The sequence below is a fragment of the Rhizobium leguminosarum genome (assembly GCF_002953715.1).
In the GTDB taxonomy this organism is placed as follows: domain Bacteria; phylum Pseudomonadota; class Alphaproteobacteria; order Rhizobiales; family Rhizobiaceae; genus Rhizobium; species Rhizobium leguminosarum_V.
The window spans coordinates 514,107-569,213 of sequence record NZ_CP025013.1; the positions used below are offsets into that span (position 1 = coordinate 514,107).

At 59.7% G+C, this 55,107-nt stretch carries 54 protein-coding genes, 12 pseudogenes and 1 riboswitch (2 of these 67 running past the window's edge); of the genes and pseudogenes, 35 read left to right on the forward strand and 31 right to left on the reverse strand.

All coding sequences use genetic code 11. The features are described 5' to 3' along the window. Positions 1-203 carry the 3' end of a helix-turn-helix domain-containing protein gene (locus CUJ84_RS26760; RefSeq protein ID WP_105008698.1) on the forward strand. The gene continues 736 nt to the left of window position 1, outside the view, so 203 of the gene's 939 nt are visible here — the last part of the coding sequence; the start codon falls outside the window, past its left edge; the stop codon is at positions 201-203. Positions 204-224: 21 nt separating this feature from the next. On the opposite strand, the gene CUJ84_RS26765 is transcribed toward CUJ84_RS26760, so the two are convergent. Genes CUJ84_RS26765 through CUJ84_RS26775 form a run of 3 tightly spaced genes read right to left on the reverse strand, consistent with a single transcriptional unit; the run spans position 225 to position 2,202 of the window. After that, positions 225-614 carry a nuclear transport factor 2 family protein gene (locus tag CUJ84_RS26765; protein WP_105008699.1) on the reverse strand — a complete coding sequence of 130 codons (390 nt, stop codon included), beginning with the start codon at positions 612-614 and terminating at the stop codon, positions 225-227. Between the two features lie 9 nt (positions 615-623). Next, positions 624-1,403, reverse strand: a complete 780-nt coding sequence (locus CUJ84_RS26770) for a MoaF C-terminal domain-containing protein (RefSeq protein ID WP_105008700.1) — start codon at positions 1,401-1,403, stop codon at positions 624-626. A 13-nt stretch (positions 1,404-1,416) separates the two neighbouring features. Continuing rightward, entirely contained in the window at positions 1,417-2,202 is a 786-nt protein-coding gene (locus tag CUJ84_RS26775) for an SDR family NAD(P)-dependent oxidoreductase (protein ID WP_105008701.1), read from the reverse strand. 453 nt (positions 2,203-2,655) lie between these two features. Between CUJ84_RS26775 and CUJ84_RS38870 the strand changes: the two genes are divergently transcribed. Then, positions 2,656-2,883 carry a hypothetical protein gene (locus CUJ84_RS38870; RefSeq protein WP_105008702.1) on the forward strand — a complete coding sequence of 76 codons (228 nt, stop codon included), beginning with the start codon at positions 2,656-2,658 and terminating at the stop codon, positions 2,881-2,883. 86 nt (positions 2,884-2,969) lie between these two features. On the opposite strand, the pseudogene rsgA reads toward CUJ84_RS38870, so the two are convergent. After that, positions 2,970-3,316: pseudogene (rsgA, locus tag CUJ84_RS26785) on the reverse strand (GTPase RsgA); the annotation flags it as partial. Positions 3,317-3,578: 262 nt separating this feature from the next. On the opposite strand from rsgA, the gene blh reads away from it, so the two are divergent. From blh to CUJ84_RS26810, 5 genes and pseudogenes are all read left to right on the forward strand, one after another. Then, a complete protein-coding gene (blh, locus tag CUJ84_RS26790; protein WP_105008703.1) occupies positions 3,579-4,877 on the forward strand; it encodes a bifunctional sulfur transferase/dioxygenase Blh in 1,299 nt (432 codons plus the stop codon). Beyond that, positions 4,868-5,215, forward strand: a complete 348-nt coding sequence (bigR, locus tag CUJ84_RS26795) for a sulfite-sensing transcriptional repressor BigR (protein ID WP_105008704.1) — start codon at positions 4,868-4,870, stop codon at positions 5,213-5,215. The genes blh and bigR overlap by 10 nt, the downstream gene beginning before the upstream one ends. Then, positions 5,212-5,622: a YeeE/YedE family protein gene (locus tag CUJ84_RS26800; protein ID WP_105008705.1), complete on the forward strand. Its 411-nt coding sequence runs from the start codon at positions 5,212-5,214 to the stop codon at positions 5,620-5,622. Before bigR ends, CUJ84_RS26800 begins: the two co-directional genes overlap by 4 nt. Beyond that, positions 5,619-6,050, forward strand: a complete 432-nt coding sequence (locus CUJ84_RS26805; RefSeq protein WP_105008706.1) for a YeeE/YedE family protein — start codon at positions 5,619-5,621, stop codon at positions 6,048-6,050. Before CUJ84_RS26800 ends, CUJ84_RS26805 begins: the two co-directional genes overlap by 4 nt. After that, a pseudogene (locus tag CUJ84_RS26810) lies at positions 6,032-6,812 on the forward strand (sulfite exporter TauE/SafE family protein). Before CUJ84_RS26805 ends, CUJ84_RS26810 begins: the two are co-directional and overlap by 19 nt. Before the next feature lie 6 nt (positions 6,813-6,818). On the opposite strand, the gene CUJ84_RS26815 reads toward CUJ84_RS26810, so the two are convergent. The 4 genes and pseudogenes from CUJ84_RS26815 to CUJ84_RS26835 form a co-directional block, all read right to left on the reverse strand. After that, positions 6,819-7,767, reverse strand: a protein-coding gene (locus tag CUJ84_RS26815; RefSeq protein WP_105008707.1) for an IS630 family transposase whose coding sequence is annotated in 2 segments (ribosomal slippage) — positions 6,819-7,430 and positions 7,432-7,767 — 948 coding nt in all. Because the reading frame shifts where the segments join, the coding sequence is not laid out codon by codon here. Between the two features lie 316 nt (positions 7,768-8,083). Beyond that, positions 8,084-8,209: pseudogene (locus tag CUJ84_RS38875) on the reverse strand (universal stress protein); the annotation flags it as partial. Further along, positions 8,206-8,343 (reverse strand): annotated as a pseudogene (locus CUJ84_RS26830) (SDR family NAD(P)-dependent oxidoreductase); the annotation flags it as partial. The pseudogenes CUJ84_RS38875 and CUJ84_RS26830, both read right to left, overlap by 4 nt. A 20-nt stretch (positions 8,344-8,363) precedes the next feature. After that, a complete protein-coding gene (locus CUJ84_RS26835) occupies positions 8,364-9,917 on the reverse strand; it encodes a Fic family protein (RefSeq protein ID WP_105008709.1) in 1,554 nt (517 codons plus the stop codon). 367 nt (positions 9,918-10,284) lie between these two features. Continuing rightward, a riboswitch (TPP riboswitch) is annotated at positions 10,285-10,417 on the forward strand. 98 nt (positions 10,418-10,515) lie between these two features. Here CUJ84_RS26835 and thiC point away from each other — a divergent pair. The 5 genes from thiC to CUJ84_RS26865 are packed head-to-tail and all read left to right on the forward strand — an operon-like array spanning position 10,516 to position 14,900. Further along, positions 10,516-12,339 carry a phosphomethylpyrimidine synthase ThiC gene (thiC, locus tag CUJ84_RS26845; protein WP_105008711.1) on the forward strand — a complete coding sequence of 608 codons (1,824 nt, stop codon included), beginning with the start codon at positions 10,516-10,518 and terminating at the stop codon, positions 12,337-12,339. After that, on the forward strand, positions 12,339-13,316 hold the full coding sequence (thiO, locus tag CUJ84_RS26850) for a glycine oxidase ThiO (RefSeq protein WP_105008712.1): 978 nt from the start codon (positions 12,339-12,341) through the stop codon (positions 13,314-13,316). The genes thiC and thiO overlap by 1 nt, the downstream gene beginning before the upstream one ends. A gap of 4 nt (positions 13,317-13,320) precedes the next feature. Next, positions 13,321-13,518, forward strand: coding sequence for a sulfur carrier protein ThiS (gene thiS, locus CUJ84_RS26855; RefSeq protein WP_105008713.1), 198 nt, complete (start codon positions 13,321-13,323; stop codon positions 13,516-13,518). Positions 13,519-13,521: 3 nt separating this feature from the next. After that, the gene (locus CUJ84_RS26860; protein ID WP_105008714.1) at positions 13,522-14,295 is read left to right on the forward strand and encodes a thiazole synthase; all 774 of its coding nucleotides are present in this window, start codon (positions 13,522-13,524) and stop codon (positions 14,293-14,295) included. Next, complete coding sequence (locus CUJ84_RS26865; RefSeq protein ID WP_105008715.1) at positions 14,292-14,900, forward strand: thiamine phosphate synthase; 609 nt, start codon at positions 14,292-14,294, stop codon at positions 14,898-14,900. The genes CUJ84_RS26860 and CUJ84_RS26865 overlap by 4 nt, the downstream gene beginning before the upstream one ends. Before the next feature lie 227 nt (positions 14,901-15,127). On the opposite strand, the gene CUJ84_RS38050 is transcribed toward CUJ84_RS26865, so the two are convergent. The 5 genes from CUJ84_RS38050 to CUJ84_RS26900 all read right to left on the reverse strand — a co-directional run bounded on the left by CUJ84_RS38050 (position 15,128) and on the right by CUJ84_RS26900 (position 20,070). Beyond that, positions 15,128-15,274 (reverse strand): hypothetical protein, encoded by a 147-nt coding sequence (locus CUJ84_RS38050; protein WP_158686967.1) that lies wholly within the window; start codon positions 15,272-15,274, stop codon positions 15,128-15,130. Positions 15,275-16,112: 838 nt separating this feature from the next. Further along, positions 16,113-16,301 (reverse strand): hypothetical protein, encoded by a 189-nt coding sequence (locus CUJ84_RS38880; protein WP_245457595.1) that lies wholly within the window; start codon positions 16,299-16,301, stop codon positions 16,113-16,115. 1,371 nt (positions 16,302-17,672) lie between these two features. After that, positions 17,673-17,900 carry a hypothetical protein gene (locus CUJ84_RS26890; RefSeq protein WP_105008719.1) on the reverse strand — a complete coding sequence of 76 codons (228 nt, stop codon included), beginning with the start codon at positions 17,898-17,900 and terminating at the stop codon, positions 17,673-17,675. Between the two features lie 446 nt (positions 17,901-18,346). Then, complete coding sequence (locus CUJ84_RS26895) at positions 18,347-19,156, reverse strand: Ku protein (RefSeq protein ID WP_105008720.1); 810 nt, start codon at positions 19,154-19,156, stop codon at positions 18,347-18,349. Positions 19,157-19,167: 11 nt separating this feature from the next. After that, positions 19,168-20,070, reverse strand: coding sequence for a Ku protein (locus tag CUJ84_RS26900; RefSeq protein WP_105008721.1), 903 nt, complete (start codon positions 20,068-20,070; stop codon positions 19,168-19,170). Between the two features lie 481 nt (positions 20,071-20,551). Here CUJ84_RS26900 and CUJ84_RS39310 point away from each other — a divergent pair, with 481 nt between their 5' ends. Next, complete coding sequence (locus CUJ84_RS39310; protein WP_105008722.1) at positions 20,552-20,740, forward strand: hypothetical protein; 189 nt, start codon at positions 20,552-20,554, stop codon at positions 20,738-20,740. 100 nt (positions 20,741-20,840) lie between these two features. Here CUJ84_RS39310 and CUJ84_RS26910 read toward each other — a convergent pair whose 3' ends face one another. Next, positions 20,841-21,194 (reverse strand): hypothetical protein, encoded by a 354-nt coding sequence (locus CUJ84_RS26910; RefSeq protein WP_245457596.1) that lies wholly within the window; start codon positions 21,192-21,194, stop codon positions 20,841-20,843. A 512-nt stretch (positions 21,195-21,706) separates the two neighbouring features. Further along, on the reverse strand, positions 21,707-22,732 hold the full coding sequence (locus CUJ84_RS26915; RefSeq protein ID WP_105008723.1) for a sensor histidine kinase: 1,026 nt from the start codon (positions 22,730-22,732) through the stop codon (positions 21,707-21,709). Positions 22,733-23,054: 322 nt separating this feature from the next. On the opposite strand from CUJ84_RS26915, the gene CUJ84_RS26925 reads away from it, so the two are divergent. Continuing rightward, complete coding sequence (locus CUJ84_RS26925; RefSeq protein ID WP_105008725.1) at positions 23,055-24,128, forward strand: PAS domain S-box protein; 1,074 nt, start codon at positions 23,055-23,057, stop codon at positions 24,126-24,128. A 28-nt stretch (positions 24,129-24,156) separates the two neighbouring features. On the opposite strand, the gene CUJ84_RS39185 is transcribed toward CUJ84_RS26925, so the two are convergent. The 3 genes and pseudogenes from CUJ84_RS39185 to CUJ84_RS26935 all read right to left on the reverse strand — a co-directional run bounded on the left by CUJ84_RS39185 (position 24,157) and on the right by CUJ84_RS26935 (position 24,929). Next, a complete protein-coding gene (locus CUJ84_RS39185) occupies positions 24,157-24,279 on the reverse strand; it encodes a hypothetical protein (protein ID WP_261331149.1) in 123 nt (40 codons plus the stop codon). 136 nt (positions 24,280-24,415) lie between these two features. After that, positions 24,416-24,634, reverse strand: a pseudogene (locus tag CUJ84_RS39315) (hypothetical protein); the annotation flags it as partial. Further along, the gene (locus CUJ84_RS26935; RefSeq protein WP_105008726.1) at positions 24,609-24,929 is read right to left on the reverse strand and encodes a plasmid stabilization protein; all 321 of its coding nucleotides are present in this window, start codon (positions 24,927-24,929) and stop codon (positions 24,609-24,611) included. The pseudogene CUJ84_RS39315 and the gene CUJ84_RS26935, both read right to left, overlap by 26 nt. 145 nt (positions 24,930-25,074) lie before the next feature. Here CUJ84_RS26935 and CUJ84_RS26940 point away from each other — a divergent pair, with 145 nt between their 5' ends. The 5 genes and pseudogenes from CUJ84_RS26940 to CUJ84_RS26960 all read left to right on the forward strand — a co-directional run bounded on the left by CUJ84_RS26940 (position 25,075) and on the right by CUJ84_RS26960 (position 27,427). Then, entirely contained in the window at positions 25,075-25,968 is an 894-nt protein-coding gene (locus CUJ84_RS26940) for an SDR family oxidoreductase (protein WP_105008727.1), read from the forward strand. 20 nt (positions 25,969-25,988) lie between these two features. Further along, a pseudogene (locus CUJ84_RS26945) lies at positions 25,989-26,120 on the forward strand (non-homologous end-joining DNA ligase); the annotation flags it as partial. Positions 26,121-26,291: 171 nt separating this feature from the next. Continuing rightward, on the forward strand, positions 26,292-26,765 hold the full coding sequence (locus tag CUJ84_RS26950; protein ID WP_105008728.1) for an Hsp20 family protein: 474 nt from the start codon (positions 26,292-26,294) through the stop codon (positions 26,763-26,765). Between the two features lie 74 nt (positions 26,766-26,839). Next, positions 26,840-27,139, forward strand: coding sequence for a DUF982 domain-containing protein (locus tag CUJ84_RS26955; RefSeq protein WP_028734430.1), 300 nt, complete (start codon positions 26,840-26,842; stop codon positions 27,137-27,139). 9 nt (positions 27,140-27,148) lie between these two features. Further along, positions 27,149-27,427 (forward strand): hypothetical protein, encoded by a 279-nt coding sequence (locus CUJ84_RS26960; RefSeq protein ID WP_105008729.1) that lies wholly within the window; start codon positions 27,149-27,151, stop codon positions 27,425-27,427. 149 nt (positions 27,428-27,576) lie between these two features. Here the strand turns inward: CUJ84_RS26960 and CUJ84_RS26965 are convergent. Continuing rightward, positions 27,577-27,706, reverse strand: a pseudogene (locus tag CUJ84_RS26965) (DNA polymerase IV); the annotation flags it as partial. Between the two features lie 183 nt (positions 27,707-27,889). Between CUJ84_RS26965 and CUJ84_RS26970 the strand changes: the two are divergent. Continuing rightward, positions 27,890-28,303, forward strand: a complete 414-nt coding sequence (locus CUJ84_RS26970) for a DoxX family protein (RefSeq protein WP_245457597.1) — start codon at positions 27,890-27,892, stop codon at positions 28,301-28,303. A 16-nt stretch (positions 28,304-28,319) separates the two neighbouring features. Here the strand turns inward: CUJ84_RS26970 and CUJ84_RS26975 are convergent, their stop codons facing one another. Continuing rightward, on the reverse strand, positions 28,320-28,703 hold the full coding sequence (locus CUJ84_RS26975; protein ID WP_105008731.1) for a winged helix-turn-helix transcriptional regulator: 384 nt from the start codon (positions 28,701-28,703) through the stop codon (positions 28,320-28,322). Positions 28,704-28,751: 48 nt separating this feature from the next. Between CUJ84_RS26975 and CUJ84_RS26980 the strand changes: the two genes are divergently transcribed. Then, positions 28,752-29,561 carry an SDR family NAD(P)-dependent oxidoreductase gene (locus tag CUJ84_RS26980; protein WP_105008732.1) on the forward strand — a complete coding sequence of 270 codons (810 nt, stop codon included), beginning with the start codon at positions 28,752-28,754 and terminating at the stop codon, positions 29,559-29,561. Between the two features lie 6 nt (positions 29,562-29,567). On the opposite strand, the pseudogene CUJ84_RS39405 reads toward CUJ84_RS26980, so the two are convergent. Continuing rightward, positions 29,568-29,776 (reverse strand): annotated as a pseudogene (locus CUJ84_RS39405) (hypothetical protein); the annotation flags it as partial. A gap of 647 nt (positions 29,777-30,423) precedes the next feature. Between CUJ84_RS39405 and CUJ84_RS26995 the strand changes: the two are divergent. From CUJ84_RS26995 to CUJ84_RS27010, 4 genes and pseudogenes are all read left to right on the forward strand, one after another. Then, on the forward strand, positions 30,424-31,128 hold the full coding sequence (locus CUJ84_RS26995; RefSeq protein WP_105009184.1) for a carbonic anhydrase: 705 nt from the start codon (positions 30,424-30,426) through the stop codon (positions 31,126-31,128). A 4-nt stretch (positions 31,129-31,132) separates the two neighbouring features. Then, on the forward strand, positions 31,133-32,662 hold the full coding sequence (locus CUJ84_RS27000; protein WP_105008734.1) for a SulP family inorganic anion transporter: 1,530 nt from the start codon (positions 31,133-31,135) through the stop codon (positions 32,660-32,662). 334 nt (positions 32,663-32,996) lie between these two features. Then, on the forward strand, positions 32,997-34,178 hold the full coding sequence (locus CUJ84_RS27005) for a Fic family protein (RefSeq protein WP_003554970.1): 1,182 nt from the start codon (positions 32,997-32,999) through the stop codon (positions 34,176-34,178). A gap of 184 nt (positions 34,179-34,362) precedes the next feature. Beyond that, a pseudogene (locus CUJ84_RS27010) lies at positions 34,363-34,532 on the forward strand (SDR family oxidoreductase); the annotation flags it as partial. Positions 34,533-34,756: 224 nt separating this feature from the next. Here the strand turns inward: CUJ84_RS27010 and CUJ84_RS27015 are convergent. Beyond that, positions 34,757-35,485 carry an SDR family NAD(P)-dependent oxidoreductase gene (locus CUJ84_RS27015; protein WP_105008735.1) on the reverse strand — a complete coding sequence of 243 codons (729 nt, stop codon included), beginning with the start codon at positions 35,483-35,485 and terminating at the stop codon, positions 34,757-34,759. A gap of 95 nt (positions 35,486-35,580) precedes the next feature. Here CUJ84_RS27015 and CUJ84_RS27020 point away from each other — a divergent pair, with 95 nt between their 5' ends. Beyond that, positions 35,581-36,003 (forward strand): winged helix-turn-helix transcriptional regulator, encoded by a 423-nt coding sequence (locus CUJ84_RS27020; RefSeq protein ID WP_105008736.1) that lies wholly within the window; start codon positions 35,581-35,583, stop codon positions 36,001-36,003. Here CUJ84_RS27020 and CUJ84_RS39410 read toward each other — a convergent pair. Further along, positions 35,888-36,133: pseudogene (locus tag CUJ84_RS39410) on the reverse strand (hypothetical protein); the annotation flags it as partial. The gene CUJ84_RS27020 and the pseudogene CUJ84_RS39410 overlap by 116 nt on opposite strands. Before the next feature lie 507 nt (positions 36,134-36,640). Between CUJ84_RS39410 and CUJ84_RS27035 the strand changes: the two are divergent. Continuing rightward, positions 36,641-37,228 (forward strand): TetR/AcrR family transcriptional regulator, encoded by a 588-nt coding sequence (locus CUJ84_RS27035; RefSeq protein ID WP_105008737.1) that lies wholly within the window; start codon positions 36,641-36,643, stop codon positions 37,226-37,228. Between the two features lie 264 nt (positions 37,229-37,492). Here the strand turns inward: CUJ84_RS27035 and CUJ84_RS27040 are convergent, their stop codons facing one another. Then, the gene (locus CUJ84_RS27040) at positions 37,493-38,134 is read right to left on the reverse strand and encodes a TetR/AcrR family transcriptional regulator (RefSeq protein WP_105008738.1); all 642 of its coding nucleotides are present in this window, start codon (positions 38,132-38,134) and stop codon (positions 37,493-37,495) included. A 90-nt stretch (positions 38,135-38,224) separates the two neighbouring features. Between CUJ84_RS27040 and CUJ84_RS27045 the strand changes: the two genes are divergently transcribed. From CUJ84_RS27045 to CUJ84_RS27060, 5 genes and pseudogenes are all read left to right on the forward strand, one after another. Further along, positions 38,225-38,998, forward strand: a complete 774-nt coding sequence (locus CUJ84_RS27045; protein ID WP_105008739.1) for an SDR family oxidoreductase — start codon at positions 38,225-38,227, stop codon at positions 38,996-38,998. 559 nt (positions 38,999-39,557) lie between these two features. Then, positions 39,558-40,747 (forward strand): annotated as a pseudogene (chrA, locus tag CUJ84_RS27050) (chromate efflux transporter). Between the two features lie 12 nt (positions 40,748-40,759). Continuing rightward, the gene (locus tag CUJ84_RS27055; RefSeq protein WP_105008740.1) at positions 40,760-41,557 is read left to right on the forward strand and encodes a sulfurtransferase; all 798 of its coding nucleotides are present in this window, start codon (positions 40,760-40,762) and stop codon (positions 41,555-41,557) included. 78 nt (positions 41,558-41,635) lie between these two features. Next, positions 41,636-41,878, forward strand: a pseudogene (locus CUJ84_RS39320) (VOC family protein); the annotation flags it as partial. A gap of 489 nt (positions 41,879-42,367) precedes the next feature. Further along, positions 42,368-43,171: a sulfite exporter TauE/SafE family protein gene (locus CUJ84_RS27060; RefSeq protein WP_105008741.1), complete on the forward strand. Its 804-nt coding sequence runs from the start codon at positions 42,368-42,370 to the stop codon at positions 43,169-43,171. Between the two features lie 231 nt (positions 43,172-43,402). Here CUJ84_RS27060 and CUJ84_RS27065 read toward each other — a convergent pair whose 3' ends face one another. From CUJ84_RS27065 to CUJ84_RS27095, 7 genes are all read right to left on the reverse strand, one after another. Next, on the reverse strand, positions 43,403-44,725 hold the full coding sequence (locus CUJ84_RS27065; protein ID WP_105009185.1) for an NtaA/DmoA family FMN-dependent monooxygenase: 1,323 nt from the start codon (positions 44,723-44,725) through the stop codon (positions 43,403-43,405). A gap of 68 nt (positions 44,726-44,793) precedes the next feature. Continuing rightward, the gene (locus CUJ84_RS27070) at positions 44,794-46,458 is read right to left on the reverse strand and encodes a dipeptide ABC transporter ATP-binding protein (protein ID WP_199788835.1); all 1,665 of its coding nucleotides are present in this window, start codon (positions 46,456-46,458) and stop codon (positions 44,794-44,796) included. Next, positions 46,455-47,327: an ABC transporter permease gene (locus CUJ84_RS27075; RefSeq protein WP_105008742.1), complete on the reverse strand. Its 873-nt coding sequence runs from the start codon at positions 47,325-47,327 to the stop codon at positions 46,455-46,457. Before CUJ84_RS27075 ends, CUJ84_RS27070 begins: the two co-directional genes overlap by 4 nt. Further along, positions 47,324-48,340: an ABC transporter permease gene (locus CUJ84_RS27080; RefSeq protein WP_105008743.1), complete on the reverse strand. Its 1,017-nt coding sequence runs from the start codon at positions 48,338-48,340 to the stop codon at positions 47,324-47,326. Before CUJ84_RS27080 ends, CUJ84_RS27075 begins: the two co-directional genes overlap by 4 nt. Positions 48,341-48,402: 62 nt before the next feature. Continuing rightward, a complete protein-coding gene (locus CUJ84_RS27085) occupies positions 48,403-50,025 on the reverse strand; it encodes an ABC transporter substrate-binding protein (RefSeq protein WP_105008744.1) in 1,623 nt (540 codons plus the stop codon). A gap of 41 nt (positions 50,026-50,066) precedes the next feature. Then, positions 50,067-51,704 carry an ABC transporter substrate-binding protein gene (locus CUJ84_RS27090; protein ID WP_105008745.1) on the reverse strand — a complete coding sequence of 546 codons (1,638 nt, stop codon included), beginning with the start codon at positions 51,702-51,704 and terminating at the stop codon, positions 50,067-50,069. 29 nt (positions 51,705-51,733) lie between these two features. Beyond that, positions 51,734-52,735 carry an LLM class flavin-dependent oxidoreductase gene (locus CUJ84_RS27095; RefSeq protein WP_105008746.1) on the reverse strand — a complete coding sequence of 334 codons (1,002 nt, stop codon included), beginning with the start codon at positions 52,733-52,735 and terminating at the stop codon, positions 51,734-51,736. Between the two features lie 229 nt (positions 52,736-52,964). Between CUJ84_RS27095 and CUJ84_RS27100 the strand changes: the two genes are divergently transcribed. The 3 genes in view from CUJ84_RS27100 to CUJ84_RS27110 are tightly spaced (at most 55 nt apart) and all read left to right on the forward strand, a layout consistent with a single transcriptional unit that may run on beyond the window. Next, the gene (locus CUJ84_RS27100) at positions 52,965-53,588 is read left to right on the forward strand and encodes a GNAT family N-acetyltransferase (protein WP_105009187.1); all 624 of its coding nucleotides are present in this window, start codon (positions 52,965-52,967) and stop codon (positions 53,586-53,588) included. Positions 53,589-53,643: 55 nt separating this feature from the next. After that, positions 53,644-54,615, forward strand: a complete 972-nt coding sequence (locus tag CUJ84_RS27105; RefSeq protein WP_105008747.1) for an LLM class flavin-dependent oxidoreductase — start codon at positions 53,644-53,646, stop codon at positions 54,613-54,615. 17 nt (positions 54,616-54,632) lie between these two features. After that, a protein-coding gene (locus CUJ84_RS27110; RefSeq protein WP_050595887.1) for an LLM class flavin-dependent oxidoreductase crosses the window boundary here: on the forward strand, positions 54,633-55,107 show its 5' portion. Its footprint extends 839 nt past the window's final position; only the first 475 of its 1,314 coding nucleotides appear in the window; its start codon is at positions 54,633-54,635; its stop codon lies off the right edge, out of view.

Sequence of the window (55,107 nt, forward strand, 5' to 3'; positions counted from 1 at the left end):
AGGGCACGACGCCGGCCGACTATATCTGGAGCCTGCGGCTGGAAAGAGCCGCGTCCCGACTACGGGACGCTACATGCCGCCCGGGCGAAATATCGGAGATTGCCTTTGCGCTTGGGTTTTCTTCGAGCGCGCATTTCTCCCGGGCGTTTCGTGGCCGCTATGCGTTTTCGCCCTCCGATTGGCGAAAGGGCGGCGCGGCGTGAATTCGCGACGCCGCCACGCGTTTATCGCATTGCGTCCGCCACACGCAGCGTGTCGGTGAATTGTTCGAAGCGCCGGGTCTTGCCGTCTGCGACGCTCCAGACGTGAACGACACGCGCCTTGAAGGACTTGCCGGTCTGTCTGTAAGTCCCGGCATAATCACCGATTCCGATCACGTCGCTGTCTGCATCCAGCAGCCGTTCGAGGGCGAACGTGTAGCCGTCGAAGGCTTCTCCGAGTGCGAAGAAAACGTTTTTGAAAACCTCTTGCGGACCGACATAGGTGCCGGCACAGGGAAAGCCATCCATTTCCGTCCATCGGCAATCGGCGGCGATGTCGGCAAGCATGCCGTCCATATCCCGGCGCGCGTTGGCGTCGTAGTGTGCCTTCACGATTTCATAGGCTGTGCGCATTGTTCTGCCTCAAACTGGTTCCTGCCCGGGGAGATAGTAGGTCATCGATGCCTTGCGGATGAAGGCGCCGGCCGGGCTGTTCTGGATATGGCCATCACCAGTGATGCCAAGGAATTTGCCCGTCGAACGCATATCTTTGAAATTGTAGAAGAATGTCGAGGCGACAGCGATCTTGAATTCCCGGAAGGTGAAGATGTACTGGTCCTCGTCGAACTTATAGGTGGTCGTCAGGTCGACGTCCCCGTGCCCGCGTTGCACGCCGACAAGGCATTGCCATCCATAGCGTTGCGACGAGAGATAGGTATGTTCGTAGACGTGGTTCGGGCTATAGGTGAAATGCGCCCTCAGCCCGATCAGGTCGCGGCTTTCGGCGGGCACCGGTCCGCTGACCGCACCGCCTTCGAGAATACCGGGTCGGAAAATCTGCGCCACCTGCGGCTCGCCGACAGATTCCTCTTTTTCGCGCACAATCGAATAGATCGAGAGAACGCGGCGGCTGGAAACGTTCAGGATCAAGGTCTCGGCTTCTTTGGGTCGACCCGCGAAAATGACTTCGACGAAGAAGGTGTCGGGTGCGACCTCGATGACTTCGACCTTGTCGGTTGCGCTGTCATCGCCGTCCGACCATTGCACATTGTTATCGTAGAAGGTGAGTTCGAGCTTGCGGCCATCGTCAAAAGCAATCGTGTGGGATGAGCCGGAAAGGGCATTCGTCGCCGGCAGACGGTTCGCGTCGATCCCATATGCGAACTGATCGTAGGTTTTCCAGTCTTTCGGATTCTGGTTCATTATTGTCTCCTCCTCAGGTGAATGCGAGCGTGGGTAGATCGACGGTCCCGGCTCCGCCGTCGACGGTCAGGATGGCGCCGTTGACCATCGCGGCTTCCGCCGAGGCCAGGAAGCAGACTGCATTGGCGACATCCTCAGGCGTTGCGGGACAGCCAAGCGGCACGTCCTTCGTCACAAGTGCATAAGCGTCCTCGATGCTCTTCAGCTTGAATTTTTCCATGATGAATTCCATCTGCTCGTCGGCCATCGCGGTCGTCACCCAGCCGGGGCAGACGGTGTTGGTCCTCACGCCAAGACGGCCGTAGTCCCGAGCCAGCGACTTCGCTAGGCCGATACACGCATGTTTCATAGTGACGTAGCCTGCGGCATCCGGACCGGCAAAAAGCCCCGCTATCGAGGCAAGTACGACGATATTACCTTTGCTCTCGATCAAATGCGGCAGCGTTTCGCGCGCACTGACGAAGGCCGTGTTGAGGTTGAGCCTGGTCGCCAGATCCCAAGTCTCGTCCGACATACTGACAGTAGGGCCGACACCATGGCCGCCGGCATTGGCCACGAGAATATCCAGGCTGCCGAACTGCTCGGTGACGGCAAGGGCGGCAGCCTTCATGCTGGCGCCGTCGGCTGCATCGGCGACAACGACCGTGGCTCCGATCTCTTCGGCAACTGCGTAGAGTGGATCGGGACGTCGCCCCACGAGCGCGACATTCCCACCCTCCAACCGAATCCGGCGGGCGACCGCCGCACCGATTCCCGTTCCCCCGCCCGTAATAAAGGCGGTCTTGTTCTTGAAGCGCATGATGTCTCCTCTCACCTTGAGGAATATCATGGCCCAAAGCGGCGCAGCCGTCGTGTCCACTTCTGCAGTAAGTTTTGACTGAGAGTGCACAGACCACGGTCAGCAGACGATGTCGATTGGCCTGTCTGCGCCGAGGCCACCATATGCGTTCCATATATCAACCTTATGCCGGGAATTTCGGTTTATCAGCTACTTAGCTTGCTGAGTTGAGGCGCCGGCGGCTCAGATCCCTTCAAGAGCACCAAAACGGGTGGGCCTCGGCTCGGTCGTACCGATTGACAACGATTGCTTCGGGTCTTTCTCGCAACACCTGAGCGGGAACTGGAATCTTGGACGGATTTGGCTGGATTAGAGCGTTTCAGTTACGGTATTCGTAGGACTGCGAAGCGATTTAATGTACGCGAGCGGGACAGCTAGAAAAAGCACGTCCGCATCTCCTAAAGCAGGACCTTGATGAACGCGGATATGATAGCCGCCTGGGCGGTGGGAAATGGATTCCATGCGATGGATTCCGGGAAAAGCGTGATCACGATCGAGATAAAGAGGATGTCAATCCTCCTCATCGATGAGAGGCAGGGATTGCGACCGCGCCTCATATCGCGGTTGTTCAAAGACATATCCCTCACAAGGGGGAGCAGCCGCTTGCAGGGTCTTGTTCTTGACCGCAATCCCACTCACTGAGCGCTGACGCTATCCCGCAGCTCAGCTAATTCAGGTGGCGGATCGTGGCTGCCGCCGATGAGCAGCGTCGCAAATGCTCAACACTTTCAATATTTCTTCTTGCGAACGATCTTGTTGCCGCGGGGTCCGCTCATGACCGGTGTTCGGTCGCGGTTTTCGGCAAGCAGGTTCCGCCAGCGCTCCAGGCGATCGGCGACCAGGGCTCCGCTTGCGACAGCTGCATGAACCGCGCATCCCGTTCATGGGCATGGGTGCAATCGCGAAAGCGGCAAAGCGGCGCCAGTTCGGTTATTTCAGCAAAGAGGGTGTCTATACCGTCGGCGACATCACTCACGTAGAGCGTTCTTATTCCGGGTGTATCGATGACCCAGCCGCCGCCTGAAATTGCATGCAGGGATCGCGCCGTGGTTGTGTGTCGGCCCTGCGCGTCATATGTCGGCGGCGACGAGAGCGCTTCTTCCCAGAAGCATGCCTTCCACGTGAACGGCTGCCTCTGCAGCGTAGGGCGCAGACTCGAATTTCGCACCTGCTGTATGATCGATCCCGCAAAGACCAGCAGCTTGGAACCACGTCTGCCAGCCGATACGGAATTATCGTGGATCAGTCGGCGAGCACAAAGTTCCTTGCCCACCATTGAATTTTTATTAAAATATAATATGCTATAATATATACTGTTGAACGCCACGGAGCCAGTCATGCCTGTGACCGCAATATCCGAGAAACTGTCGGTCTCGCCGCAGCCAAGTATCGAGGACATCCAGTCGCTACGCGACCAAGGATTCAAGACACTCATCAACAACCGACCGGACGACGAGGATCTTGCCCAGCCGGGAACGCAAGCCGAAAGCCAGGAAGCGAAGCACTGCCACCTGTCCTATGCGTTCGTCCCGGTCACGGCCGGCACGATCACCGAGGCGGATGTGCGTGCGTTCCAGCGCGCCGTCGACAAATCCGAGGGACCCGTGTTCGCCCACTGCAAGACCGGCACTCGGTCGCTAAGCCTCTACTTGATCGGCGAGGTCCTTGACGGCCGCATGTCTGCCGACGAGGTCGTCGAATTCGGACGCGGCCGCGGCTTCGACACCAGCGCCGCCGCAGCCTGGCTCGTGCAACATGCTGCCCGCAGGCCGCAGGTGAGGGGCTTCTTCGACAGGCGCACCTGGAGCGTCCAGTATGTGGTTTCCGATCCGGTGACCCGCAAGTGCGCTATCGTCGATCCGGTACTCGACTTCGACGAGAAGTCCGGAGCTACGGCGACCACCAACGCGGACGCGATCCTCGACTACATCCGCGACAACGGGCTGACGGTCGAGTGGATCCTCGACACCCACCCCCATGCCGACCACTTCTCCGCCGCCCATTATCTGAAGGAGAAGACCGGCGCACAAACGGCGATCGGCGAGCGCGTCGTGGACGTCCAGAAGCTGTGGAAGGGCATCTACAACTGGCCTGAGCTTGCCAACGACGGCTCGCAATGGGACCGGCTGTTTGCCCATGGCGAGACGTTCAAGGTCGGCTCGATCGATGCCAAGGTACTGTTCTCGCCGGGACATACACTCGCCTCCATCACCTTTTTGATCGGCGACGCTGCCTTCGTGCACGACACGCTCTTCATGCCCGACAGCGGTACGGCACGCGCCGATTTCCCCGGCGGTGACGCCCGCGTCCTGTGGAAGTCGATACAGGAGATCCTCGCACTCGCGGATGAGACGCGGATCTTTACCGGCCACGACTACCAGCCGGATGGTCGGGCACCTCGCTGGGAAAGCATGGTGGCCGATCAGAAGAAGTTCAACCCACATCTTGCTGGCGTGACGGAAGAAGAATTCGTGGCGCTCAGGACGAAGCGCGACAAGACGCTGCCGATGCCGAAACTCATCCTGCATGCCCTGCAGGTGAATATCCGCGGCGGGCACCTTCCGGAGCCGGAAGCCAACGGCCAGCGCTACCTCAAGTTTCCGCTCGATGCATTACAGGGAGCAGCATGGGAATGACCACCGATCCAAAGGCGATGAGGAGGGCGGGGCTTTCCCCCGCCGAGATGGCCAGCCGGGCCGGAGAGGTAGCGAACCTGCTGAAGACGCTGTCCCATCCGGCGCGCCTGATGATCGTCTGTACCCTGGTGGAAGGCGAGTATTCGGTCGGCGAGCTTGAAGAGAAGCTCGACCTCCACCAGCCGCATCTGTCGCAGCACCTGACGGTACTGCGTGGCTCCGGGATCGTCGAAACCCGGCGGGAGGGGAAACAGATCTTCTACCGCCTGACGGAAGAGAAGGCCGCGCAACTGGTCGCCGCCCTCTATGACATTTTCTGCGTAAAGGATGACAAGTGAACGCGTATCTCCCCTCATTGGTCGGGGGCATGCTGATCGGCGTGTCGGCCGTCATGCTTCTGCTCCTCAACGGCCGGATTGCCGGGATCAGCGGGATCGTCGGGCGTCTTGCTCAAGGGATCGGTTTGACGACCAATCTCGCCTTTGCGCTCGGGCTGCTGCTCGGGCCGCTCGTCTATCTGCTCATGTTCGGCGGCTGGCCGGTCGTGCAGCTCACCACCGGCTGGCCGCTGCTCATCGTGGCCGGACTGCTTGTCGGCTTCGGCTCGCGCATGGGATCGGGCTGCACCAGCGGCCACGGCGTGCTTGGGCTTGCCCGCCTGTCGCCGCGGTCGATGGTGGCGGTCGCCACGTTCCTGACGGCTGGCGCGGTCGCCGTCGCAATTCTGCGAGGTGTGGGGTTATGAACCGGAACATCTACCAATTCGTGGCGGCGCTCGCTTCGGCCGTTGTCTTCGGCTTAGGACTGTCCTTGTCCGGCATGCTGAACCCTGTCCGCGTCCAGGGCTTCCTCGACGTCTTCGGGGATTGGGATCCGAGCCTTGCCTTCGTTCTTGGCGGCGCCGTCGTCGTCGCCTTTATCGCCGTGCAGGTGATGAAGCGGATGCGGCATCCAGCCTTTGACGATAGCTTCCACGTGCCGACGAGCCGCCGGATCGATGCTCCGCTGGTCGTTGGTTCGGCCTTGTTCGGCCTGGGCTGGGGGATCGGTGGCTTCTGTCCCGGTCCGGCCGTCGCATCCCTATCGGTCGGCCTTCCCCAGACGTTCCTGTTCGTCATCGCCATGCTGGTCGGGATGACCTTGTATGACAGAGTATGGAGCAGACGGACGTGAACACCTCCATTTTGGCGGCAGTTGGCTCCGGCGGAATCGTCGGCTTCATGCTCGGCCTGCTCGGCGGTGGCGGGTCCATCCTGGCGACGCCGCTACTGCTCTACGTGGTTGGCGTGACCCAGCCGCATATCGCCATCGGAACGGGTGCGCTTGCGGTCTCGGTGAATGCCTTCGCAAGCCACGCGATCAAGGGGCACGTCTGGTGGCGCTGCGCGGCCGTCTTCTCTGCACTCGGCGTCGTCGGCGCCCTCGGCGGCTCCAGTCTCGGCAAGGCGATGGACGGAGATCGCCTGATTTTCCTGTTCGGCATTCTCATGCTCGTCGTCGGCGTCCTGATGTTGAAGCCCGGGAAGCCAGTATCGGCAGAATGTCGGCCCATCGATCTTAAGATGTGCCTTGCCACCACCGCCGTGGCACTCGCCGCCGGCGTTGCATCAGGCTTCTTCGGCATCGGCGGGGGCTTCCTGATCGTTCCCGGCCTCATGCTGGCGACGGGCATGCCGATGATCAACGCGATCGGCACATCTCTCCTCTCCGTCGCTGCGTTCGGACTGGCGACGGCCTTGAACTATGCCAGTTCAGGCTTGGTGGCTTGCCTCCGAGTTTATTGGCGGTGGCATTGTCGGCGGCGTTTTTGGCATGTTGCTCGCTGCGCGGCTCAGCGCCTACAAGAACATCCTCAACCGCCTGTTCGCAACGCTCATCTTCGTGGTTGCTGCATACATTTTGTATCGGAACTGGGGGACGGTGGTGCCGGGCTAGAGCGTTTCACGTTTTGTCGGAAGCATATCCAGCGTTTTCGAAGTAGTTGCGGCACTCCTGAGGTTGGATTGTTTCGACGAGCGAGCCGATGAAGCGCCAGGTCTCCTCGGTACTGCGTTTCTGAGCGTGGCGCATCCAGTGCTTGATTTTGGCAAAGGCCTGTTCGATCGGATTGAGATCGGGTGAATAGGGCGGCAGGAACCAGAGCCTGGCGCCAGCCACGCGGATGAGCTGGCGTACGACCGCCGACTTGTGACTGCCGAGATTGTCCATGACGACGATGTCGCCGGGCCGGAGCACTGGAACGAGCTGCTGCTCGACGTAGGCGCGAAAGCATTGCCCGTTGATCGGGCCATCGAAGACGCAAGGGGCGGTGAGCCGATCGCAGCGCAACGCTCCCAGGAATGTCAGCGTACGCCAATGCCCATGCGGAGCAAAGCCGCGCAGGCGCTTGCCTTTCGATCCCCAGCCATAGAGCGGAGCCATATTCGTCTTGATCCAGGTTTCATCGATAAAGACCAGCCGTTCCGGATCGAGGCGAGCCTGCCATCCTTTCCAGCGCTGACGCTTGTGGGCGATATCGGCACGAGCCTGCTCAAGAGCCAACAGTGTTTTTTTTGAAGCGCAGTCCTTCGCGCCTGAGGAACTGCCACACCGTGTTGTGGGAGACGGCGATCCCGCGCGCCGCCAGTTCATCCTTTAATCCGTACAGGCTGAGATGCGGCGTCTGCTGAAGCCGCTCAATGATGAAGTCGCGGTGCGGCTCCAGGACGCGCTTGCGATAGCCGCCCATCTTACTCGGTCTCACAGAGCCCGTCGCACGGTAGCGCTGAGACCACTTCACCACAGAAGAAACCGCAACGCCAAACCGCGCCGCCACCGATCGACAGCTCTCGCCTGCAGCAATCGCCGCAACAGCGCGCTCCCGCAGATCATCAGAAAGAGGTCGGACCATCGATGCTGGCCTCCTACCCAGCCAGCATCTTGAATCACAAAACCGAGTTCGCAGGTATCCCCACCGATTCAAACAAGTGAGGAATTGCTCTAAGGCGCCAAGCGAAGGGCTCGACAGCAGGCGAGCCGCGACTTCCGGCCAGAAGTGACCCTTGCGTATGAAGAGCGAGCGACCCTTGCAACACCAACACGTTGACCATCTTGTAGAGACCAGCGGCGGCGTCGCTGATGGAGATGGTCGTACCCATCGTGTCTGAAAGCGACATGCCGCCACTCTGGCACGGCCGCGCACGGAGCGCGGCAGTGTCCTCCCCCCGTCAGTGCGCCATGAATATTGGCATGCTGCTTTGCTCGATCATGTTGCGCGTCACGCCTCCGAAAAGCGTCTGCTGCCAGCGAGGGTGATTGTATGCGCCCATGACGATCAGATCGGCATTCACATCCGACGTGCTGCGCCTTGCGACCAGAAGAAAGCGCCCTTGAGGTTGGTCCCGATGATCTTATCCCAGCGCTGTTCGTCGACATCGAGCGATGGAGATACCTGTTCGTACCCGGCATTATTGACAAGGATATCGACAGCCAGTGATGTTTTCGAACTTACTTAGCGTTTCGTCGATCTCTCTCGAATGCGTCGGCATAGAGCGCCTCGATCCTTTCGACCTCGGCGTCGTCCAGTGCAGCAAACTCCTTCGTGCGTGCTCTCTGCGACAGCCGGCCGTCGTTCTGGCCGAGGAACTTGTGTAGCAGTTCGGCTTGAGCCGTTGGCATGTCGATGATCTGCTGGACCCCTTCGGAAAACGTATCGAACGCCTGCAGGAAGCGAACCTCTTGCGGTAGATCGTGTTCGACCGTCTGTTCGACGCAGGCATAGAGGAAGGTCGCATGCGCCGTGGCATCGAAATAGCGGTAGAAAGCGGCCGTGTCGTTTAGCACCTCCACATTGCCCGAGACCGTCGGACGCCATTCGATAAACGGAAGGAGCGGCGCCGACCAGGACTCCAATACCGCTCTGTACCGGTCGATGTTGCGCAAGATCACCGCGCTGACCGGAAACACGAGGCCGGGAGGACTGTAGGAAGCGGCGGCAAGCGCATGGTGGATAAGCCAGCGATGCAGGCGGCCGTTACCGTCCACATAAGGGTGAATGTAGACGAAGCCGAATGCAAGACATGCCGCTGCTACTACTGGGTCCATCGCGCCCCGCGCGGCGCGGTCAGAGAATGCGATCAAGCCGCCCACCAGGCTTTCCAGATCCTCATGCCGCGCGCTGATGTGATCGGGGATGGGCATGTTGGTGTCTCGGTCATGTACGCCGATGAAACCGCCTTCGTCCCGAAGGCCGAGACGCACGAAGCGGGCGTCTCCGATGACGATACGCTGAAGGCGATCGAGTTCGTCGAGGCTGAGCGGACGCACGCCCGCTTGCGCGATGGCCTGGCCCCAGCGCGCTGCCCTTTGGCCTGATGGTCGCTCTCCTTCGATGGCGAAGGAGGACTTCGAATCGTTGAGCAGAATAAAAGCAGCGGCTCGCGCTACTAGATCGGGACGGACGCGACCTATCGCCTCGCGGGCCCGTTCACCGAGCGCCTTTTGCGAGAACGCGGCGAGATCCGGCGTCCGGCGAACCAGGGGGCAGAATGCCGGCGTGCCCGGCAGATTGTTCGAGACCTTGTGCCGCGGAGATGGATCGCCTTCAGCCAGTGCATATTGCTGATCCGGATCGAGGATCGTCACCATCCGCACCTTCCCGGGATCGGGAATATCAAGCTGCCGATCGGTCAGCCACTCGTACAGGAACCAGAGGCGGCGCGCGAAAGCGCCAGTTGGCGTGGCCCGGATGATGACCTCGATCTCGTCAGTCTCAATGATCTGGAACAGAGCCGATAACACCTGGAGATCGACGCCTTCGTATCTGAAGGCAAAAACCAGATGAGGGCCAAGCTCGGGCTGTGGACGATATCGGGGCGTCAGCATCAACCATGCCTCGGTTGATGTCGGGTGATGTCGCTCGGCTATCGCGGCCATCCTTATAGGTGGCGGCAAGATCAGATCGTAGCGTGCCATGATCGCGGCATAGCCAGCCGGTTCACCGCGTTCAGGCAGCGGCCGTCCGTGAAAATCCCTCACACTCTGCGTAGGCCATTCACGCATTAACGTCTCCGCGAAACTGGATCACTTGGTCTAGGGCTGTGAAAGTCCTTCACAGCTTGCGCAAAACTATCACCTCTTCTTCTTTTTGTGAACACTAATCACCAGGCCCCGAGAGCAAGTCGGCGGTCGATAACGAAGGAGTGGCAAACAAGCTCTGCTTTGCCCACCGCAGCATCCATTGGAGTTGATCGCATCCTTCCAGACAGGCTTCTTCTGGCAGACTGTTCTGCCCCGCGCCGCCAACGCTGCAGCGGCCGATGCAGCCGCGCTTCCGAGTGGCGACAAACAAGTACCAAGCGATCGGGATATGGATTCCGGAATGGTCCCCAAGGGCTTGACGGAACGCCATTTCTCACAATAGCTTAAACCTATTCACCAGGGGGGTCCCGCCAAGGGGCTGAGATACTGCTGGTCGGATCGGCTTTGGCCGGCCGAAGCGCAGTGACCCGTTGAACCTGATCCAGTTCATACTGGCGTAGGGACGGTGCGGGCGCTGCGCAGCGAGGGCGGATATCCGTCCTTTGCATTCCAAGGCGTTTTTTCATCATTCCAACACTGGAACTGGGTCTCCAAACGTCAAACCTTGGAGCCTCGAACCATGAATATTGCAACCACCAAACTCACTCCGGTCGTCACCACAGGTCCGCTTCCCGCCTCCGCGAAAGTCCTCAAAGCAGGCACCATTCATCCGGATATCCGTGTGCCGATGCGTCAGATCGCATTGCATCCGACCTCTGGCGAACCGTCGGTCACTGTCTACGATTCTTCCGGTCCCTACACAGCAGAAGGCGCTGCAATCCGCATCGATGCAGGCTTGCCACGCATGCGCGAAAGCTGGGTTCTTGCTCGCGGCGATGTGGAATCCTATGCCGGCCGCATCGTCAGGCCGGAGGATAACGGCTTTGTTTCCGGCGACCGGCTGACGCCGGAATTCCCCGTTCGCAACCAGCCTTTCAAGGCGAAGGCGGGGAGGGCCGTTACCCAGCTCGCCTATGCGCGGGCCGGCATCGTAACGCCGGAGATGGAATTCATCGCCATTCGCGAAAACCTCGGCCGACAGGCGGCCAAGGATGCTCTCATCCGCGACGGCGAAAGTTTTGGGGCCCATATCCCTGACTATGTCACGCCCGAATTCGTCCGCCAGGAAATCGCTGCCGGGCGGGCAATCATTCCCGCCAATATCAACCACCCGGAACTGGAGCCGATGATCATCGGTCGCAATTTTCTGGTAAAGATCAATGCCAATATCGGCAATTCGGCTGTCACCTCGTCGATGGAGGAGGAAGTCGAAAAGATGGTCTGGGCCATCCGCTGGGGCGCCGATACGGTCATGGACCTGTCGACAGGCCGAAACATCCACAACATCCGCGAATGGATCATCCGCAATTCGCCGGTGCCGATCGGTACCGTACCGCTCTACCAGGCACTCGAAAAGGTAAACGGCATTGCCGAGGACCTCACCTGGGAGGTCTATCGCGATACGCTGATCGAACAGGCCGAGCAGGGCGTCGACTATTTCACCATCCATGCCGGCGTGCGGCTCGCCTATATCCCGCTGACCGTCAATCGCGTCACCGGCATCGTTTCCCGCGGCGGCTCGATCATGGCCAAGTGGTGTCTGCACCACCACAGGGAGAGTTTTCTCTACGAGCATTTCGAGGAGATCTGCGACATCTGCCGCGCTTACGACGTTTCCTTCTCGCTCGGTGATGGCCTGCGCCCGGGATCGATCGCTGATGCCAATGATGCGGCGCAGTTCGCGGAACTGGAAACGCTCGGCGAGTTAACGAAAATCGCCTGGGCGAAGGATTGCCAGGTGATGATCGAAGGTCCCGGCCATGTGCCGATGCACAAGATCAAGGAAAACATGGACAAGCAGCTTGCGGTCTGCGGCGAGGCGCCCTTTTATACGCTCGGACCGTTAACCACCGATATCGCGCCGGGCTACGACCACATCACGTCCGGCATCGGGGCTGCGATGATCGGCTGGTTTGGCACCGCCATGCTCTGCTACGTGACGCCCAAGGAACATCTCGGCCTGCCGGACCGCAACGACGTCAAGGTGGGCGTCATCACCTATAAGATCGCGGCGCATGCCGCCGATCTCGCCAAGGGCCATCCGGCGGCGCAGGTGCGCGACGATGCGCTATCGCGCGCCCGTTTCGAGTTCCGATGGGAGGACCAGTTCAACCTCTCTCTCGATCCGGAAACCGCCCGTTCCTTCCACGACGAAACGCTGCCGAAGGAGGCGCATAAGGTGGCGCATTTCTGCTCCATGTGCGGCCCGAAATTCTGCTCGATGCGGATTTCGCACGATATCCGCGCCGAAGCGCAGAGGGAGGGGTTGGAAGCCATGGCCGCCAAATATCGCGATGGCGGCGATCTTTACATGCCGATCGAAAACCTTCCGGGTAACGTATAGTGTCTGCGTTTCTCGTCAAAGGGGCCGGCGTTGCCGGCCTTGCGGCGGCCCATGAACTCGTCAAGCGGGGCTTTTCGGTTGAGGTGATCGAGAAGGCCGGCGCGGCGGGGCTTGGCACTTCGCATTTTGCTGGAGGAATGCTGGCACCCTATTGCGAGCGGGAGGCGGCCGAAGAGGTTGTCCTGACATTGGGGCTGGGCGCGGCCGGGTGGTGGGAGGAGGCCGTGCCCGGCGAGGTTCGTCGCCGCGGTACTCTGGTAGTGGCGCAGCCACGCGACCTTCCGGATCTCACCCGGTTTGCCGCGCGCACGACCGGTCATGTCTGGATCGATCGCAAGGGTGTAACCGACCTGGAACCTGCCCTTGCCGGTCGCTTCGAAAAGGCTCTTTTCTTCGAGCAGGAAGCGCATCTCGACCCACGCCGCGCACTGGCTGGGCTAGCCGACAGACTCCGCGAGCGCGGCGTGGTCTTCCATTTCGGCGGACAAGAGCCGCAAGACCGGCGATTTTCCGGCGTGCTCGACTGCACCGGGCCAGCGGCGATACCGCGATTTTCCGGCCTGCGCGGCGTGCGAGGGGAAATGCTCTATCTGGAAACTGCGGATGTGACGCTTTCCAGGCCGATCAGAATGCTGCATCCACGCCATCCGATCTATATCGTGCCCCGCGACGATCACCGTTTCATGGTCGGGGCGACGATGATCGAGGCCGAAGATGACGGACCGATTACCGCGCGTTCGCTCATGGAATTCCTGAACACGGCCTACACGCTGCATCCGGCGCTTGGCGAGGCACGCGTTATCGAGACCGGGACCGGCATACGTCCGGCGTTTGCCAACAACATTCCGCAAGTAATCGAAACGGAGGAGGGGCTCGCCATCGCCGGCATGCATCGGCATGGCTTCCTGTTGGCACCCGCCATGGCTGTGCGGGCCGCCGATATTCTCCTCGCGCGACATTCACGTCTGAAAGGCTAACCCCGTGAAACTGATCATCAATGGCGAAACCCAGGTCTGCGAGGCCGTAACCCTGGCCGAACTTCTTCATGTTCTCGAATACGAGGGCGACTGGTTGGCAACCGCCGTCAACGGAGATCTCGTGCATCGCGAGGACCGAGCCGGCCACCGACTCGACGACGGTGATCGTATCGAAATCCTGTCCCCGATGCAGGGAGGTTGATCCATGCTTTCTCTTTATGATGCTGAGTTGTCTTCGCGGCTTCTGCTCGGTACCGCGCGTTATCCGTCACCGGCCGTCCTTGCCGAGGCGGTGAGCCGGTCCGGTGCGGAGATCATCACGGTCTCGCTTCGCCGCGAAACGGCCGGCGGAAAGATGGGTGGAGCCTTCTTCGAACTCATCCGCCAGCTCGCGGTGCACGTCCTGCCCAACACCGCGGGATGTCACAGTGCGTCGGAGGCGATCCTGACCGCCAAGATGGCACGCGAAGTATTTGGTACCGACTGGATCAAGCTCGAGGTGATTGGTCATCACGACAGTCTCCAGCCGGATGTGTTCGAACTGGTCGAAGCCGCACGCATTCTTTGCGCGGAAGGGTTCTGCGTATTTCCCTATACGACGGACGATCTGGTGGTCGGTGAAAAGCTGGTCTCCGTCGGATGCCAGGTCTTGATGCCCTGGTGCGCGCCGATCGGTTCTGCGGCAGGTCCGCGCAACCCGTCCGCGCTCACCGCCATGCGGAGCGCCTTCCCGGACATCCCGCTGATCGTGGATGCGGGGATCGGGAGACCGTCGCATGCGACAACGGTGATGGAATTCGGTTACGACGCGGTGCTGCTCAATACGGCGGTCGCCGTCGCAGGCGATCCGCCCGCCATGGCCGAGGCGTTTGGCAAGGCGATCGAGGCTGGACGGCTCGCTTATCTTTCCGGCATGCTGGAGCCGCGCGACATGGCAGTACCGTCCACCCCGGTTGTCGGAAAGGGCGTTTTCGCATGAGGCTCGATCCCTTCTATCTCATCGTCGACAGTTTTGAATGGATCGAACGTCTCGTGCCGCTGGGCGTCAAACTGGTGCAACTGCGCGTGAAGGATCGCCCGGACGAGATCCTGCGCCAAGAAATCCGTCGTTCTAAGGCCGTTTGCGCAGCGGCGAATTGCCAGCTGGTTGTCAACGACTACTGGAAACTGGCGATCGACGAGGGATGCGATTTCATCCATCTGGGCCAGGAGGATCTTGTGGAAGCCGACCTTGATGCCATTCGCAGAGCCGGCCTGAAACTCGGTCTTTCCACACACGACGAGGCGGAGCTCGAAACGGCTTTGGCTGCGAAACCTGACTATGTGGCACTCGGCCCGATCTATCCCACCATTCTCAAGCAGATGAAATGGGCGCCCCAAGGTCTGGAACGGATCACGGATTGGAAGAAGCGTGTAGCACCCTTGCCGCTGGTAGTGATCGGAGGGTTGAATGTCGACAGGCTACAGGGCGTATTCGACGCGAGCGCTGACACCGTGGCCGTGGTCACCGACATCACCTTGAACGCCGATCCCGAAGCGCGGACACGCGAATGGATCGAACGCACGGCACCGTGGCGTTATTGAGGGTACCACCACGCTTCCGTCGTGCGCTCTCCAGGAAGTCCACGTTGTTTTTGGCGCAGTATCCCGATATCGACGTGGAAATTAGCGTTGATGAGGGCCTGACCGGTATCGCAGCCTCGGCCGCAGGCGTAATCCGCCTTAGTAGCGTCTGTTGAGGTGGCTTTGTCCAACGCAAGCGGCGCAACCGACGCCGCTTCGCGAATCCGCTATTCATCCAATATGGCGGCTCAGGGCCGGTGCATCGGCGCCAATCTGGAGGTCTTTTCCGAATGGATTTCCGGCCACTTGCTATTCGGCGCCGGTGCAGTGCCAATCGCCGAAATGGACACCACGATCGCCGTCACGGCCGAGAAAAGCACGAGTGCATAGGTCATAGCTTTTGATCCTTTGAGGTTGGTTCCCAGCCATCCCGGCCGCAAACTGCTCTGGGAGGATGAATCAAAGGCTAAGCAACATGGTTAAACGCACGCCTTTTTTCCCGCTTAGGGACGGCGCTGTGGATGAAACTTCCATCGCCGCGGTCTTCGGGACCTCTGGCTCGCTGCGATTTCTATTTCAACCGCGATAAGGAAATCCGAAAATTTCTTACCTAACCCGTACACCAATTCCGCGACGGCAGCTGCCGGGGTCAGGCGCAACTACTCGCCTTTAACCCCCGCCGGAGTTGGAGGAGGCCGAGGCTGCTTGGGCGCATGAAGGCCTGTTCTTTCCCACGGTAGGCAAACGGATCGAGGGACGCATTGATTGATGAAGTCACGTCGGCGCTGACATCGACGAATTATTGCGAGTGAGTCGGACTTCGGTCCGATGGTAGACAGCAATCTCTCTGCTAATTTCCGTTCCGCTGAGACTGCAAAACTCAGCACGAAAAGGGTGTCTGCCCCTGATCCGGAGCACCCTTTTCAAACCCGCTTTCGGGAGTCCCCTTCAACCCTCGGCACCGATGGTTCGCGGGCGGCCAACCTCCTAATTGATCATAGTGTATAGGTAATCTGTCTGAGCATCTTGCGTGCGATGGTGTTGCCAGTTCCATCGCATCTAAGCGGGCCGTCATCAAAGTCGAAGTCTGTCATTTCCTCGGCTTCCTCGCGAATTCGACCGCCCAGACCGCCAGGATTTGACCGGCCCATGGTCGGCTCTTCATCCCCACCTTCCTCATCGTCTCAGTGTCTCTCCTAGCTCTCTACCTCGTCTTGCGACGGCGCATCACACTCAGGCGGTGACGAGAGCGGTGCAATTGCGGGCCACTACGAGACGAAGCAGTCCGGCGGCGGCCCGCCCTATGCGGCCCGACTGGAAGACGATGGTCGGATCACCTTCCTCACCGACTGCAGGTCTTCCTTCTCGCTTCACGACGAGGATGCCAGCATGGCGTTCAGCGGGTTCCTTCGCTTCCTTCACGCCTCAGCCTCGTTTTGGTCGGGGTTGTCCCCGTTTATCGAGATCGAACGCGAAGATGGACAGTGAGGTAAACGAGCCTGGCATCGGCCTTATCGCTCCGATTTGCCGGTACGCTTCTCGAGGAATTCGTCGATTTCCGGTTTCACCTTCGCTCGCGTAAGATACTCAAGCTTTTGACTAAGCTTTTCGACGTTTTCGTTGGTAGCGTAGCCAGGCGCGGATTGCGCGATCGTGGAGTCCTTCGCGCGATCGTTCTTTGCTCGATTTGACCGCGAGGCTGTTTGGGATCGTCTTTAATTCGCAACCTTTATTCAAGTAAACGGAAAAAACAACTTTTGATACACTTCCGGCGGAGCGTTATAAAGTTGGAACTTATGAATGCCCCTGGTGTTTAATTATACGGTCGCTCGGCGATTGTTGCTTACCCCAGGCAGCCACCACTCCTGTGCGCCGGGCGGCTACTCGTCCAGCGTTTGGTTGTTTGACTGCGAGCGCTCGAATGGTTAGCGGAGACTATCATCGTGGGCAGGGGGACATTCCCCCAGAGGCAGGCTTTGCAAATCGCCTGTTAGTTCAGATTGGTCGCCTGCCTAGACCGTTTCGTCGGGCAATTGGATGGACTGTTTACCTGGCTCTCGTATTGGTAATGTTCGTGGTGACCTTGATGCCCGTTTGGTGGTCACAATAAGTTGCCGACAGGCAATCGGCTGTTGCGCCGGCGGAATGGCGGTCCGTCGGATTGGCGGAGCTTCTTGCCGCGCGACTTGAATTGAACACAGTCCAACGCTATCTAATGCTCATCGGCGTTGCTGGTGAGTGCTCCACGCGAGCGTTCGCGACTGCCGAAGTCGCTTATCTGCTTTTGACCACGGATGTACTGGCACTGGTGTGAAGAGCGATGTTGAAAGGTCGGTGCGATTTCGCCCCGGCCTTTTTTATTGCCCGTTGGCAAGGGGCGGCAGGCGTTGCCTCAAACGACATCAGCATCGTCTCCAACAAGGCTGGCCGTGTCTCCAGGGTTCAATTCGGGTCGACCCGGTCGAAAGTGGACGTGCCTACAACGAACGGGAGGGAATCCGGTTCGACAACACGCTCGATCCATATGCCCCTCAGCAGATCACGCAAGAGCGCGACGGATACCGCAATCGGCGGCGCCCTCGATGGGAACGGGGACGTTAGGCGTGTCCGGCGTTCCGAGGGAAGTTGAGGTCGAAATCGCTTGGAGGGAGCAGGGCGGCCCTGTCGTCAAACCTCCCGCAAGTTCCGATGGGTTATGGTACCAAATTTCTCGATCGGGCAGTTTGTTGGTGTGAACGCCCGACAAAAAGAGTGCCTCGTCGAGAGCCTTCGTTCGCTTGCCCGATGAAGGGTTCACTCGGCGGCTTGCCGGACAGGGTATTCTTCTGGGAGCTCCGCCGGAGCGATGATCTCGAAGTCCGCGGGCATGGCGTGCTGATCGGTTCCAAGGAGCGCCAGCGTCCAATAGTCAGAATCCTCCCCGAAGACCGTGGAGACCCGAACGATCGTTGGTCGTCCGTCGAAATACTTCGAGGACTTCGCCCAGTAAAACGCATGCGGAACCAAACTCGCTGCAACCATGACGCCTACTCCTGTGACTTGTGGACGATAGCAGAAATCCCGGAGATGAGAATGCCTCAGCTTGTCCAGGTCGTCATCGGGTGGATAATGATCACCCGTCGACCAGCCCGGCTTCCAGTTCGCGTCGTCGCACGACGACTTTCGGCGCGAAGACGCTGCACGCCTCCGAAGCCGTCGTACTTCGTCAGGCAGAATCTTCAAATGGGCGGCTCGAGCTGCAGACACGAAAGCTTGTCTCGCTCTGGTGGGCTGCAGTTCGCCTTTAGCGACCGCAGACATGAGGCAAGCGCGTGCTGCCAGTCGGACCATTTAGCTGCCTGGGCCATCTCTCCGACATCAAGATGCCCATCAGGCCCGATATCGTGGATGCCGTTGCGAAATGCTCTCGATCCGGCAAAGACACGGCAATTTCCATGATTGGTATCGCGCCCACATCGTGCATGGTGTCACCGGGCCTTGCTCGATTTCAGCTCGGCGGCCACGGACTTTTTCAACGCGTCCATGATGTTCACGACATTCGAGGCCTGAGTGGCCTCCGGCTTGCCCTTCGCGACCTTCTTGACGGGCTTGAGAGCCTTCTTCTTTTCCGCAACGATCTTCAGCAGGCTCTCCTGGATCGGGTCGCTTACCATGTCCGGAGACCACCGGGAGGTCTTCTGCTTGATCAACTGCTGGACTAGCGGGATCAGCTCGGGGTCAGCCTCTTCATCGATTCCTTCGAAGTAGGATTCCTCGGGACGCACTTCGTCGCCGAACCGCAGCGTCCAGAGAACGATGCCTTCGCCGCGAGGTTCGAGAACGACCGCGCGCTCGCGACGACCGATTACGAGCTTCGACACGCCGACGACTTTGTCCGATGCCATCGCATCTCGAATGACGGCAAACGCTTCATGTCCGACCGGGTCGTCGGGCATCAGGTAATGAGGCTTCTCCAGATAGACCCATTCGATGCTCTCGGCCGGCACGAACTTGTCGATGTCGATGGTCTTCACCGTATCGAGTGCCACAGCGTCGAGGTCGTCGTCCGTCAGGATGATGTAGTCGTTCTCGCCGCGGGCGTAGCCCTTGGCTTCGTTTTCGTCCTTCACCGGCTTGCCCGTCACCGAGTCGACGTACTGTGAGACGACACGATTTCCTGTTTCCTTGTTGAGCGTGTGGAAGCGAACCTTTTCGCGCTCGCTCCTTGCCGGACTCATTGCCACCGGACATGTAACCAGCGACAGCTTGAGATATCCTTTCCAGTAGGGGCGCGGCATGGCTGGTCTCCTCAGCTCGCTTTACGCTGCGCGGCCGGCGCCGCCGTGGATTTGCCCGAGGCGCGACGGGCCTTGTCGCGGCCGGCACCGGCGTTGGCATTGGCTGCCGTCCGCTTTGGCTTGCTCTCTGCGGCCTTCATCATTCCAGCGCTCTCTCGAAGAGCCGCAAGAAGGTCGTTCGGTTTCGAGACCTTGACTTCCTTGCGCTTCGGAAGCGCCTTGCCTTCGATCTTCGCCTTCACCAGTTCCGCCACGGCGGCTTCATAGCGGTCGTCAAAGGTCGCGGGATCGAACGCGCCCTTCTTCGTCGAGATGATGTGCTTTGCGAGATCGAGCATCTCGCCGGCGATTTTCATCTTCGGCATTTCTTCGAAAGCCTTCGCAGACGAGCGAACCTCGTAGTCGTAGTTCAGCGTCGTTGCGATCAGACCCTTGCCGTGCGGTCTGATGAGGACCGTGCGCATCCGTCGGAAGAGGACCGTGCGGGCGATAGCCGCGACCTTCGACTTCTTCATTCCGTCCCGCAACGCGGCGAAGGCATCGCCGCCCATCTTGTCGGGCGTCAGATAGTAGGGCTTGTCGAAGTACACGTCGTCGACGTCGGAGCAGGGAATGAATGCCTCTATCTCGAGGGTCTTGTTGCTCTCAGGGATCGTTGCGGCCACTTCTTCGGGATCGACGATGATGTACCGGCCGTTCTCGATCTCGAAGCCCTTCGTCTGAGCTTCCTTCGGCACAGGGTCTTCGGTCTCGGCGTCGATGAAGACGCGATTAACCCGGTTGCCAGTCAACCGGTTGATCGTGTGGAACGTGATGCGTTCCGAGGTGCTGGCGGCGGTGTAGAGCGCGACGCCGCACGACACCTCGCTGAATTTGAGGAAGCCCTTCCACTGGGCACGATGACCACTCGCCATGACCCCTTTACTCCCGAATCACTGTGTCGCGACTCAAGACTCGAAGAGCTGATTCGTTCCGACTCGAAACGAATCATTTTTCAATGGCTTACGCGCGTTGCTAAGGAAACTCATTCCGGTATCAAGGACGCGATCCGACAAAGCCCTGTCGGCGGTGTAAGCCGGCGCCGGAAGTCTTCGAAGAGTCCGCTGAGTTCATAGCCCGAGTCTTCGTTTCGGCACGAGCTACTCACTACTTTTTCTGGTAGGCCCGTGTCCAAATAGTCGTGAGACGTGTGTCACGCTGATTTCACGCGATTTCGAAGGCGGGCTTTACTAGATTTCATCGCGATCTCGCCAGGACGATTGGTAGAACGCCTTTGTCTTTTGGACCGCGTTTCTGACAGCGGCAAGGAGTCCTCGTGCCGATCAAGCAATCTTCCTCCAGGGAGGCGGTTGGTCGTTTCACTGGTCATGCAGCGGCGCAAGAAGGCAGCGTAAGATGCAATTTCTGATCCATTCAAAGACGATCGCCGAACTTGAATACGACGGCAAGACCTGCCTTTTATGGGTGGTCTACAAGGACGGACGAGTTCGGTCTGTTCCTGATGTCGCTCCAACACTCTTAATGAAAATCGTCTCGCAGGTCCCCGTCGAGCGATCTCCCTACCTTATGCGGACCGCGATCTGAGGGGTTCTGTAAGTGGGCACGGGGCATTTCATCTTCCTCGTCCATGATTGGGGACGGCGGTTTGACTCGTTACACGTCGCTGGCAAGCTTTCACCGCTTGTCAGAAAGATGACGAAGGAACCACGCCGATAGTTGGGATAGGTGGTTCCTGCTCCGGCATTTTGTTTCCTTGGCCATCACCGGCGCTCAGTGCCTCGCGCACTTCATCCTCTTCCCAACCCGCCTCGATGGCGGAAGCCACAAGCGTCTCGATTTTCTCGGTTTCAGACGCCTGCGAAGTCTCATCCAGGCGGCGTCTGGCGGTATCGAGGCACTGACGGAGGTTCGAAGCGCGACTGGGGTCGTTACGGTCATAGCTTGGCGATGCGACGTAGGTCATTAGAAGCTCCCTGCTGATCGAGAGGAACACCTGAAGAGAGAGCCGGTTCCACTGCGTGTCTGCGGTCAGCGCCACCGGGTGCCGCCTCGGGGACTAACCGCACCTACTGGCGCTGAACCGCCTGCATCCCTTTGCCTTAGGCGTTCATCAAGCGTCATGCCGGCGAATGGCCGGTGGCTATGCTGCAGATGGACCATATGCTCTGACCACGGCAGTCTGGCTGCCGGAACTTTTGATCGCGCCAGTCTGTTCGTACCTTTGTATGGAGGAACTGGCCATGTCCAAAAAGAACACAGCCCCATCAAAGGGGGGCAATCCTAAAGAGCAGCCTGTCAATCGCCCTGACCGTAAGGAAGCGCGATTGGAGCCTGACGATCACGAACACCCGACTCGAGATACAAGGGAGGCTCCGGTGCCCAACCCAAACGGCGAGCCTGTCGACAAACCATAACGATTGCCGGACGGTAGATAATCGACTTTAGGATCGGGTTCGCTGTTGCCTGGAAAAGGAAGATCCTACCGTCTCGCGATGACATCATCGATGTCTTTGATTTCTCGAGCGCCGGCCTCCTAGCTTTGCAATCAAACTATTCCTCGGCGTCGGAATAGTTCTTATATTGCAGCTTCTGAAGCGGCGCATCCACCCTGAGGATGAGCCCTGTCGGGGCGTAATCAAGAGAGACCTCCCCGAAGGCGGACAGGCTGGAGCTGACGAGCCGTGTGCCGAACCCCTTCTTGCTCGGAGCTTCCACCGCCGGACCTCCAACCTCCTGCCAAGTGAAGTTCAGCCGCGGGTCGCCCGCCTCGTCGCGTACCGACCACTCGATTTCGACGGTCCCTGTATCTACCGACAGCGCACCATATTTGCTGGCGTTGGTGACGAGTTCGTGCAGCACGAGGGAGAAGCAAAGGGCCGCCTGTGGACCCAATTCAACTGCAGGGCCGCTCGATTTGAAACGCCCTGACGTCTCAAGTCCGAGATTAATCGCGGTAGCCTCGACGATCGTTCCCATGGTCGTACCCAACCAATTCTGCTGCAGCAAAATGTCGTGTGCTTTCGAGTAAGCATTGATGCGTGCCGAAATCGACTGCTCGGCATCCTCCATAGAGCTGGCGTTTCGAAAGGATTGACTGGTGATGGCCTGAACGACGGCCAGCGTGTTTTTCATGCGGTGAGAGAGTTCGTGCATCAGGACGCGCTGTCGCTCCTCGTTTTCTCTCTGCTCCGTGCGATCTCTCAGAATCTTCACAAAGCCCTCGACTTCGCCGTCATCCGACGTCAACGCCATCATCTGACCCGACGCCCAGAACAACGATCCGTCCTTGCGAACGTGCCAGCGCTCATCGTTGCCATGGCCTTCCGTTAAAGCGGCGGTCATCTCCCGTTGCAGAATCCCCGCCTGCAGGTCTTCCTGCGTGAAAATTACGGCTGCGGGCTTGCCGATAATCTCAGCCTCGTCCCATCCGAGGATCCGTCGCGCGCCCTCATTCCACGTGGTCACCAGGCCATCGAGATCCGTCGAGATGATCGCATACTCGATCGCGCTCTGAAGGATGGCTTCGAGAAAGCGCTCTCGGGAGCGGCTGGAACTGGAAAAGAGTTTCATGATCATATGACCGCGTCCGTGGTTCGTCTCAGCTTCGCCCAACCAGGACCATAGGTAATCAACCCTTTCGACTGGATCCAACGTCTCACCTCGTCGGATGCAGCGTCCGTGTTGACCTGCAAAAACCGTTTCGCCAGCCTCGGTTCGATTCCGTTCAAGGCGAGGGCATTTTGCCAGCGATCTCGCATTCGGATGGCGTCATACGGATTTGCGACCCCTAAAATGATTCTGACTGTTGTTGGTGGTGTTTAGCGAATACGGTCGGCGGTGCATTAGCGGTCTCGGCCGTCTCGATTTGTTGAAAAATGCGTTGATTGACGGGGCGTAAATGTCGATTTCCGATAACCAGCAACACGAGGGCCAGGCCCAGCTCGGTTTGCAACAGCTGGAGGCCGACATAGAAGCTGCGCAGCATGGACGTAATGCTGCAGCTTTTCTTGCAGCGATCGTCGAATCCTCCGACGATGCGATCGTTAGCAAGAGCCTCAGCGGAGTCATCACGACCTGGAACAAGGGCGCTGAGCGTCTTTTCGGTTATACGGCAGACGAGGCTATCGGACACCCGATCACGATCGTCATTCCACCCGATCGTCTCGATGAGGAACCAGCCATTCTCGCCCGCATCCAAGCCGGCGAGCGCGTCAATCACTTCGAGACGATGCGACGACGTAAAGACGGTACCTTGGTCGATATTTCCCTTACCATTTCGCCCATTCGGGACGACAACAGAAAGATCATCGGCGCATCGAAGATCGCCCGCGACATCTCAGAGCGCAAGCGAGCCGCCGAGCATCAGGAGCTTCTGCTCCGGGAAATGCATCACCGGGTAAAAAACCTCTTCGCCATCACCGGCAGCATCATCACCCTTGCAGCGAGGACGGCAACGACGACTACCGAACTGGCCGCCGGGATGAAAGACAGGTTAATGGCTCTGTCCCGAGCGCATGAGATGACATTACCGAGTTTGAACGGTGAGGCCGCGACCGGCACTCCACAGACCACCCTATTTCAGCTTCTGTCGAATATTCTCGCGCCGTACGAGCGGGACGGTGCCAATCATTGGCAGCTGATCGGAGATGACATCGATATCGGCGGCACAAAAATTACAAACTTCGCGCTGCTGTTCCATGAACTCGCGACCAATGCCGCGAAATATGGCGCGCTGTCCGTCGAAGAGGGAAAGCTTGATATCGCAGCGACGATGAAGAGTGAGATGCTGGAGATCGTCTGGCTTGAGAGCAGCGGTCCTCCGCAGGCTGCATTAGAGCCACGTTCGATCGGTTTTGGAAGCCGGCTTGAGCAGATAATAAGTCAGAGCCTCGGCGTCGATATCGCGCGCGACTGGATGCCAAATGGACTCTCAATCCGACTGTCCGTTCCCCGCGGCGCTATCAGCGACTAAAACGAGGCAACGCAGCCAGCCTCGTGTCTCAACCGGCCGGACCGAGTTGCAGGATGTTGGCGCCAATCGACGCGTCGGTGGCTCGTTCGAGGCGGTTTGGCAGGATCGTCACGTAGAGCTCCATCGAACCACGACCGACCTCGAGCGCCAACAGGTGACCACCGACCGCCTCGAACGAAGCGTTGCCGGCGGTTGCGTGCAGATGCGGCAGCGGTCTTCCGTCCTTCCAGGCAGCCGGTCAAATTGGTCACCTCAACGTTTTCGTAGCTCTTCGGCTTGTATTCGCGGGCTTCGAAATCGAAGAAGCCGAAGGTAATCTGGCCAGCGAACCCGAAGCCAGACAGAATGGCCGACGGTATGTCTTCGTCGACCATCAGCGTTTCCAGGCGAGCAAGCACGTCGTCTCCTTGTCTCAAGACCATCAAGAGTCCGTCAGGTGTTAGGATGTAGCGTTTCTGCTCCGTCACGGGACACGAACGATCAATGATGGGCGCTGTGCTCGGCATTCCGCTTCCGCGTCGCCGCCGCCTTCTTTGCCGAAGCCGAACGGTCTGCGGCCGACCGCGACGCTGCCGCCTTGCCACCCTTCTCGCCGCCTTTGTGGGCGGCCGGATGACCGGTATGCTTGCCTTGCCCGGAACCGCCGGCCTTCTTGCCGCCGCCATCATCCCTGTTGACGGTTGCCCAGGCTCGGCGCTCGGCTTCCTTCTCGGACACGCCGCGGTCTTCGTAACTTTCGGCGATGTGGTCTGCCTTGCGTTCCTGCTTGTCGGTGTACTTGGACTTGTCACCACGGGGCATGACATTTCCTCCTTCGTTGATAATCAGACGAACGACAGCGCAAAAAGTTTGTTCCGAGCTAGCGGCGTTACAGGAACAAAGGGATGAAACGGGCGTTCGCAGACAGTCATCCGCATGCAATTCGCAAAAAACCTTGGGTGTCATTATGAGCGACAAGACCTCCATGAACGATCCTCGCACGCTTTATCCAGCACCGCCTTTCCCAAACCAGCCGCAGCAGGCGCCTGGACTCGCCCGCAAGATGAATCCCACGCCGGATCACGGCGAGGAGAGTTATCGCGGGTCGGGCAAGCTCACTGGCCGGAAGGCACTCGTCACTGGCGGCGATTCCGGCATCGGCCGTGCTGCAGCAATCGCCTTCGCCCGTGAGGGGGCCGACGTGGCCATCGCCTATCTTCCGGACGAAGAGGCGGATGCCAAGGAGGTGATTGGCCTTATCGAAGCCGAGGGCCGTAAGGCCGTCGCGCTTCCGGGCGACATCAAGGACGAGGCATGGTGCCGGCAACTGGTCGACAAGGCGGTCTCTGATCTTGGCGGTCTCGATATCCTCGTTGTCAATGCTGGCCGCCAGCAGTACCGCGAAAAGATCGAGGAGTTGTCGACGGAGGATTTCGACAAGACGATGAAGACCAATCTCTATGCGCTTCATTGGATTGCACAAGCCGCCGTGCCCCGTATGCCGGCGGGATCCGCGGTGATCACCACGGCCTCCATCCAGGCTTACCAGCCGTCACCGATCTTGCTCGACTATGCCACGACAAAGGCCGGTATCGTCGCCTATACGAAGGCCCTTGCCAAGCAACTGATTGAGCGTGGCATTCGCGCCAATGTCGTCGCACCCGGACCGGTCTGGACGGTTCTCCAGCCGAGTGGTGGGCAGCCAGACGAGAAGGTGAAGAACTTCGGCAAGGACAGCGACTTCGGTCGTCCGGGCCAGCCGGTCGAACTGGCTCCCGTATTCGTCCTGCTTGCATCGCCAGAAGCAAGCTTCATCAACGGCGAGGTCTATGGTGTCACGGGCGGCAAGGGCGTCGCTTGATGGGATCGTCTTCACAGGTTGTCTTCGCCCAGCCAACGCTGATTGCCGAGATCGAATTCCAGGGCTGGACCGACGACGGCAATCTCCGGCACGCATACTACAAAGGCTTGCGCGAAGTTCAGGATAATGCCGCAGTTTATGCGCTTGATTGAGCCGATGGCCAGGTGAAGAAACCGCGTCAAATTTTTTCTACTGCTGCTCTTGAATCCAAATATGCCAAAAACCAAATCGATTGCCGCCAGCCGCTGATAAAGGGCTGGCCTTGCTGGAGGCGCCGTCTTTCGGCGCTTCCGTATCCATGTTGCTTCAAGGAGGATATGGCTATGGCAACATCCCACGACTATGCACCGCTTTACCGTTCGAGCGTCGGCTTCGACCGGGTTTTCAATCTTCTGGAAAACGCCCAGCGCGCCCGGTCGATCAGCGACTGGCCGCCCTATGACATTGTCAAGACCGGTGACGACACCTACCGGATTTTGATCGCGGTGGCGGGCTTCACCCAGGACGAACTGGACATCACCTTCCAATCCAATCTATTGACGGTCACCGGCAAGAAGCAGGAAGTAGCTGCCGAGAGCTACCTGCATCGCGGCATTGCCGGCCGGCCGTTCGAGCACCGGTTCGAACTCGCCGACCATGTCAGGGTCACCGGAGCGGACCTCAGCAACGGACTCCTGTCGATCGATCTGGTTCGCGAGATCCCCGAGGCACTGAAGCCACGCAAGATCTCGATCGAGAGCGCTCCTGGTTTGATGTCTCCTGCTCCCGCGCAGATCGAAGCGCACAAGGCAGCTTGACCCGCATTGACCGCAGAACAAGGGCGCCGTCACTACGGCGCCCATCAACATTCCGGGTTGGGAAGGAGAGAGCGATGAAACCCGATATGTTTAGACAGCCTGTTTCCATTCTCGTCGGCCTTGGTTTCCCAGCAGAGGTTCGCTGCGTCATGGATGCCTACCGGCATCTTTCCGAATGGCCGACATCACTCAGGGACAGCACGCATGCGATTGCCCTGAAGGCCTGCAGTGCGGCACTGCGTGGCGAGATTGAAGCAGAAACCGCGCGTGGTCTGTTTGCGGCCTTCGCCGAGAAACATGATCTGCTGGCGCCGGAAACCAATATGATCGCGGCCTCACGCCTGCGGCGTGACCGGGATCCACAGGTACAGTGAGGTGGTTCGATGACGCATGACATGTTGCAGCAGGCGGCCAGCAACGCCATGAGGATGGGTCCGGCGGTCTTGCTTCAGGGTATGGAGCTTCAGCGGCCAATCGATGTGGTGAGAGCGCCGGCTCTTTCCGTCGATGATAAGCGAACGATCCTCGCGGCCTGGGCCTCCGACTTTTACGCTATCGATTCGATGCCGGCTCTCCGCCAGCTGCCGGGAACAGCAGAGCCAGTTCCGATCGATGAAGTGCAGTCTGCCCTGCAAGAACTCGATCGGCGCTACGGTGTCTGACTGATCGCGCGTTCAGGCGGCCTGCTTCATCAACTTGGCGAGCCGCTTGATCGCCTGTTCGAGGGAACGCTGCCCATCGAAATAATCCTGCCAGGCGCTCGCCGCACCTCCTCCGCGGCAGGCTTTTCGTTTTCGGCGCCTTGTTCCTGCTACAGATTTAGATCGAGTTGCGTGCCCCTCGGTCGCGTGGCTTGTCTGATCGTTGGTCAGCGACGAGAGCGTGACGCCGAGCAGGCGCACGGACAGCTTGAAGGGATAGACGGTTGCCAAGCTGCTGGACCGTTTGGGTCTCGTTTCTCACAGCATCGGATGGGTGTTCAACAACTTCCCCCCGGCCCAGGTCTACCGCATTACCCGTCGCTGAACGCGATAGGCTGGTTGCCGTTTCGAAGCCCGCGGGGCGTCCCACCGGAGCGTTGCCTGGGCAACGCGTTTCACCTCAAGGAGAATATCTTGCAACATCTGATCTCCAATCCTGTCGTCGGCGTTTGGGCGCCTCGCGCACTGTCAGTTCAAAGATTCGCCGCAGGACTGGTCTTCTTCCCACATGGGACCCAGAAACTTTTTAATTTTCCACCCCGCGAGGGCGGGGCGGTTGAGCTCTTCTCGTTCATGGGGTTCGCAGGGACGCTAAAGGTAATTGGCGGAGCCCTGATCATGCTTGGGCTGTTTACCCGGCCGACGGCCTTTATCCTCTCCGGCATGATGGCCGTGGCTTATTTCATGGCCCACTTCCCCCGCAATTTCTATCCGACACTCAATGGGGGCGATGCTGCGATCCTGTTCTGTTTTGTGTTTTTCTATATTAGCACCACAGGAGGCGGCCCATGGGCTCTGGATACCTCTCGCTCCGCCAAAACTGTCGCTGCCAACTGAGGAGAACGACACAGCGTTATTCGGTCGACCCGCCGCGAAGCCGGGAGAATTCCCGCATCGACATCAGGACCGGCATCAGGCTGTGGCCCGAACTTGTCAGCCCATATTCGACACGCGGCGGTTGCTCGCCGAAATTTCGTCTCGTGACCAGTCCATCGTTCTCTAGTTCCCTGAGATGCTGCGTCAGCATTTTTTGCGAGATGTCCGGAATGTCCCGCAGGAACTGCGAGGTCCGCATCGACGGCTCCGCGAACAGTCGGAATAGGATCGGCAGCTTCCAGCGTCCGCTGATCATACGAAGCACTCTGGTGACATGTGCGACCGATCCGGCTGGACCCAGGCAAACCTCCTTGTCTCCGTATTCGACAGGCACTTTTAAGTGCGTAATTGCCTCGTTCATCGTCCTGTCCTCTTATGAAGCCCTGACCTCTCATATGGACATTACAGGATGGATTTGAAACTTGAAGGCAAGGTTGCTCTGGTTACGGGCAGCAGCAAGGGTATCGGCGAAGGAGTGGCCAAGGGGCTTGCGCGTGAAGGTACCATCGTCATCATCCACGGCCGCAACAAGGCGAAAACCGAGGATGTCGCCCACGATATCGTCGCCCAGGGCGGACATGCGTATGCCGTCGTCGGCGACCTGACGCACGACGACGAGGTGCAACGCCTCGTCGCTGATGCGCAGGCTTTCGTAAGGCCCGTCGATATTCTGGTGAACAATGCGGGCGGCTCCGGCGAGACCGAAGACTGGGCCACGACTCGTCTCGAGACCTGGGCGGCCGGCTACGACCGAAACGTCCTTGCGGCAGTTCGGGTAACCGCCCGCCTGCTGCCGGGCATGCGGGCGGCGAAGTGGGGGAGGGTCGTCAATATCTCCAGCCTTGCAGGGCTTATGCCGTCCTCGAAAAGACCTGACTACGCTGCGGCCAAGGCGGCCATGATCGCGATGACCGCCTCGCTCGCCAAGGCTGTTGCTGCGGATGGGATCACGGCAAACACAGTTTCTCCCGGCACAATCCACAGCGTCAGCCTAGACGAGGCCTTCCGGAAGGTGGCGTTGAACCATGGGATTGCTGTCGATGCGCCGTGGACCGAAATTGAGCAGACAGTGTTGCCGATGTTCGCCCAAGTTCCCGTCGGACGGGTCGGCACGCTTGAAGAAATCGCCGATGCCATCGCTTTTCTCGTCAGCCCGCGAGCCAGCTACATCACCGGCACAAACCTACGGCTGGATGGAGGGATGTGGCCTGGTTGCTGATGCCTATGCTCTTAAGCACGGGTGGAGGCCGTAACCGGTGGGGCCGGCCTCGTAGCAGAAATGCACGTGATCAAACTTTGCGGCTATACGGTGGATAACGCGGCGCATGCTGGCATCCGCTGCTTCAGCCTCGCCGACATACGGATCTCTCCGTTCCGGCCAGATTCAGCAAACATCACGAAGCCAATTTCGTGCATGGGCATTGCCAACGACATGAGTTCTTCGCTCCAGAGGTTTGTGGGAGCGAGCATATCGGCTACATCCGTGACCGCAAGATCACGACCGCTCCTGGCGCTTTCCTGCCTAGTGAAAGTTCCTCGATGATTGGTGGGCTCGGCATGGACATCGCGGCCCTCACCGGCGGAGACAGACTATTATGCCGAGCCTTCGATCCTGGATTACAGGAAATCTCGGGCTTTCGAGAATGGGCTCGGCATAGTCTCGGGCTCGGGATAAGCCCGGACCTGCATATCGATACGCTGAAGGTGAAGGCCAGGAATTTTCACTAAAGAAACCGAGCGCGTTGAGCACTTCGCATGAGTGGCTGGGCAGACGTCCACAGGCTAGTTCCGTAGGTCGGCTTTCGAGTAACATCCGGTGCGGCAGAAAGGCCCACGGCCGACGGCCAGTCGTTCAGGCCACTTGCCGAACTCCATGTTTGCCAGCGCGATCACGGAATTGGGCGATATCAGCGGCAACAGCAGATCACATTTGTTCAAAAAATGTTGCGATGCAATATGCTGCCGGGCTCTTCTTTTGCTCTCGTCTTGTCCTTTATTGTGCACGTGCGAACAGATCGCTTCTGCAACCCGCCGGACGAGAGACATTCCTCCCAGTGTCCGGCCAGAAAGAGGATCCGAATATGGGTGATCTCCTGAAAGGCATCTCCAGTTTTCGCGGCGCCGTGTTCCCGAGTCATTCGGCGCTTTACCGCAAGCTGGCGCGCGAGGGCCAGCAGCCCCATGCCCTGATGATATCTTGTGCCGACAGCCGCGTGATGCCGGAAACCATAACGCAGTCCGGACCCGGCGATCTCTTCGTCTGCCGCAATGCCGGCAATATCGTTCCTCCCTTCTCGACCCTCAATGGTGGGGTCTCTTCCGCAATCGAATATGCCATCCTGGCGCTCGGCGTCAGCGACATTGTTGTCTGCGGTCACTCCGATTGCGGGGCGATGAAAGGGCTGTGCCACCCACAAATGCTGGAACCAATGCCGAATGTCGCAGCCTGGCTGCGGCACAGCCACGCCGCCTATTCGATTGTTTGCCAAGCCTATCCCGACGATCTCTCCGAAGCTGACCGTGTGCGCGCGGTAGCAATGGAAAACGTCCTTGTGCAGCTCGACCATCTAAAGACCCATCCGTCTGTAGCTGCGAAGCTTGCGACCAACGAGATCACGCTACACGGCTGGTTCTTCGACATCGGGACAGGCGAGGTCCAAGTCTATGACGGGGTTCTGGCGAGGTTTACGGAGACACAGGAGGGGGAGCCGCTGCCGGTCGCCTTCACAGGACGAGGCCATCCGCATGTCATGCCGCGGATTGCCGCAGCGCTTGCCGGGGAGTAGCGCCATGACAAAAAACGTTTCTGCGTTCGCGCGCGACCTCGCTTCGTCTCTGGTGGTTTTCCTTGTCGCCATTCCGCTCTGCCTGGGAATAGCGATCGCCTCCGGGGTTCCAGTGGCCATGGGGCTTATCTCCGGTATCGTAGGTGGCATCGTTGTCGGCCTGCTGGCAGGCTCGCCTCTGCAGGTCTCTGGGCCGGCCGCCGGTCTAGCCGTCATCGTATTTGGATTCGTCGAACAGTACGGTGTAGCCATGCTGGGTCCCGTGCTGCTTGTCGTCGGAGTTCTGCAGATCCTGGCGGGTTTCCTGAGAGTTGGCTCCTGGTTCAGAGCGATTTCTCCGGCGGTGGTTCATGGGATGCTGGCCGGCATCGGCATTTTGATCATCCTGGGACAGATCCATGTTCTCATGGGTGCCAAGCCCGCAGCAGGCGGCATAGAGAACGTCACCGCTATCGACGAGAGCGTCAGCCGGTTAACGGGCGCCAATGTCACCAACGAGGCCGTCGCACTGTTGGTCGGCATCATCGCTCTTCTTGCGATGGTGTGTTGGGAGAAATTCCGCCCGAAATCACTGTCGCTGGTCCCGGGAGCTCTTGTCGGTGTTGCTGCCGCTACAATCTTGACAACCACGCTTGAACTCCCGATCGCCCGCGTGGACGTGCCCGCCTCTCTAGTTGACAGCATATCCTTTCCGACGGCCGGGAATATGGCCCAGCTTGTGCAGCCGGGCATTATTTTAATGACGTTGATGATTGCCGTCATTGCAAGCGCCGAAACGCTTCTTTCCGCGGCCGCCGTCGACCGAATGCACGATGGAGAACGTACCCGCTTCAACAAGGAACTATTCGCCCAAGGCGTCGGCAACGGCCTTTGTGGATTGCTCGGGGCATTGCCGATCACGGGTGTCATTGTTCGATCATCGGCCAATATCCAGGCCGGAGCTCGCACGCGCACCTCGGCAATATTACATGGCGTTTGGATCCTGGCGTTGGTGGCGCTTTTACCGGGCGTGTTGGGAATGGTGCCGTTGACGGCGCTTGCCGCCGTACTGCTCGTCACTGGCTGGAGACTGATCAGTTTCCACCATGTGCGTCACTTGTTCGAGCACCATGGTCTTGTACCGGTCGGGATCTGGGCAGTGACGGTGGCAATGGTCGTCGTGCAGGATTTGCTGGTCGGCGTGGCGCTCGGCCTTGCGCTGTCGATTCTGGAAATTCTCCCCTATCTGCGCCGAAAGCTTGTGATCAGGCATGCTGAGATCGACGACGAAATTCATATCCGTTTGCGCGGAGCGGTCACCTGCAAAGACGTGCCGGCGCTACTCAGCACGTTCGAAGGGCTACCCGACGGCCGCAAAGTAAATATCATCGGCAAACACCTATTTTACATGGATCACACGAGTGCTGAGACGATTAGCGAATGGCTCCGGCGCGAGACGAAATCTGGCCGAATCGTCGAGATCCACCCGCCCCGGGCCGCCCGACATCCTCGCCTCAAGCCGCTGTTTGACCGATTCTCAGCCGAAGCCGCCTGAACCTGCGAGGAGGGGCAAATCCGATGCCCTTCCGCTCCGCAGCGTGGAAGCCCCAAATCAATGTCTTTGCGCGAGCCGCGTCAAGGGACGCTCGCCGACCAGGGTTGGCGCTTGCGCCGTTGTCGTGCAACGTCGAGCTCCGCTTCAATGCCCCAAGCGCAAGTTCCATAAATTTGGGTTATCCAACTCGAACCGATCATGAGGTCTTCGGGTCGCATCCTTTCAAGGCGCTCGACTGGGGCGTACGCTTATTTAAGAGCGCTTACCTTAGCTGCTTCGTTATTTAAGCGAAGGCCCACTTGCTTAAATAGTAGCTGAAAATCATAATCAGCCCATGTCTGATTCCGAGCTAAATCAGCGGTTCGGCCGCTTTGTTGAAACAGCAGTTGCTGGCGAAACCGTGCGGGCATTCGTACCTCCGCCATTGCCGCCTATGCCTGCCATTGATGTGCTTTCACTTCTGGAGCGTCTTAGCTTGGCGGAGCGAGCTCTCGGACGGCTAGATGGTATCACGATGCTGCTCCCTCGTCAGGAGCTCTTTCTTTACATGTATGTCAGGAAGGAAGCTGTTCTTTCCTCGCAGATCGAAGGAACACAGTCAACGCTCTCCGACCTTCTGCGTTTTGAGACGGAAGCGCAGGCGGGACAACCTATCGATGATATCCGCGAAGTTTCGAACTACGTCGATGCCATGATGTATGGTTTGGAACGACTGGAATCTCTGCCAATGTCCCTACGCCTGATCCGTGAAATGCACGCGCGATTGCTGCAAAGTGGGCGCGGCGGTACCAAGAATCCCGGCGAATTCCGGCGCTCGCAGAATTGGATCGGGGGGACACGACCTGGCAATGCGCTCTTCGTGCCGCCGCCTGTCACGGAGATGGACACCTGCTTGGATGCGCTCGAAGGTTTCATGCATGAAGATCGGTCGCGGCTGCCTGCACTCATCAAGGCCGGCCTTCTGCACGTCCAGTTCGAAACGATCCATCCATTCCTGGATGGCAACGGTCGTATCGGCCGCTTGCTAGTCACGCTCTACCTTTGCATGAATGGGGTTCTGCGTAAGCCACTACTGTATCTAAGTCTTTACCTGAAGACCCATCGAACGGAATACTATCGACTGCTCCAGGAGGTCCGCGAACACGGCAGTTGGGAAGGTTGGCTCGACTTCTTCCTTACCGGCGTCGCCGACACCGCAAACCAGGCATTTGACGCCGCCACTCGGATCGTCGAGGTGTTCAAGGAAGACCGCGAGCGCATCACAACTGAAAGCGACCGAGCCGGTTCAGCGCTTCGCATCCATGATCTTTTTCAGCAAAATCCGTTCCTGACGGCAAATCAGCTTGTTCAAAAGACGGGCCTATCGGCCCCTACCGTCAATGCGGCACTCACCGATCTGGAGCGGTTCGGCATAGTTGAGGAGGTGACCGGCCGCAAGCGTGGTCGCGTTTTCAGCTATAGACGGTATCTCGCGATCCTTAGTGAAGGCACCGATCCTCTTCCCGCAGCAGTTTGAAAACCAACCAATTCACCGGTCTGCGGTTCGAGTCCCATCAAGGCGAAGGCAAGCGAGCCGCGCCTTAGCCGAGACTTGCAGCGAACCGCTTGGCGGCATCTCTCTCCCGCTGAAACAGCTTGGCGATAAAGTCGACGAGCACACGGGCCTTCAGGGGAAGCAGGTTCGGTTCGCGTAATAGATCGAGATGAACCCTAAAGACGGGCAGTTCGCAGAAATGCTGAAAACCTTGCCGCGCTCGGTCGCTAGGGGCAGCCGGAGGATATCGCGGCGGCGGTCGCATTCCTTGTCGGCCGCGACGCCGGCCACATCACCGGCGCCACTCTGAACGTCGATGGCGGACAGTCCGCATAAATCTCGCTTCCGCACATGAAAACCCAAAAGGAAGAAGACAAGTATTGGTATCACTGCGGCGGAAAACATCGGCGCTGCCCACGGGCACTGGCCCGCAACGGCATTGCAGCGACGATTGTGACCTTGGAGATGGCTGCATCACCGATCGGGAAGAACGGGTCGCCAGCCACCCTGCCTACTCAATTTAGATTAGGTCTCGTTCCCGGCGCCGTCGAAGGCGGTCGTCAAACCTGAGCCATACCCCCGTCAACGACAAGTTCCGCACCAGTCGTGAAACTGCTCTCGTCGCTTGCAAGGAACAGAACCGCAGCCGCGACCTCATCCGGCCGGCCCATGCGCCCGAGAGGGATCATACTGGATAGTGCGTCTCGAATTTCCTGTGAGGCCGCCGCCATCATCGCCGTATCGGTCGGCCCAGGGCTGACGACGTTGACGCGGATGCCTTTCGGAGCGAGTTCGTTAGCCCATGTGCGTGTGAACGAACGGACCGCGGCTTTCGTCGCACCATAGACTCCATAGCCCTTGGTGCCTATATCGCCCGCAATGGAGCCAATCAGCACAATCGCTCCACCGGGCTGCATGAGGTCGATGGCTTCCCGTGTTGCGAATACGAGGGATCGGACGTTCAAGCCGAATGTCCGATCGAAATGATCCTCAGAAATGTCTCCAAGGAGTGCGTATTCGGATAGGCCCGCGTTCACGACAAGCACGTCAATGCGGCCTTGCTCCGATCGTATCTCCTCAAAGACGCGCTGAAGATCGATGTTGTTACTGGCATCCGCCTGGATCGTGTGGATGCTGCCCATGCCGGCCAAGTCTGGTTGGCTCTCCGCGCCCTTGCGGCTGGTCGCGTAGACCTGCGCTCCTTCGCTGGCGAACCTTTGAGAAACGGCTCCGCCGATACCACCAACACCGCCGATCACAAGGGAAACCTTGTTTGCTAATCTGGTCATGTTCACTCCACCAACAATGATGAAGTCAGGATATATTCTCTATACCTACGGTCAATTACGCACTATATGTAAAGCAGATATCAGGGAGTATATCTATGCCCGCGACGAACGAAGGTCCGATCATCAAAGCTTGCACGTCTCAAAGCCACAAAGCTGTCTCTGCCGAGGCATTGCTCGACGTTGAGAAGGCGCGGCCGGTGCTTGAGCAGATCGCCAACAAGTGGTCAGTCCTGATCCTCACCGTCCTGTGTACTCGGCCGTCACGCTTTAACGAGATCATGCGGCGCCTCGACGGTATCACGCACAAAGCGCTCGCCGACGCACTGAAGCGACTGGAGCGCAATGGACTCATTCGCCGTGAAGTGCTCACGACAACGACACCTGTCGGCGTCGAATATACCATCACCTCGCTCGGCCGCTCTCTTCAGCAGCCGTTCGAGGCGCTCTACGCTTGGTCCATGACCTACGGTCCGGAGCTTGAGCGCGCGCAAGACGAATACGATCGGGTCCGAGATTAGCTAGTCTGCGAATACCAGCGATCTGATCGCCGACCACGCGGGGCAGGACAGCGATCCCAACGCCTTGCCCGCACATGCGCCCCTGAACGTTGCGGTTATTCGATCCCAGGAGCGGCCTGGCTTTAGAAAACTGGTTCCGGCTGATCACTCGCGAATACTAAACGGGCGCTTCGTCCCTTACGTCACAAGGGCCTTGAGCGCAATCAAACAGCAAAGCTCCTCCTTAGAAAAGGCATCAGCATATTAAGGACCTCCTCAGGCGCATCTTCCGGCTGCAGATGACCGCCAGATATTGCTCCCCCGGTGACGTCGTCTGCCCACTGTCTCCAGACTTCGATCGGACTCCTACCGTCGGATTGTCTATTTCCTTGAGGCCAGGATACGAGAACAGGGCAGCGAAGTTTGCGACCTTCCCTGCGATCAGCCCGATCATGTTCCAGATCCTCCTGCAATGCCGATCGATAGTCTTCGACGATGGCGTGTCGTACGCTCCGTTGGCCGAACGCCTCGTGATAGACATCAGTGGCCTCCTGCTCCAGGAAATCACGCCCCTCTGTCATCCTGGCCAGAACGCGCTTGAGATAGCCGCGTGGATCCAAATCAAGGAGATGCTCAGCAAGGCCATCCGGTTGCGCGAATGGATAAGCAGATAAAAAGGCGGCGCGGCGGGCCTCGTACATTCAACCGTGAAGAGGCGATCGACATCGCCATGCGGCTGTTCTGGCGGCACGGCTATGAAGGCGTATCGCTCAATGACCTGACGGCCGCGATCGGGATTGCGCCGCCGAGTCTTTATGCTGCGTTCGGGAGCAAGGCTGAGCTATATCGCGAGGCTCTGGACCGATATGCCGGAATTCCGGGCGCGCTTCTAAACCTGGATGCAGCATCGACACAGGACGAAGTTGTGGCGGCGATCTTGCGTCAAGGCGCTGATGCCGTGACCGATCCTGAGGGAGAAAGAGGATGTATGGTATCAAGCGGCATGCTCCAATGCGCCGAAGAACACGCTTCCCTTGCGCTGGCCGTGTCGAAGCGCCGAGACGCGATGCGGGAAGCGATTTCTGAAGCATTAGGCCGATGGCTCGATCCGGACCGTTCGAAATCCCTCGCCCGCTTTCTGGTCGTCGTGCTTCAGGGCATGTCTGTCCAAGCCCGAGATGGTGCCACGCGCGGGGAACTGGAAGAGGTCATTGAAGAGGTATTACGGATCCATCGAGTCGGCTAATTCGCACTGCCCAAGGCTGCAATCTCATTGCTCAATTAGGCTGCTCTTGATGGCCTCGGTTGCTGGGTGGGCAAAGTTCCCCGTACAATGCCTTTCCGCGACTTCGATCTCTTATGACGTGGGATATAAAAGCCCGAACCAGTTCAGCGGGAATATGCGCGACTGTTCGGATTGCCGCCGTCGAGGGACCTAGAAAGGGCGCTTACACCGAATCCACCTCAACGTGGAAGACGCAAGGTGCGCGTAAGCACGATCCGACGCGGTTCACGTGTCTCCACGCCGAACCGCTCTAGGGGCTGCGCTCCCAGGCCAGGCCGTGAGTGCGAGATCGATCAGCCGCTTCAGCCGCGCATTGCAGGCGCCATCGCAGGCCTGTGCAGACATGCCCTGGATAATAGCCCCGTAGAAGCGAGCGAGCGTATCGGTATCGGTCTGGGGCGGCAACTCGCCTTCCTCGATGGCACGGTCGAAGCGAGCTTTAAGGGTCTGCACCGACGCCTCGCGCAGGGCCGCTGTCATTTGCGCGACGGATGCGTTTTCTTCGGCATGCTGCAGGACGGCGGTCGAGACCATGCAACCTCGCGGCTTGTCCGGTTGCGTATCACCGTCTGCGATGTCGTAAAGGAAGAGGGTCAGGGCTTCGTATACAGGGAGGTCTGATGCTAAGATTTCCAACCGGCGGCTGGTTTCACGGGCGATGCTGAAGTCGAGCGCCTGACGGTATAACTCTTCCTTTGAGCCGAACATCGAATAGAGGGTCGGCGGATTGATACCCATGGCCTTCGTGAGATCAGCGGTCGAGGTCCCTTCGTAGCCACGTTCCCAGAACAAGCGCACCGCGATGTCGAGCCCGACGTCGCGATCGAGCACGCGCGGCCTTCCTCGTTTACGGACTGGACTCTCCATTAAAATAGCGATCCCTATTAATGTCGTTGACAGGTGGCTTAAGCCTCTTATTATAGGGATCCCTATTTAATTTATCAACGGAGTGTTCCCATGTCCCAGAGACTAGCAAACAAGATAGCTCTCATCACCGGAAGTTCGCGCGGTATCGGCCGGGCGGTTGCTCTTGCGTTTGCGAAGGAGGGTGCGGAGCTAATTGGCGTGCACTACACGGCCAACGTGGATGCGGCCAATGCCACCGTACGCGATATCGAGGCACTTGGTGTCAAGGCCGTCGCCGTGAAGGCCGATCTCAGACAGGGCAAGGAGGCGGCCGACAGCCTCTGGGCGCAGTTCAGCGAAGCCGCGCGTACCGAGACGGGCTCGTCAGCTCTCGATACTCTAGTGAACAATGCGGGCATCGCGCCGGCACTGCCGCTGAAGCAGACGAGCGAAGCTGCTTTCGACGAGGTCATGACGATCAACTATAAAGCGCCGTTCTTTCTGATCCAGGCAGTGGCCGACCACATTCGCGATAATGGTCGCATCATCAATGTCTCGACTGGATTTACGCGGATCGCGGCGCCGACGCATCCCGCCTATGCGGCCTCCAAGGGGGCGCTGGAGACATTGACACTGGCGCTGGCACCTGAATTTGCAGCTCGCGGGATTACGGTCAATGCCGTGCTGCCGGGTGTGACGGAGACGGACATGAATGCCGAATGGCTGGCATCGCCGGACGCGCGCGCCGGCGCCGAAGCCCTCTCGGTCTTCTCACGTGTAGGACAGGCGGAGGACGTCGCCGACGTCATCGCTTTTCTTGCATCGAACGATGCGCGTTGGACGACGGGCCAGATGATTGATGCGACGGGTGGCGCCCGGATCTGATCAACCCCGAGCCTCCGCTATGTGTGCAGCCATTCAAATCGCTGCAGAGGATGAATGCTTGACGAAGTGCCGGTTGAGGTCCGGTTCCCCGTCACCAATGAGACAAGATCGCGCTCGCGAGCGCGATCTTGCATTCATCCACTCGGCGGGCGCCTACCTGCGAGGTTAGCGGGCCAGAGAGCCACGCGGACCAGTTGCCATCGGCCACGAGCGCGGCAGAACGGCGACCGCAACGACGCCCGGCGCATTATTTCGATAAGCAGTCGATGATCGCTCGGTCGGAGCCTTCGACTCCTGGGCCTCCTCGACGAGTTTGATCACGCGGGCAACCGTATTGTCAGAAGCTTGGGCAGTTGGTGCCTAAGTGACATTGTCATGCATCCTAAGAGCTTTAATCTGCCCACACGCTCGATCAGGGTTGACTCAAAATCCCCCATCATATTTTCCGTCATTGCCCGGCATGGTGAGAACCTATTCTCAGGCCTCGGGCATTACGCTCTATGCAAACCGAGTTGCCGCGACGTCTTGCGGGACTGAGTACGAGGGATTTTTTGGGCCAGTGGATGATCATGCAGACCAGGGTTCTCCCTTCGAAGTCTTCCGAGTGTTCCTGAAACTCGGCCTCATCTCGTTCGGGGCCTAATCGCGCATCTCGGTTACTTCCGTGACGAACTGGTCGTTCGAAGACAATGGATCGACGAAAAGGGGTATGCGGACCTAGTGGCGCTCTGCCAATTCCTTCCCGGACCGGCGTCGAGCCAGGTTGGCTTTGCCCTAGGAGTTTTGCGGGGCGGCGGCGGAGGCTTTGCCGCCTGGCTCGCCTTCACCATGCCGTCGGCCATTATCCTAGTTGCTTTCGCGCTTGGTGCAGCCGCGTTCAAAGGTCCTCTTGCCGAAAGTTTTCTCCATGGCCTGAAACTGGTCGCTGTCGCGGTCGTCGCCCAAGCCATTTGGGGAATGGCCCGAACGCTCACACCAGATCGAGTGCGTGCAGGCATCGCGCTTGCCGCGATTGCTATCGTTGTGGTCTTCACCGGTTCTTTTGGGCAGGTCACGGCCATCGGCATTGGAGCGTGCGCGGGCCTGTGGCTGTGCAGTGCTGACGCGACACCGATTTCCGGACAACTAAACTTCCCTGTCTCCCGGCGGGGCGGCGGCGTGGCACTCATTCTTTTCGCATTACTTCTCCTGCTGCCCCCGCTTGTCGTCAGTGCAACCCATTCTCAAGGTCTCGCTCTGTTCGACGCTTTTTACCGGTCGGGCGCATTTGTCTTCGGCGGCGGGCATGTGGTGCTTCCTTTGCTTCAAGCAGAAGTCGTTACGCACTGATGGGGCAGTAACGAGGAATTCCTGGCGGGTTACGGCGTCGCTCAAGCAGTGTCGGGTCCGCTTTTCACGTTCGCCGCCTATCTCGGCGCGGTGATGGGACCTTCGCCAAATGGCGTTGTCGGTGCGGAGGTGGCGCTGGTGGGGTTGCTACTGCCGGGCATGTTGCTGGTCTATGGCGTGTTGCCGTTCTGGGACGGACTCCGCTCCAAAGCTGCCCAGGCTGCAGTGCGGGGGGCGAACGCGGCTGTTGTCGGCATTCTCGGCGCGGCCCTCTACAACCCCGTCTGGACAAGCGCTGTCCTGACGTCGTACGATTTTGCGCTTGCGCTTGCGGGCTTCCTCCTTCTGGCCGTCTGGAAGTCGCCTCCATGGATCGTAGTCGTTTTGTTAGCTTTATCCGGCACAATTTTGAGCATCTGAGAAGGAATCCCGATGTCGCACGACCCTGTCATCGAGCCAATCGCACTTCCGTCCTTAGGGGGCTTCCGTCTGCTCGACGTGCGCGAGCTGGCCGCGTTTGAGGGCGATCATCCGGCCAGCGCCGTCCGCGTGCCTATCGAGGTGTGGGAGGCGGCGGCGAAGACTGGCGAGACGTCCTTCGAAAACGTTGACTATTGGGAACGTGCAATCGCCACGCTCGGCGTGGATGGTCAAATGCCCAACGTCGTTTATGATGATGGCCGGATGACCGAAGCGGCACGGGTATGGTTTATCCTCCAATATTTTGGCGCAAGAACTTTGATTTTGAACGGTGGATGGCCCGCGATCCGTGGGCATGAGGACCTGCTGGCGACCGCCGAGAGGCCTGCCGGCACGGCAACGTTCAGGGCGCAACCAGGGTCGGGACCGGTCGGGTTGGTAGACCGGAAGTCACTGGCGGCCGAGCTTGACAGGGATGTTCGGATTTTCGACGCGAGGACCAAGGACGAGTTCGCTGGCGAGGACCTTCGGCGCAACGCTCGCGGCGGTCATCTCCCAGGCGCACGCTTGCTTCCGCATTCCCATTTGCTCGACAGTGGCCTCTTGAAGCCTGCCGAAGACTTGCGCGAGCTTCTGACCGCTGCCGGGTTCCAGCAAGGCGACCATGTCGTCACGCATTGCGATGGCGGTGGCCGAGCGGCGCTCGCGGCCGCTGCCGTCGCCCGGGCCGGATATGAGGATGTCCGCGCCTACTATCTCAGTTTTGCCGACTGGGCGAAAGACGAAAGCTGCCTGATTGTTCGAGACTGAATGACTTGGAAGCCAACCGTGAAGGAGATCATGGCGACTGTCAGCGTACGTTATATCGTGGACGACGTGGATGCAGCAATGGCGTTCTATGCAACGCATCTCGGCTTTTCCGTCGCCGCCCATCCTGCTCCGAGCTTCGCGATCCTGGTACGGGGAGATTTGCGCCTGCTTGTGAACGGGACGACGGGGCCGGGCGGAGCGTCTCAACCGATGCCGGATGGCCGCAAGCCCGCGCCTGGCGGCTGGAATCGGATTCAGCTTGAGGTCACGAACCTTGACGTCGAAGTCGCCCGCCTACGGTCGGCGGGAATTCGTTTTCGCAACGAGATCGTGACCGGCATGGGTGGAAAGCAGATTCTGGTCGATGATCCGGCTGGTATCCAATCGAGTTGTTCGAGCCGCCACAGAAGTAGTCCCGACCAAATGTCACCTCTCAGTGGCGCTTCCGCGCGTAGGGCCGCTTATCGATTGACGTTAAGGCAAATAACCGAAGCCACCCAGCTGGATCACGGAAGGCCCTGGTGGTGCCGGGTTTGTGGAAATCGCCGATGCTGTAATCACTGCACGGACTGGAAGTTAGGAACTGGTTGCACTCGATGTTCCTCCCTTGTCGCACGTTCGGACGATTTTTGCGGCGTCATCGATCGCGATTTTGCGTTCAGCCTGCCAAGGGGCGAGGTGGCGAGTTCGCCTGTGGGGTTCGCCGGTAAGCCGGCATTCACGAGAGCGTGCCACCATCGACAATTTTCTGCGTTTCCATCTGCCATACCGACTGTCCTGCTGCGTGATATTTATGCATACATATCGCCCATGACTGACACCGCCAACACACCACTTCCCCGTCATCCTGCTGCTGCTTTCGGTGGAGGAGCCATTATTGGTGCCCTCGGAGGTCTCATCGGCCTGGGAGGCGCCGAGTTCCGCCTTCCGACCTTGATCGGGTTCTTCAATTTTGCAGCCCTAGAGGCAGTCATCCTCAACAAGGCCATGAGCCTCGTCGTCGTCGCGACCGCGCTCCCCTTCCGGGCTGGTAGCGTGCCCTTCGGCGCTATAGCCGATAACTGGCCGATCGTTCTCAACCTCCTCGCGGGGAGCCTGATCGGCGCTTGGTTCGGCGCAGGCCGGGCGACCAAACTTCAGTCAGAGACGCTCTACAAGGTCATCGCCATCATGCTCGCGGCGATCGCGATCGTTCTGATGCTTGGGCACGACGCCTCAGCCGGCCGACCTCTATTGACGGGCGTCTCCCAGCTCGTTGCCGGCGTTATTGCGGGCTTCATCATTGGCATCGTCGCCGCGCTGCTTGGCGTCGCGGGGGGCGAACTTCTGATCCCGACGCTGGTGCTTCTGTTCGGCGCGGATATCAAGCTCGCCGGTAGTCTCTCGCTCGCGGTGAGCCTGCCAACCATGCTGGTCGGCTTCACCCGCTACAGTCGCGACCAGAGCTTCTCCGTCGTCGGCCGCAACAAGGCTTTCCTGCTCATAATGGCTGCTGGATCGATCGTCGGTACGTTTATTGGCGGGCTGCTGCTTGGTATCGTTCCCAATGCGGTGTTGCTGCCGGCATTGGCAATCATTCTCCTGGTTTCGGCGTTGAAGGTGTGGCGACATTAGGCGATGGGCGGAACGGACGGTTCATAATTTCATCACGCTGTTTCGGCATCCAAACCATAGGTCGAGCCCCGGATCATCCTAGCGGCCGCTCGCTATGCTTGCCCAAGCATGAGCCTATTCCGTCCCCCTAGCTGCCCGCGTGGTTGCCTATGTATTCGAGCGCGGCGCGTCGTCAAAGCCTTTGGCGACTTGTGAAAGCTCTCTACGTCTCAAGCCGGGAACGACTTGCCGTCAGCCTGTTTGCGATGCCTGAATGGCGGTCGGTGACGCAAGCGGCGGCAGCTCCAGATTGGAGCGGAAATCCTCTCCGACATAATCGGTGTCGATCAGTTGACGGCGCCGGAGTTCAGGAAGCAGACCGTTTACCAGCAGATCCTCCTGGTCGGGATTGCCGAAGCCATGCAGCGACAAGACATCGAGAACGCCGGCAATGACGCGCTCTTCGATCGCATCCGCCAGCTGTTCCGGCGTGCCGGCAACCGACCAATGGCCGGTCTCTTGCGCCTGAATGATCAGTTCGCGCAGCGTCAGTCCCTGGCGCGCGTAGCGACGAAAGATCTCCACTCTCCCGCGCCTGCGGTTGATGCTGGTCACCTCCGGCAGCAATGTATCCGGTAGTGGCCTGTCCAGCGGCAGACCGGAGAGATCGAGATCGCCGCCCAGCATGTCGGCAAGCTTCAAGCGACCCTGCTCGTAGTCAATGCGCTCGTGTTTTTCCTTCAGGCGCCGCGCCACGTCGGCGTCGGACTCGCCGATCACCGCGTGGAAGGAATTCATGATGAAGGGCAGATCGCTTCCACGACCGAAACTCACTGCGCGACGGCGTAAATCGGTCGCGAAGGCAATGGCGTCCTCGAGCTTGGGCTGTGAGGTGTAGACGACCTCTGCGTAGCGCGCGCCCACCGTCACCCCGGCTTCGGACTGTCCGGCCTGAAACTGGACCGGGCGGCGCTGCGGCAAGGGCGGCACGTTCAAGGGGCCTGCGACACTGAAGTGCTTGCCGCGATAGTCGATGCGGTGGAACTTGGCCGGGTCGATGCCGACGGCTCCGGAACCCTTGCGCTGGGCTGCGTCCCGTTCATTGGCATCATAAAGCGCGTTGACGACCTCGATGAATTCGGCGGCGCGCTCGTAGCGTTCTTCCGGGCTCGGTAGCGTCTCTCCGAAATTCTCTTCGCCGACGGAGGAGGTCACCGCGTTCCAACCGGTGCGGCCGCCGCTGGCGTGATCCAGCGTGCCGATCTGGCGCGCCAGATTGTAGGGGTGATGGAAGGTGGTCGAGACGGTGGCGATCAGGCCGATCTGCGATGTCGCCTGGCTGAGCGCCGCAAGAGCAATGATCGGCTCCTGTATGCCGGCCGTGCCGGCAAGGCCGGCCGGGTCGATATGCAGAAGATCGGCGGTGAACAGGCCGGTGATCTTCTCGGCCTCGGCTTTGCGGGCAAGTTCGACGGCGCGCTTCGCTCCCGTCGATGGCTCGATGTCATTCGATGCGGAGATGACGCTGCTTGCGCCGGTCAGGGTCTTCAGGCGACGTTTGCGGGTAGGGGTCATGACAGATGTCTCGCAGATTGAATTCATGTCTCCGGCAAGCTCTTGCCGGATGTTCTAGCAAGCGCCGCTCAGGCCAGGGCCGGGACCGCCTCCAGGAGGGCGCGCGTATAGCTGTGCTGCGGTGCCGAAAAGACGTGCCCGACGCCCCCCGCCTCGACGATCCGGCCGTCCTTCATCACCAGCACGCGATCGGTGAGATGATTGATGACACCGAGATCATGGGAGATGAAGAGAAGTGCCGTACCGGACGCGGCTTGCAGTTCGGCGAGTAGATCGAGAACCTGTGCCTGCACCGAAACGTCGAGCGCGCTGACCGGTTCATCCGCCACCAGAAGCCGCGGCCGCGGCGCGAAGGCGCGGGCAATTGCCACCCGCTGGCGCTGGCCGCCGGAAAGCTCACGCGGATGACGGTTGAGATAGGCCGAGCCCAGGCGGACCGCATCCAGCACTTCGAGCACGCGGTCGCGGCGGGACCCACCAAAGATGCCGACCGAGTCGAGGCTCTCGCCGACGATTTTTTCGACCGTGTAGCGCGGGTCGAAGGAACTGAGGGCGTCCTGGGCGATCAATTGCATGCTGGCGCGGCGCGAGCGACGTCGAGCCTCCGGGATATTGCTCCACTGCTCGCGGTCGATGAACACCGCGCCGTCGTCCGGCTCGACCAGGCCGAGGACTATTTTCGCAACGGTGGTCTTGCCGGAACCGGATTCGCCGACGATCCCCAGGGCTTCGCCGGCGGCGAGGTCGAATGACACGTCGTTGACGGCAAATGCGCCACCGGCTCCCCCGTAACGCTTGAAGAGATTGTGGGACGACAGGACGCGGTTCTGCTGGTCGATATGTTTGGCCGGCAGCGGAATGCGTAACCGCTCGGCTGGTGCGGCAGGCACACGCACAGTCTGGTGTTGGGAATCAGGCTGGCCGGAAGGAGACAGACGGAAGCCCCGCGATCCCGCTGACGGCACCGCATCGAGCAATTGTCTTGTGTAAGGATGTTCCGGATTGCTCAGGATCCGGCCCGGCGGTCCCTCCTCGACGATCCTGCCATTCTGCATCACCAGCACGCGGTCGGCCAGGCGCGACACGACGGCGAGATCGTGGCTGATCAGCAGCAGCGTGTGCCCGGCCTTCCGGCGCTCGGCCAGGAGATCGAGGATTTGCTTTTGCACGGTGGTGTCGAGCGCCGTTGTCGGCTCATCGGCAACCAGCAACGATGGCTGCCTGGCAATCGCAGTGGCGATAAGGGCGCGCTGGCGCAGCCCGCCGGACAGCTGATGCGGATATTGCGGCAGGCGCCTTTCCGGATCGGGAATACCGACCGAGCGCAGCAGCGCGTGGCTGTCCCGGCCGACATCCGGGCGGGAGAAAAGGCCGCGTCTGCCGAAGGCATCCGACAATTGTTGGGAAATCCGCCGCAGCGGATCGAGCGACACGAGCGCATCCTGAAGAACAAAGCCGATCTTTTCGCCACGCAGGCGTCGCCAGTCCCTTTCGCCGAAATTGAGGACGCTTTTACCATCGATGTCGAACCGGTCGGCACGCACATTGGCACCGACGCCGGAAAGGCCGATGAGCGAACGGGCCGTCACGGATTTGCCGGAACCGGACTCTCCCACCAGAGCAACGGTCTCGCCCTTGTTGATCGTCAGGTCGATGCCATGGACGACGGCATTGGCACGTTGGTTCTGCGGAAAGCCGATCGTGAGGTTGTTGATGTGAACGACTGATGTCATGATTGCCTCCTGCCTTCGAAGGCGAGCTGCCAACGTTTTCCGAGAACGCTGATGGCAATGACTGTCAGCGTAATGGCAAGACCCGGCCACACCCCGATCCACCAGGCGACGCGAAGGTAATTGCGGGCTTCGGCCAGCATCGCGCCCCACTCGGGCGCCGGGGGCTGCGGCCCCATGCCGAGAAAACTCAGGCCGGCGGCCTGGATGATCGTTGTGCCGAGGCCGATCGTCGCCAGAATGGGAACCTGGGCAATGGCATGCGGCAGGACATGGCGGATAACCAACACGCGCGGCGTCAGTCCGAATGTTCTCGCCTGTTCGACATAGCCGCTTTTGGAGATCACGAATGTCTGGGCACGCACCACCCTTGCGAAACGAGGCACCGATGCCACGCCGAGCGCGAAGATAAGATTGACCGTACCCGGCCCGGTGAACGAGATCAGCACCAGCGCAAGGAGCAGATCCGGAAAGGACGAAACGACGTCCAGGAAACGTGAAATCGCTTCATCGACGAGACCGCGGGCGAGGCCTGAGAGAAGGCCGAGCAGCGAGCCGATGACAGCGGCGATGGCGACGGCGCTTACGCCGATCAAAATGGAATAGCGGGTTCCGTGCACGACGCGGGAAAAGACATCCCTGCCGAGATGATCCGTGCCGAACCAGTGGTCGACGGAGGGTGGCAGCTGCGACTGCAAGGGATCGGCCGCTATCGGATCGGCGGCGGTCAGGACATGCGGCCAGACGGTCGCAATCGCCACCAGCAACAGGAAAAGCGACGACACGACAACGCCGGGTCTCGACAAGGTCGCGCGGAGGAGCCCGACAGTTCGACGCCTCTCCTGCTCCGGCACTGTGGAGGAAATACTCATCGGCCGGCCTCCCTGGCGTCGTTGCGCAGGCGAGGGTCGAGCAGCAGATAGAGCACATCGACCAGCGTGCTCAGCACGACGTAGATGAATGCGGAGAGTACGGCGACCGCCAGTACGACCGGCAGGTCGTGCGCCAGAACGGCGTCGACCGTGATGCGCCCAAGGCCCGGCCGGCCGAACACTGCCTCGGTGATCACAGCACCGGACAGCAGGTTACCGATCAGCCAGCCCGTCAGCGTGACAGCGGGCAAAGCGGCGTGACGCAGGCCATGGCGCAGCCGCAGAACGAGGTCGCCGACACCCCAGCTTCGAACGGTCAGGGCGAACGGTTCTTCCAGAGCCCGCTCCAACCCCTCACGCAGGACCTGACCGATGACGGCGCCGAGAGACAGGCCGAGCGACAGGGCGGGCAGCACCAGTGCCGAAAAGTCTCTGTCGCCGGAGACAGGAAAAAGCTTCAGCGTGAAAGAGAAGACGAACAGCAGCAGGATGCCCAGCCAGAAGGACGGCGTGGAGATCAGAATGAGCTCGAGCCCGCCGGCGATACTGCGAGGCAGGCGCTTGCCGGCGGTGATGACGGCGCTGGCCACCGCAAATACCACCGCAACCACGAGTGCCGCCGCCGTCAGTTTCAATGTCGGCAGCATTTGCGACAGGACCAGGCCGGAAACATCGGTCTGCAGGATGTAGGAGCGCCCGAAATCGCCATGCAGGATACGCGTGAGATAGGAGAGATATTGCGCCAGCAGCGGCTCATCCAAACCCCACTCGGCACGGATGGCGGCCTCCACCTCCGGTGTTCGCAACTGTTCACCGATCAGGAGGCCGACAATATCACCGGGGGCGAGCTGAAGACTGATGAAGCTCAGGCTCACCGCCGCCCACAGAACCAGAATGGCGGAGCCGAACCGGGCCAGGATCTGCGACCCCAGGCTGTTGCGATTCAGCCGGCGCCGCCGTGAGAGAAAGGCGGCAGGCGCTTCGCCCAAGGCCGTCGTGTTTTCGGCAGTCATTGTCTGTCACTCCTGCATTCACCCTGCGGCCACGGCCGCAGGGTTGCGTTGACGGGACGGAGTTATTCACTGCGCCAGATGTCGTAGGCGCTTTCGGGCAGCTGCTTGAAGGGACGGAAGGTGATGCCCTTCACATAATCCGCTGCCGCCACCTGATCCTCAGGCTCGTAAAGCGGCAGGGCGTAAGCCTGGTCGACAATGGCAAAGCGCTGGAGGCCCGCATAGAGTTCGAAGCGCTTCTTGTTATCGAGGGTCGAGGCGGCCTCGTTCAGCCATTGCAACAGCTCAGGCGCGGCCGCGCGGCTGTAGTTGATGGTGCCGCCCTTATCCAGGGGCAGGTAGTGATATTCGATGTCGATGGCGTCAGTCGGCGTGTTGGAATTGGCGATCGAGCCAAATTGGCCGGTTTTGCGCCGGTCCGTATAGGTCCCCGCATCCACGAAGATGATGGCGAGATCGATGCCCGCGTTCTGGCGTGCCTGCGCCTGCAGTGCCTGCAGCAACACGTCGCGCTGGTCGCGCACCGTGGCCTGAGCCTGAACGACCTCGATGGTCAGTCGCTTGCCGTCCTTCGAGCGGAAACCTTCCGCATCCCGCGTCGTCCAGCCTGCTTCGTCCAGGAGGCGGTTGGCAAGCTTCGCATCGGCGCCGTAGGTCTTTTCGATGCTCTTGTCGTAGAACTGCGGATCGATAGGGGAGGTAATGCCCCAGGCCCTGGTGCGCTCGCCGCGATAGACCGCTGTCAGCACCGCATCCACATCGATGGACGCGACGAGCGCCTTTCGCACGGCGATATCCTGGGTCGGCCCCCAGGTGACGTTCAGGAAGAGCGAATAGGGCGTGCCGGTGTTCAATGCGGTTTGATAGCTGAAATCGGCATTTTCCTTAAACAGCGCCGCATCGTTGCCGGATATGCCTTCGATCACGTCCACCTGGCCGGAGGTGAGCGCCCCTGCCCGCACCGAGGATTCCGGCAGAAAACGATAGGTCACGTCGTCGAGATAGGCCGACCCCTGATGGGCAGCATTTTTCGGCGCCCAGTTATATGAGGGATTTTTGGCGAACTGGATTTCCTGGCCCTTGGCGTAACGCTTGAGGATGAAAGGTCCAGTGCCGGCGATTTCAGGTCCGCCGGACTTCAGCTGCGAAGATGCAAAAGCGGCCGGAGACAGGATTTCCAAGCTGGCGACATAGTCGAGGAAGGGCGCATAGACCTGCTTGAGCGTGAAGGAGACCGTGTCATCGTCCACGGCCTTCACTTCCTCGATACGCGAGACCGGGCCGGCGCTGACACTGCCGGAATAGGCCGCGTCCTTGAGCTTGGTGAAATTCGTCACGACGGCCTCAGCATTCAGTTTCTGACCGTCGGTGAAGGTGACGTCGCTGCGCAGCTTGAATGTGTAGGTCTTGCCGTCCTCGGAAATCTTGTACTCGGTTGCCAACCACGGGACATATCCACCGTCGGCCGTTCGGGCGAGCAGGGATTCATAGGCATTGCGCAGAAGAAGCTTGGTTTTGTCCTGGCCGTTCAGTTGCGGATTGAGCGTGGCGGGCTCCGTTTCGACGCCCCATGTCAACTTGCCGCCACTGACAGGCTTGGCATCCTGCGCAATGGAAAGACCCGGCAGCATGGAGGCTGCAAGAACGGCTGCGGTCACGGTCAGGAATTGTCTGCGGATAGGCATTTCGAATTTCGTCTCCCTTTTGAAAGCCGACGGAGGTCGGCTCATGCCGGCTGCTGCAGCCAGATGTCGTATGCGTTTTCGGGAAGCCGCTTGAACGGCCGGAAGCCGACGCCCTTCACCGCGATGGAGGCGGCAATCTGGTCGTCCGGCACATAGAGCGGCAGGCCCAGCGCTTGATCGAGCAGCGCAAAGCGCTGCAGTTGCGCGTAGATCTCGAAGCGTTTCCTGGCATCGAGCGTAGAGGCCGCTTCATCAAGCCAGGCGGAAATTTCAGCCGCTTCCGTTCGGCTGTAGTTGATCGATCCGCCCTTATTGCGCGGCAGATAATGGAAATAGATGGTGACCCCGTTTTCCTGGGTCGTGGTCGAATTGGGTATGATGCCGTACTGCCCGTCCTTCTGACGGTTCGCATAGGTCCCGGCATCGACATATTGCAAGGCAAGATCGATACCCGCGTTCTGGCGGGCTTGTGCCTGGACGGCCTGGAGCAGAATGTCGCGCTGGTCACGCAGTGTCGCCTGGGACTGCACGATTTCGATGGTCAGCCGTTTGCCGTCCTTCGTGCGAAAACCGTCGGCGTCCTTTGCAGTCCAGCCCGCCTCGTCGAGAAGGCTGTTGGCGAGCCCAGCATCGAAGCCGTAGCGGCCCTCGATGCTCTTGTCGTAGAAGTCCGTGTCGGCAGGCGTGAGAATGCCCCAGGCGCGCTTGCGTTCGCCGCGATAGACCGACGCGATCACCCGCTCCACGTCGATGGCCGCCAACACCGCCTTGCGCACCCTGACGTCGGTGGTCGGGCCGACCGTCACATTCAGGAAGAGCGTGTAGGGCGTGCCGGTATTGATCGCGCTTTGATAGGTGAAGTCCGGATTATCCTTGAACAAGCCGGCGTCATTGCCCCCTATGCCTTCGATGACATGCACCTGTCCGGAGGTTAGAGCGCCCGTTCGCACAGCCGACTCCGGCAGGAAACGGTAGATGACTTCGTCGAGATAGGCAGGCCCCTGATGGGCAGCGTTATCAGGAGCCCAATTATAGGTCGGGTTTTTCTTGAAGCGGATTTCCTGACCCTTGATGTAGCTGTCGAGAATGAAGGGACCGGTGCCTGCGATTTCCGGGCCGCCCGACTTCAGCTGCGACGACGAAAATGATTTCGGCGACAGGATTTCTATGCCGGAGGCACCGTCGAGGAAGGGCGAATAGACGGCGGCCAGCTTCAGCACGACCGTGTGGGAATCCACCGCAACCGCTTCGGAAACATGCGAAACGTGACCGGCACTGATGCTGCCGGAATAGGTCGGCTCTTTCAGCTTGGTGAAGTTGAGCGCCACCGCGGCCGCGTCGAGCTTTTCGCCGTCACTGAAGGTCACATCGTCGCGAAGGGCGAAAGTGTAGGTCTTGCCATCGTCGGAGACCGAATAGCTTTTCGCCAGCCACGGCACGTATCCGCCATCCGGCGTGCGGGCCAGCAGTGTTTCATAGGCATTTCGCAGGATCAGCTTCGCCTTTGCCTGGCCGTTCAGGTGCGGATTGAGCGTGCTCGGTTCCGTTTCCACGCCCCAGCTCAGCGAGCCGCCGCTGGCCGGTAGGTCCTTGGCCTGCGCCTGGGAAAGCCGCAATCCAGCCGTCAGGGAGAGTGCCGCAATGCCGGTGCCTGTTAGAAAATCTCGTCTTGTTACCACGGTGATGGCCCCAATTTTTTGTCCGATGGTCAGGCAGCGATGGCTGTGCGCCCGTCGGCCAGGAGTTCGATCGTTTTCAGGCGCTGCGCGCCATCCGACAGCGGGCAGTCGATGATGAATTCGTCGACGCCATAGGTTTCGTGCAGTTGCTGCAGTTCGACGTGGACCTTCGACGGTGTGCCGCGAATGAGGCGCGGGCTTCGCTCCTCGATCTGGTATTGCGTCTTGCCCGACTGGCGCACATATTCGAGCGCCTGCTCTTCGCTGCCGACATTTACCGCCTGGCCGCCTTCGACCTCGACCCGGAACCGGCGCGTCTCACCGCCGAGGCTTGCGGCACGCGCATTCGTTTCCGCGGTGATGACGCTGACGGCCAACAGCGCTGACGTACCGCCTGCGGTCCGGTAAGCCGACAATGCTTCGGTGATCGCAGTGGCATCACCGTGGATATGGGCCGCATAGACGAAGCTCCATCCGAGGCTGGCCGCCAGCGTTGCGCTCTGCGCGCTTGCGCCGAGCAGAAAACGACCGGGCGGCTGATCCGGCACGGGAAAGGCGAGAGGACTTTCAGTCTGTGATTGGCCGACGTCTCCGTGGCTGAGGAAACCGTCCAGTTCGGCCAGTTGCGCGGCGAAGGACGGTTTGCGTTCCGGGTCGTAGGCCTGCTGCAGGGCGCGTGTCGACAGCGGCAGGCCGCCGGGTGCCTTGCCGACGCCGAGATCGACCCGGCCCGGCGCGAGAGCGGAAAGCAGGTTGAAATTTTCTGCAACCTTGTAGGCACTGTAATGCTGCAGCATGACGCCGCCGGAGCCGATGTGGATGCGGCTTGTGCGGGCGAGAAGGAAGGCGATCAACACCTCCGGCGACGAGCTTGCGAGGTTGGGCGAGTTATGATGCTCCGCGACCCAAAACCGCCGATAGCCCAGATCCTCGGCCCTTTTGACCAGATTCAAACTGCGCTGCAGCGCCGCCGTTGCCCCTTCCGGGCCGTGGATTGGACTTTTATCGAGAAAGCTGAGGGCGTATGACATATCTGCTCCCGACCCGACCGGTCGATTAAAACAGATAATCTATATTTTTAGTGAACTATTAAATCGAGCAATGATCTTTTAATATTCGGCGGCAAACGCAACAATCATGCCGTGCAAACCGATCCACCGATCGGGCATGCTGACGATGTTAGGCGCGCCGGATGAGCTTCAGGACATTTTCTTGAAGCCGCATCCGGAACGCGGTCAGACCTTCATCGGAGGCGCGTTCATGACTGATATAGTTGTCCGGTCGTCACTGCTGGAGCCAGCGGCCCAGCCCCTGATCGACGGGCTGGTCAGCGAATATGACGGGAGATATGGAGCCGCGAGCCGCGGCGGGGCGCGGGCGGAAATCTTCCGTTACCCCGTTTCGCTGTTTTCCTCTCCGCTGGGAGATTTCTTGCTGCTGCAACGGGATGGCGAAACCGTTGCCGGCGGCGCCTTCATGAGCCATGACGATGAGACGGCCGAAATGAAGCGGATCTGGACACATCCGAATTTGCGGCGTCAGGGACTGGCCCGGGCCATCGTTCTGGCACTTGAGGAAAGTGCTGCGCAGCTTGGTTACACCAGATCCTACCTTTCGACCGGGTTCCGCCAGCCCGAAGCAGTCGCCCTTTATCTGTCGCTCGGCTACCGCCCGCTCTTCGATACGTCAGCCGATCCCTCGCTCTATCGTTCCCTGCCTTTCGAAAAGCATATCGGGGAAAAGGCCGGGCAGGTGGGGACAACACCGATCTACCCGCCCGCAGCCTCGTTTGAAGAGGCGACTGCGCGGGTCACGGCGCTGAAAACAGGACAGGAAGCGAAGATCAGGGACCGGCTGTCGAGCCACGACGCCTCCGCCGCATGACGATGCGACTTGCGACCCGCACGGATGACCATTCACCATTTCAACGGAATAGATCATGACGCTTCCAAATGGACTTCAAGTCGGCATCGGCGTTGATGTCGCCGCATACCCGCAGGGCAGCCACACCTCCCAGCGCGACTTTTGGCGAACCTTGATTTCTCGTCTCGACGACGTGGTCGAATTCATCACTTTGGAGGACGGTTTCGCCGCATCGGGCGGCGACGGACTGGATGCCATTCTGCTTGCCAACTGGCTGGCGCCGCGCAGCCGCAAAATCGGTATCCTCGCCGGCGCTCCGATCAACCATCTGGAGCCATTCCACGTTTCGACCGCAGTCGCGACCCTGGACTATGTGAGCGAAGGCCGGGCCGGGCTTTTCGCCCAACAGCTTCGCGGCGATCGTGTTCTGCAGGCGCAGAAGGCGATCGGCGCACTCGGCGGTTTTCCAACGCCAGACGGGCCGGCACTGGAACAGGATGCAAAGGACGCGATCGATGTCATCCGCCGCCTGTGGGACAGCTGGGAGGAAGATGCCATCGTCCGCGACCGGGAGAGCTTTCGCTTCTTGGACGGGGCCAAACTTCACTACATCAATTTCGAGAGCGCGGGGTTTAAAGTCCTCGGACCGTCCATCACACCGCGTCCGCCGCAGGGCCAGCCGGTGGTGGCCGCCGTCCAGATCCAGGGCGACGACGCATCGGCCACGGCCGATGTCGTCTTTATTCGGTCCGATCTGCGCGGTCTTCCAGTTGTCCCGAAAGCACAAGCCTTCTTTGTCGATCTCGACATCGATCCTGAGCCGGCTCCCGTCGCCGAATCTGTCGCTGAGGTCGGACGCATCGCGGCGTCGGGCGCCAATGGCGTCCGTCTGATCGTGCGCGATCCGAAAAGGCAACTTGATCACCTCGTCAATGAGCTCCTTCCGGCGCTCGAAGGCGCGTCTCTCTTGCGAAAGCCGGGAAGCGGGCTGCTTCGAGAGCGCTTCGGTTTGCCGGCCGCTGTCAATCGCTACACCTCTGCTGCGTGAGCGGAAAGGACCATCCCATGACCAAAAAGCAGGTTATCCTTGGAGCCCAGTTTCCCGGTGTCAACAACTTCACAGTCTGGAGCGATCCGGCGGCCGGAAGCCAGATCGAGTTTTCGTCGTTCCGGCATTTTGCCGAAACCGTGGAGCGCGGAAAATTTGACTTCATCTTTCTGGCGGAGGGTCTGCGGGTCCGCGAGCAGGGTGGCCGCTTCCACGAGCTTGACGTCGCCGGTCGCCCCAATACGCTGGCGATTTTAACGGCGCTTGCATCGATCACCGATCATGTCGGGCTGATCGGCACCCTGACCACGACCTTCAACGAACCCTATCCGCTGGCACGGCAACTGGCGACGCTCGATATTCTGTCCGGCGGACGCGCCGGCTGGAATGTCGTGACCTCGCCGGGCGCATTTACCGGCGCGAATTTCCGTCGCGGCGATCACCTGCCGCACCGCGAGCGCTACGAACGTGCCCGCGAATTCATCGAAGCCG

Coding starts and splice junctions, on each gene's coding strand:
- blh (WP_105008703.1), top strand. CDS start 3,579: ATGCCTGTGACCGCAATATCCGAGAAACTGTCGGTCTCGCCGCAGCCA.
- CUJ84_RS27000 (WP_105008734.1), top strand. CDS start 31,133: ATGACAAAAAACGTTTCTGCGTTCGCGCGCGACCTCGCTTCGTCTCTG.
- CUJ84_RS26775 (WP_105008701.1), bottom strand. CDS start 2,202: ATGCGCTTCAAGAACAAGACCGCCTTTATTACGGGCGGGGGAACGGGA.
- CUJ84_RS27015 (WP_105008735.1), bottom strand. CDS start 35,485: ATGACCAGATTAGCAAACAAGGTTTCCCTTGTGATCGGCGGTGTTGGT.
- CUJ84_RS26975 (WP_105008731.1), bottom strand. CDS start 28,703: ATGAACGAGGCAATTACGCACTTAAAAGTGCCTGTCGAATACGGAGAC.
- CUJ84_RS26960 (WP_105008729.1), top strand. CDS start 27,149: ATGACGCATGACATGTTGCAGCAGGCGGCCAGCAACGCCATGAGGATG.
- CUJ84_RS27020 (WP_105008736.1), top strand. CDS start 35,581: ATGCCCGCGACGAACGAAGGTCCGATCATCAAAGCTTGCACGTCTCAA.
- CUJ84_RS27075 (WP_105008742.1), bottom strand. CDS start 47,327: ATGAGTATTTCCTCCACAGTGCCGGAGCAGGAGAGGCGTCGAACTGTC.
- CUJ84_RS26890 (WP_105008719.1), bottom strand. CDS start 17,900: ATGGTTGCAGCGAGTTTGGTTCCGCATGCGTTTTACTGGGCGAAGTCC.
- thiC (WP_105008711.1), top strand. CDS start 10,516: ATGAATATTGCAACCACCAAACTCACTCCGGTCGTCACCACAGGTCCG.
- CUJ84_RS26980 (WP_105008732.1), top strand. CDS start 28,752: ATGGATTTGAAACTTGAAGGCAAGGTTGCTCTGGTTACGGGCAGCAGC.
- CUJ84_RS26915 (WP_105008723.1), bottom strand. CDS start 22,732: ATGATCATGAAACTCTTTTCCAGTTCCAGCCGCTCCCGAGAGCGCTTT.
- CUJ84_RS26940 (WP_105008727.1), top strand. CDS start 25,075: ATGAGCGACAAGACCTCCATGAACGATCCTCGCACGCTTTATCCAGCA.
- CUJ84_RS39310 (WP_105008722.1), top strand. CDS start 20,552: ATGCAATTTCTGATCCATTCAAAGACGATCGCCGAACTTGAATACGAC.
- CUJ84_RS38870 (WP_105008702.1), top strand. CDS start 2,656: ATGAACGCGGATATGATAGCCGCCTGGGCGGTGGGAAATGGATTCCAT.
- CUJ84_RS27080 (WP_105008743.1), bottom strand. CDS start 48,340: ATGACTGCCGAAAACACGACGGCCTTGGGCGAAGCGCCTGCCGCCTTT.
- CUJ84_RS27070 (WP_199788835.1), bottom strand. CDS start 46,458: ATGACATCAGTCGTTCACATCAACAACCTCACGATCGGCTTTCCGCAG.
- CUJ84_RS26765 (WP_105008699.1), bottom strand. CDS start 614: ATGCGCACAGCCTATGAAATCGTGAAGGCACACTACGACGCCAACGCG.
- CUJ84_RS26925 (WP_105008725.1), top strand. CDS start 23,055: ATGTCGATTTCCGATAACCAGCAACACGAGGGCCAGGCCCAGCTCGGT.
- CUJ84_RS26950 (WP_105008728.1), top strand. CDS start 26,292: ATGGCAACATCCCACGACTATGCACCGCTTTACCGTTCGAGCGTCGGC.
- CUJ84_RS38050 (WP_158686967.1), bottom strand. CDS start 15,274: ATGACCTATGCACTCGTGCTTTTCTCGGCCGTGACGGCGATCGTGGTG.
- CUJ84_RS26955 (WP_028734430.1), top strand. CDS start 26,840: ATGAAACCCGATATGTTTAGACAGCCTGTTTCCATTCTCGTCGGCCTT.
- CUJ84_RS27085 (WP_105008744.1), bottom strand. CDS start 50,025: ATGCCTATCCGCAGACAATTCCTGACCGTGACCGCAGCCGTTCTTGCA.
- bigR (WP_105008704.1), top strand. CDS start 4,868: ATGGGAATGACCACCGATCCAAAGGCGATGAGGAGGGCGGGGCTTTCC.
- CUJ84_RS26805 (WP_105008706.1), top strand. CDS start 5,619: ATGAACCGGAACATCTACCAATTCGTGGCGGCGCTCGCTTCGGCCGTT.
- CUJ84_RS26770 (WP_105008700.1), bottom strand. CDS start 1,403: ATGAACCAGAATCCGAAAGACTGGAAAACCTACGATCAGTTCGCATAT.
- CUJ84_RS27100 (WP_105009187.1), top strand. CDS start 52,965: ATGACTGATATAGTTGTCCGGTCGTCACTGCTGGAGCCAGCGGCCCAG.
- CUJ84_RS27095 (WP_105008746.1), bottom strand. CDS start 52,735: ATGTCATACGCCCTCAGCTTTCTCGATAAAAGTCCAATCCACGGCCCG.
- CUJ84_RS26995 (WP_105009184.1), top strand. CDS start 30,424: ATGGGTGATCTCCTGAAAGGCATCTCCAGTTTTCGCGGCGCCGTGTTC.
- CUJ84_RS27055 (WP_105008740.1), top strand. CDS start 40,760: ATGTCGCACGACCCTGTCATCGAGCCAATCGCACTTCCGTCCTTAGGG.
- CUJ84_RS26935 (WP_105008726.1), bottom strand. CDS start 24,929: ATGCCCCGTGGTGACAAGTCCAAGTACACCGACAAGCAGGAACGCAAG.
- CUJ84_RS27060 (WP_105008741.1), top strand. CDS start 42,368: ATGACTGACACCGCCAACACACCACTTCCCCGTCATCCTGCTGCTGCT.
- CUJ84_RS27065 (WP_105009185.1), bottom strand. CDS start 44,725: ATGACCCCTACCCGCAAACGTCGCCTGAAGACCCTGACCGGCGCAAGC.
- CUJ84_RS27005 (WP_003554970.1), top strand. CDS start 32,997: ATGTCTGATTCCGAGCTAAATCAGCGGTTCGGCCGCTTTGTTGAAACA.
- CUJ84_RS26900 (WP_105008721.1), bottom strand. CDS start 20,070: ATGGCGAGTGGTCATCGTGCCCAGTGGAAGGGCTTCCTCAAATTCAGC.
- CUJ84_RS26860 (WP_105008714.1), top strand. CDS start 13,522: ATGCTTTCTCTTTATGATGCTGAGTTGTCTTCGCGGCTTCTGCTCGGT.
- CUJ84_RS26865 (WP_105008715.1), top strand. CDS start 14,292: ATGAGGCTCGATCCCTTCTATCTCATCGTCGACAGTTTTGAATGGATC.
- CUJ84_RS27035 (WP_105008737.1), top strand. CDS start 36,641: ATGGATAAGCAGATAAAAAGGCGGCGCGGCGGGCCTCGTACATTCAAC.
- CUJ84_RS27105 (WP_105008747.1), top strand. CDS start 53,644: ATGACGCTTCCAAATGGACTTCAAGTCGGCATCGGCGTTGATGTCGCC.
- CUJ84_RS27045 (WP_105008739.1), top strand. CDS start 38,225: ATGTCCCAGAGACTAGCAAACAAGATAGCTCTCATCACCGGAAGTTCG.
- CUJ84_RS26835 (WP_105008709.1), bottom strand. CDS start 9,917: ATGCGTGAATGGCCTACGCAGAGTGTGAGGGATTTTCACGGACGGCCG.
- CUJ84_RS27040 (WP_105008738.1), bottom strand. CDS start 38,134: ATGGAGAGTCCAGTCCGTAAACGAGGAAGGCCGCGCGTGCTCGATCGC.
- CUJ84_RS26895 (WP_105008720.1), bottom strand. CDS start 19,156: ATGCCGCGCCCCTACTGGAAAGGATATCTCAAGCTGTCGCTGGTTACA.